Annotated in this window: 48 protein-coding genes and 3 tRNA genes; 15 read left to right on the forward strand and 36 right to left on the reverse strand. The window is 59.8% G+C overall.

Features of this window, described 5'->3' with window-relative positions:
- Positions 1 to 260: 260 nt before the first annotated feature.
- On the reverse strand, positions 261 to 1,196 hold the full coding sequence (locus H7687_RS09975) for a 3'-5' exonuclease (RefSeq protein WP_246404768.1): 936 nt from the start codon (positions 1,194 to 1,196) through the stop codon (positions 261 to 263).
- 192 nt (positions 1,197 to 1,388) lie between these two features.
- Here H7687_RS09975 and H7687_RS09980 point away from each other — a divergent pair, with 192 nt between their 5' ends.
- The 5 genes from H7687_RS09980 to H7687_RS10000 all read left to right on the forward strand — a co-directional run bounded on the left by H7687_RS09980 (position 1,389) and on the right by H7687_RS10000 (position 7,494).
- Positions 1,389 to 2,213: a HesA/MoeB/ThiF family protein gene (locus H7687_RS09980; protein WP_183346932.1), complete on the forward strand. Its 825-nt coding sequence runs from the start codon at positions 1,389 to 1,391 to the stop codon at positions 2,211 to 2,213.
- A gap of 486 nt (positions 2,214 to 2,699) precedes the next feature.
- Positions 2,700 to 4,469, forward strand: a complete 1,770-nt coding sequence (locus H7687_RS09985; RefSeq protein ID WP_183346933.1) for an aldehyde ferredoxin oxidoreductase family protein — start codon at positions 2,700 to 2,702, stop codon at positions 4,467 to 4,469.
- An 11-nt stretch (positions 4,470 to 4,480) separates the two neighbouring features.
- Entirely contained in the window at positions 4,481 to 4,999 is a 519-nt protein-coding gene (locus H7687_RS09990) for a 4Fe-4S dicluster domain-containing protein (protein ID WP_183346934.1), read from the forward strand.
- 80 nt (positions 5,000 to 5,079) lie between these two features.
- A complete protein-coding gene (locus H7687_RS09995) occupies positions 5,080 to 6,438 on the forward strand; it encodes a putrescine aminotransferase (protein WP_183346935.1) in 1,359 nt (452 codons plus the stop codon).
- 216 nt (positions 6,439 to 6,654) lie between these two features.
- Positions 6,655 to 7,494: an EamA family transporter gene (locus H7687_RS10000; protein WP_183346936.1), complete on the forward strand. Its 840-nt coding sequence runs from the start codon at positions 6,655 to 6,657 to the stop codon at positions 7,492 to 7,494.
- 20 nt (positions 7,495 to 7,514) lie between these two features.
- On the opposite strand, the gene H7687_RS10005 is transcribed toward H7687_RS10000, so the two are convergent.
- Positions 7,515 to 7,739 carry a MoaD/ThiS family protein gene (locus tag H7687_RS10005; RefSeq protein WP_183346937.1) on the reverse strand — a complete coding sequence of 75 codons (225 nt, stop codon included), beginning with the start codon at positions 7,737 to 7,739 and terminating at the stop codon, positions 7,515 to 7,517.
- 63 nt (positions 7,740 to 7,802) lie between these two features.
- On the reverse strand, positions 7,803 to 9,104 hold the full coding sequence (gabT, locus tag H7687_RS10010; RefSeq protein WP_183346938.1) for a 4-aminobutyrate--2-oxoglutarate transaminase: 1,302 nt from the start codon (positions 9,102 to 9,104) through the stop codon (positions 7,803 to 7,805).
- A 506-nt stretch (positions 9,105 to 9,610) separates the two neighbouring features.
- Here gabT and H7687_RS10015 point away from each other — a divergent pair.
- Both H7687_RS10015 and H7687_RS10020 read left to right on the forward strand, forming a co-directional pair.
- Positions 9,611 to 11,392 carry a sigma 54-interacting transcriptional regulator gene (locus H7687_RS10015; protein ID WP_246404771.1) on the forward strand — a complete coding sequence of 594 codons (1,782 nt, stop codon included), beginning with the start codon at positions 9,611 to 9,613 and terminating at the stop codon, positions 11,390 to 11,392.
- A 319-nt stretch (positions 11,393 to 11,711) separates the two neighbouring features.
- A complete protein-coding gene (locus tag H7687_RS10020) occupies positions 11,712 to 12,512 on the forward strand; it encodes a hypothetical protein (protein WP_183346939.1) in 801 nt (266 codons plus the stop codon).
- A gap of 65 nt (positions 12,513 to 12,577) precedes the next feature.
- Here the strand turns inward: H7687_RS10020 and H7687_RS10025 are convergent, their stop codons facing one another.
- Positions 12,578 to 12,733, reverse strand: a complete 156-nt coding sequence (locus H7687_RS10025) for a hypothetical protein (RefSeq protein WP_183346940.1) — start codon at positions 12,731 to 12,733, stop codon at positions 12,578 to 12,580.
- A gap of 280 nt (positions 12,734 to 13,013) precedes the next feature.
- On the opposite strand from H7687_RS10025, the gene H7687_RS10030 reads away from it, so the two are divergent.
- From H7687_RS10030 to H7687_RS10050, 5 genes are all read left to right on the forward strand, one after another.
- The gene (locus tag H7687_RS10030) at positions 13,014 to 14,372 is read left to right on the forward strand and encodes a putrescine aminotransferase (RefSeq protein WP_183346941.1); all 1,359 of its coding nucleotides are present in this window, start codon (positions 13,014 to 13,016) and stop codon (positions 14,370 to 14,372) included.
- A 91-nt stretch (positions 14,373 to 14,463) separates the two neighbouring features.
- Positions 14,464 to 15,975 carry an amino acid permease gene (locus H7687_RS10035; RefSeq protein ID WP_183346942.1) on the forward strand — a complete coding sequence of 504 codons (1,512 nt, stop codon included), beginning with the start codon at positions 14,464 to 14,466 and terminating at the stop codon, positions 15,973 to 15,975.
- A 638-nt stretch (positions 15,976 to 16,613) separates the two neighbouring features.
- Positions 16,614 to 19,544 carry an NAD-glutamate dehydrogenase domain-containing protein gene (locus H7687_RS10040; RefSeq protein ID WP_246404804.1) on the forward strand — a complete coding sequence of 977 codons (2,931 nt, stop codon included), beginning with the start codon at positions 16,614 to 16,616 and terminating at the stop codon, positions 19,542 to 19,544.
- 53 nt (positions 19,545 to 19,597) lie between these two features.
- Complete coding sequence (locus H7687_RS10045) at positions 19,598 to 21,430, forward strand: aldehyde ferredoxin oxidoreductase C-terminal domain-containing protein (RefSeq protein WP_183346944.1); 1,833 nt, start codon at positions 19,598 to 19,600, stop codon at positions 21,428 to 21,430.
- Positions 21,431 to 21,467: 37 nt separating this feature from the next.
- Positions 21,468 to 22,856, forward strand: a complete 1,389-nt coding sequence (locus H7687_RS10050) for an aspartate aminotransferase family protein (protein WP_198424628.1) — start codon at positions 21,468 to 21,470, stop codon at positions 22,854 to 22,856.
- 218 nt (positions 22,857 to 23,074) lie between these two features.
- On the opposite strand, the gene H7687_RS10055 is transcribed toward H7687_RS10050, so the two are convergent.
- The 5 genes from H7687_RS10055 to H7687_RS10075 form a co-directional block, all read right to left on the reverse strand.
- Positions 23,075 to 24,718, reverse strand: a complete 1,644-nt coding sequence (locus H7687_RS10055; RefSeq protein ID WP_183346945.1) for a fatty acid--CoA ligase — start codon at positions 24,716 to 24,718, stop codon at positions 23,075 to 23,077.
- Positions 24,719 to 24,749: 31 nt separating this feature from the next.
- Complete coding sequence (locus tag H7687_RS10060; RefSeq protein ID WP_183346946.1) at positions 24,750 to 25,274, reverse strand: PaaI family thioesterase; 525 nt, start codon at positions 25,272 to 25,274, stop codon at positions 24,750 to 24,752.
- Positions 25,275 to 25,454: 180 nt separating this feature from the next.
- Entirely contained in the window at positions 25,455 to 25,700 is a 246-nt protein-coding gene (locus H7687_RS10065) for a hypothetical protein (protein ID WP_183346947.1), read from the reverse strand.
- A gap of 92 nt (positions 25,701 to 25,792) precedes the next feature.
- Complete coding sequence (locus H7687_RS10070) at positions 25,793 to 26,815, reverse strand: cytochrome d ubiquinol oxidase subunit II (protein ID WP_183346948.1); 1,023 nt, start codon at positions 26,813 to 26,815, stop codon at positions 25,793 to 25,795.
- Positions 26,808 to 28,127, reverse strand: coding sequence for a cytochrome ubiquinol oxidase subunit I (locus H7687_RS10075; protein WP_183346949.1), 1,320 nt, complete (start codon positions 28,125 to 28,127; stop codon positions 26,808 to 26,810). The genes H7687_RS10070 and H7687_RS10075 overlap by 8 nt, the downstream gene beginning before the upstream one ends.
- 369 nt (positions 28,128 to 28,496) lie before the next feature.
- On the opposite strand from H7687_RS10075, the gene H7687_RS10080 reads away from it, so the two are divergent.
- Both H7687_RS10080 and H7687_RS10085 read left to right on the forward strand, forming a co-directional pair.
- Entirely contained in the window at positions 28,497 to 29,267 is a 771-nt protein-coding gene (locus H7687_RS10080; protein ID WP_183346950.1) for an MBL fold metallo-hydrolase, read from the forward strand.
- A 45-nt stretch (positions 29,268 to 29,312) separates the two neighbouring features.
- A complete protein-coding gene (locus tag H7687_RS10085; protein WP_183346951.1) occupies positions 29,313 to 30,299 on the forward strand; it encodes a GlxA family transcriptional regulator in 987 nt (328 codons plus the stop codon).
- An 8-nt stretch (positions 30,300 to 30,307) separates the two neighbouring features.
- On the opposite strand, the gene H7687_RS10090 is transcribed toward H7687_RS10085, so the two are convergent.
- Both H7687_RS10090 and H7687_RS10095 read right to left on the reverse strand, forming a co-directional pair.
- Positions 30,308 to 31,129 carry an FkbM family methyltransferase gene (locus H7687_RS10090; RefSeq protein ID WP_183346952.1) on the reverse strand — a complete coding sequence of 274 codons (822 nt, stop codon included), beginning with the start codon at positions 31,127 to 31,129 and terminating at the stop codon, positions 30,308 to 30,310.
- A gap of 586 nt (positions 31,130 to 31,715) precedes the next feature.
- A complete protein-coding gene (locus H7687_RS10095) occupies positions 31,716 to 31,943 on the reverse strand; it encodes a hypothetical protein (protein ID WP_183346953.1) in 228 nt (75 codons plus the stop codon).
- Positions 31,944 to 32,370: 427 nt separating this feature from the next.
- Here H7687_RS10095 and H7687_RS10100 point away from each other — a divergent pair, with 427 nt between their 5' ends.
- Positions 32,371 to 32,619: a TFIIB-type zinc ribbon-containing protein gene (locus H7687_RS10100; protein ID WP_246404806.1), complete on the forward strand. Its 249-nt coding sequence runs from the start codon at positions 32,371 to 32,373 to the stop codon at positions 32,617 to 32,619.
- Positions 32,620 to 33,451: 832 nt separating this feature from the next.
- On the opposite strand, the gene H7687_RS10105 is transcribed toward H7687_RS10100, so the two are convergent.
- The 25 genes from H7687_RS10105 to H7687_RS10225 form a co-directional block, all read right to left on the reverse strand.
- Complete coding sequence (locus H7687_RS10105; RefSeq protein ID WP_183346955.1) at positions 33,452 to 34,021, reverse strand: DUF4276 family protein; 570 nt, start codon at positions 34,019 to 34,021, stop codon at positions 33,452 to 33,454.
- Positions 34,014 to 35,258 (reverse strand): AAA family ATPase, encoded by a 1,245-nt coding sequence (locus H7687_RS10110; protein ID WP_183346956.1) that lies wholly within the window; start codon positions 35,256 to 35,258, stop codon positions 34,014 to 34,016. Before H7687_RS10110 ends, H7687_RS10105 begins: the two co-directional genes overlap by 8 nt.
- Before the next feature lie 269 nt (positions 35,259 to 35,527).
- Positions 35,528 to 36,634, reverse strand: coding sequence for a hypothetical protein (locus tag H7687_RS10115; RefSeq protein WP_183346957.1), 1,107 nt, complete (start codon positions 36,632 to 36,634; stop codon positions 35,528 to 35,530).
- Between the two features lie 167 nt (positions 36,635 to 36,801).
- Positions 36,802 to 37,161, reverse strand: coding sequence for a hypothetical protein (locus H7687_RS10120; RefSeq protein ID WP_246404773.1), 360 nt, complete (start codon positions 37,159 to 37,161; stop codon positions 36,802 to 36,804).
- 543 nt (positions 37,162 to 37,704) lie between these two features.
- On the reverse strand, positions 37,705 to 38,427 hold the full coding sequence (locus H7687_RS10125) for a hypothetical protein (protein ID WP_183346958.1): 723 nt from the start codon (positions 38,425 to 38,427) through the stop codon (positions 37,705 to 37,707).
- 109 nt (positions 38,428 to 38,536) lie between these two features.
- The gene (locus H7687_RS10130; RefSeq protein WP_246404775.1) at positions 38,537 to 41,044 is read right to left on the reverse strand and encodes an SPFH domain-containing protein; all 2,508 of its coding nucleotides are present in this window, start codon (positions 41,042 to 41,044) and stop codon (positions 38,537 to 38,539) included.
- Between the two features lie 587 nt (positions 41,045 to 41,631).
- Positions 41,632 to 41,708, reverse strand: a tRNA-Met gene (locus H7687_RS10135).
- Between the two features lie 158 nt (positions 41,709 to 41,866).
- Positions 41,867 to 42,529, reverse strand: coding sequence for a BamJ family beta-barrel-assembly machinery protein (gene bamJ, locus H7687_RS10140; protein WP_183346959.1), 663 nt, complete (start codon positions 42,527 to 42,529; stop codon positions 41,867 to 41,869).
- A gap of 147 nt (positions 42,530 to 42,676) precedes the next feature.
- Positions 42,677 to 43,276: a Ros/MucR family transcriptional regulator gene (locus tag H7687_RS10145; protein ID WP_183346960.1), complete on the reverse strand. Its 600-nt coding sequence runs from the start codon at positions 43,274 to 43,276 to the stop codon at positions 42,677 to 42,679.
- A 246-nt stretch (positions 43,277 to 43,522) separates the two neighbouring features.
- Positions 43,523 to 44,503 (reverse strand): glucokinase, encoded by a 981-nt coding sequence (gene glk, locus H7687_RS10150; RefSeq protein WP_183346961.1) that lies wholly within the window; start codon positions 44,501 to 44,503, stop codon positions 43,523 to 43,525.
- Between the two features lie 208 nt (positions 44,504 to 44,711).
- Positions 44,712 to 45,293, reverse strand: coding sequence for a PqiC family protein (locus H7687_RS10155; protein ID WP_183346962.1), 582 nt, complete (start codon positions 45,291 to 45,293; stop codon positions 44,712 to 44,714).
- A gap of 2 nt (positions 45,294 to 45,295) precedes the next feature.
- Positions 45,296 to 46,975: a PqiB family protein gene (locus H7687_RS10160; protein ID WP_183346963.1), complete on the reverse strand. Its 1,680-nt coding sequence runs from the start codon at positions 46,973 to 46,975 to the stop codon at positions 45,296 to 45,298.
- Entirely contained in the window at positions 46,968 to 47,606 is a 639-nt protein-coding gene (locus H7687_RS10165) for a paraquat-inducible protein A (RefSeq protein ID WP_183346964.1), read from the reverse strand. The genes H7687_RS10160 and H7687_RS10165 overlap by 8 nt, the downstream gene beginning before the upstream one ends.
- On the reverse strand, positions 47,603 to 48,235 hold the full coding sequence (locus H7687_RS10170; RefSeq protein ID WP_183346965.1) for a paraquat-inducible protein A: 633 nt from the start codon (positions 48,233 to 48,235) through the stop codon (positions 47,603 to 47,605). Before H7687_RS10170 ends, H7687_RS10165 begins: the two co-directional genes overlap by 4 nt.
- A 183-nt stretch (positions 48,236 to 48,418) precedes the next feature.
- Positions 48,419 to 48,495: transfer RNA gene (locus H7687_RS10175), tRNA-Pro, on the reverse strand.
- 14 nt (positions 48,496 to 48,509) lie between these two features.
- Entirely contained in the window at positions 48,510 to 48,848 is a 339-nt protein-coding gene (locus H7687_RS10180; RefSeq protein WP_183346966.1) for a MerR family transcriptional regulator, read from the reverse strand.
- Between the two features lie 2 nt (positions 48,849 to 48,850).
- A complete protein-coding gene (locus tag H7687_RS10185; protein WP_183346967.1) occupies positions 48,851 to 49,129 on the reverse strand; it encodes an integration host factor subunit alpha in 279 nt (92 codons plus the stop codon).
- A gap of 86 nt (positions 49,130 to 49,215) precedes the next feature.
- Positions 49,216 to 51,621 carry a phenylalanine--tRNA ligase subunit beta gene (gene pheT / locus H7687_RS10190; RefSeq protein WP_183346968.1) on the reverse strand — a complete coding sequence of 802 codons (2,406 nt, stop codon included), beginning with the start codon at positions 51,619 to 51,621 and terminating at the stop codon, positions 49,216 to 49,218.
- A 159-nt stretch (positions 51,622 to 51,780) separates the two neighbouring features.
- The gene (gene pheS, locus H7687_RS10195) at positions 51,781 to 52,797 is read right to left on the reverse strand and encodes a phenylalanine--tRNA ligase subunit alpha (RefSeq protein ID WP_183346969.1); all 1,017 of its coding nucleotides are present in this window, start codon (positions 52,795 to 52,797) and stop codon (positions 51,781 to 51,783) included.
- Positions 52,798 to 52,873: 76 nt separating this feature from the next.
- A complete protein-coding gene (rplT, locus tag H7687_RS10200; RefSeq protein WP_015720525.1) occupies positions 52,874 to 53,227 on the reverse strand; it encodes a 50S ribosomal protein L20 in 354 nt (117 codons plus the stop codon).
- Positions 53,228 to 53,462: 235 nt separating this feature from the next.
- Complete coding sequence (gene rpmI, locus H7687_RS10205; RefSeq protein WP_129128247.1) at positions 53,463 to 53,660, reverse strand: 50S ribosomal protein L35; 198 nt, start codon at positions 53,658 to 53,660, stop codon at positions 53,463 to 53,465.
- 28 nt (positions 53,661 to 53,688) lie between these two features.
- Complete coding sequence (gene infC, locus H7687_RS10210; protein ID WP_183347648.1) at positions 53,689 to 54,207, reverse strand: translation initiation factor IF-3; 519 nt, start codon at positions 54,205 to 54,207, stop codon at positions 53,689 to 53,691.
- A gap of 11 nt (positions 54,208 to 54,218) precedes the next feature.
- Complete coding sequence (gene thrS, locus H7687_RS10215) at positions 54,219 to 56,129, reverse strand: threonine--tRNA ligase (RefSeq protein ID WP_183346970.1); 1,911 nt, start codon at positions 56,127 to 56,129, stop codon at positions 54,219 to 54,221.
- A gap of 95 nt (positions 56,130 to 56,224) precedes the next feature.
- Positions 56,225 to 56,299 (reverse strand) — tRNA-Val (locus tag H7687_RS10220).
- A gap of 104 nt (positions 56,300 to 56,403) precedes the next feature.
- On the reverse strand, positions 56,404 to 57,489 hold the full coding sequence (locus tag H7687_RS10225) for a glycosyltransferase family 9 protein (RefSeq protein ID WP_183346971.1): 1,086 nt from the start codon (positions 57,487 to 57,489) through the stop codon (positions 56,404 to 56,406).
- Positions 57,490 to 57,671 lie beyond the last annotated feature (182 nt).

Below are 57,671 nucleotides of genomic sequence, written 5' to 3' on the forward strand. Positions count from 1 at the left end.
AAGAAGAGGACATGGCGTTTTACGCTTTGCGACGGGCTCGAACCCAAGACGCGAACAAACTGCCATGTCCCGGAACAGAAAATCTAGCTGCTTGATCGTAAACATACAAGACGCAAAGGCGCAAAGAAACGACTGAGGCTTATAGTCTTACCCCCCAAAAGGTTTTCTTAGCGTCTTTGCGGCTTTGCGTTAAATAAAAGCTTTAAAGGTTTGTTTTTTCCCTTGCGTGTTTTGCGGCTTTGCGTGAGGTGCTTTAGGTTTTACTCCCGCACCGAAAACCTGGCGTAGGCGTCGCAGCGCATGATCTGCACGGCGCTGGTGTTGCCGCGGGGGTAGATCTCGCGCGCAAGATAGGCCAGTTCTTCCGGTTCCTCGTGCGCCGGCACATCGCGCCACCACGCCTTGCTCCCCCCCTGCGTCCCGTCGCTCCAGCGATACCCCCGCTCCTTGAGTACATCCTTCTTGTCGAAGGGCGCCGACACCGCATAGATGCGCGAGGTGACCTCGTGCGCCCGCTTCAGAAGCTCCAGGAAAATCGGCGCGCCGCTCACCGGCAAACGCTCCAGCAACAGCCCCAGCACCCCCTCGGCGTCGTCCAAGGCGCGGTGCGCGTTGATGGTGAGGGAGCCGGTCTTGAACAGGAGGAATTCGAGGGTGCGCGAGGAGAGCCGCTCCGCGCCCCAATCGATCTGGCAGACGGTGCAGGCCCAGGGGAGCTTGACGAAAGAGGGAAAGCGCGTCTCGACGAACTTGCGGTCGAAGGCGGCATTGTGCGCGATGACCAGGTCGGATTTCTCCGCCAGGGCATTGACGAAGGCGTCGTCGAAGGCCTGACCGCGTACCATGTCATCGGAGATGCCGGTTATCTCCTGCACCTCGGGAGGAATGGCGAAGCCGGGATCCTCGAAGCCGGAATAGCGGTCGGTGATGCGAAAGATCTCGCCAGTGACCGGATCGAACTCGAAGGCGACGATGCCCAGCTCGATCACCTTGTCCTGCTTGTGGTTGAGCCCGGTGGTCTCGGTGTCGAGGCAAAGCGCGACCTTGGCGTGCTCGGGCCCCTTGCACCCGAGCCTCGCGTCGCGCGCCAGGTTCAGGCGCCGCAGCACCTGGTAATCCCCCGTGTTGTGCAGGGCCGCGATGGCGATTTCTATCTCCAGCGCGTTCATCGGGCCCCCTTTTTGCTTCACTGCCATGTCGTCACCTTGTACCTTGGGGTGTGACCGGGAGAGCGCCTGCAGCAGCCAGGGCGATTCCCGATAGTCGGGCACGATATCACAGACTTAGCCTGGCAGGCAACCATCAGCATTGCCGCTTTGCAAAAACCGGCCGGGCGGCGCCCCACTGCCCGGGCCGACAGACTGCAGCAGGCGCAAAGGATAACCGCAATGGACGAACTGAGCAACTATCTCAAGGAACACGCGCAGGGCCGCCTCGTCTCCTGGCAGCACCAGGGCGAGGCGGCGCGCCGCTACCGCATAACCGTCGCACAGGCGGAGCGCACCATACTGGAGATGGGCCTGCTCCCGGCGCGCTACCAGCGCAACGTCGGCTCGCTAACCGCCGAGGGGCAGCTCGTCCTGCATCGCAGCCGGGTAGCCGTGATAGGATGCGGCGGGCTGGGGGGGTACATCGTGGAGCTGCTGGCTAGGGTGGGCATCGGCACCATCGTGGCCGTCGATCCCGACGTGTTCGAGGAACATAACCTCAACCGGCAACTCCTCAGCAGCATCGAAACGCTCGGGATGCCCAAGGCCGCGGCCGCCGCACAACGGGTCGCGGCCATCAATCCGGCGGTGACAGTGGTGCCGGTGCAGGAGGCCTTTGCGACCGCCAACGCCGGCGACCTTATCGCCGGGAGTTCGGTGGCCGTAGATGCTCTCGACAACGTGCAGGACAGGCTGGACCTGTCCGATGCCTGCAACAGCCACGGGGTGCCACTGGTGCACGGCGCCATTGCCGGATGGTACGGGCAGGTCGCGACGCAACTGCCGGAGCAGGCGACGCTGCGGCACATCTACCGCTCCTGGGGCTCCGGCTCCGGCGTAGAGCGCGAACTGGGCAACCCTTCCTTCACGCCTACGGCCGTGGCGAGTTTCCAGGTCGCCGAAGTCTGCAAACTGCTGCTCGGGTCAGGACGCCTCCTGGCCGGGCGCAAGCTGGTTATCGACCTGCTGCACATGGACGTGGACCAGTTCACCATCCCCGTCTGACCCGATCCGGTTGCGGCCCATAAACGGGAATGTGGCCCTGCATCCTTGATGCAGCGCCGCATCACACCGTCGCGGCTGCCGCACCGCCTTCGGTCCACCTATTACCTCCGCTCGCTCCCGTTAATCCCCGCAATTGCATGCAACAGCGCCTTCACCCGGCCCTAACCACAGCTTCCCTGCGCCGTTTTGCCTGCGGATGCGCCCCTGCATCATCCCATGCCGGAACGTGATGCGGCAGGCAGGTTCCGCGGCGCTCCATGCCAAGAGCAGGCGGCACAACGGAGCGCGTTCGTCGCAGCGCGATCAACGTAAAAACAGCAGGTTGCAGGTCACCCTCCGCCGTGGCCCGCGCCGCATTCTCCCTGTTCCTCAGCGGCTCAGCCTCGTGGCACACCCTGTGCTATCAGGTAAACGCCGACCAAGGGGCGCACGTGTTCCAGGGACGGCCCCGCTGCATCCAATTTCAGACTAAATATCGGGGTGAACATGAATCTTTACATGGGAAAGATGCTGGTGGTCGATCTTACCGCGGGGTCGGTCACGACTGAACCGCTGCGCGCCGAGTGGCTCCGCGAGTACTGGGGAGCCTGGGGGCTGGCGCTGCGTTACTACACGGATGCGGTCTCACCCGAGGTCGATCCGCTCGCACCGGAGAACGTCGTGGTCATCATGACCGCCCCCCTGTGCGGGACCATGGTGCCGCTGGCCTCCCGGATGTGCCTGGTCTCCAAGTCCCCGCATACCGGGACCATCTTCGAGTCCAACGTGGGGGGATCTTTCGGCCCCGAGCTCAAATACGCCGGTTACGACGGCATCATCATCAAGGGGCGCGCCTGCGCCCCGGTCTTCCTCAAGATCGACGATGACCGGGTCAGTCTCGAGAGCGCCGAACACATGACCGGCCAGGGGATCTTCGAGACCGAGAAACTGATGGAAGCGGCCATCGGGGCCCACGGCGCCAAGACCCTCGCCATCGGCCCCGCCGCCGAAAACATGATCACCTACAGCATGATCGGCTCCGAATCCTACCGCCAGTTCGGTCGCGGCGGCACCGGCGCCCTCTTCGGGAGCAAGAACCTGAAGGGTATCGTCTGCCGCGGCACCGGCGCCGTCCGGGTCGCGGACATGGCGAGGTTCCTGGAGCGCACCGACTACTACACCAAAAACGACCTTTTGTGTGACGACAACCTCTGGGCCAAGACCGACGGCACCCCCATCCTGGTGGAGGTGACCAACGAAATGGGGATCCATCCCACCAGGAACTACACCAAGGGGTTCAATGGCAGAAAGGAAAAGCTCAACTCCGACGCCATCCAGGCCGCCAAACTGGGCAACCGCGCCTGCGCATCCTGCCCGATGGCCTGCGGCAAGTTCACCAGGGTCAACTCCGCCGAGATCGAGGGGCCCGAATACGAGACCCTGTGCCTGGGCGGCTCCAACTGCGACATCCACGACCTCGAGGCGGTGATCCGCTTCAACCGCCTGTGCGACGACCTTGGGCTCGACACCATGACCTGCGGCAGCACCATCAGCCTTGCCATGGAGATGACCGAGAGCGGCGTTCACAACTTTAACCTGCGTTTCGGGCAGGTGGACGAATACCTCAAGATCGTCTACGAGATCGCCACCCTCTCCACCGAGCGCGGGCGCGACTTGGCCAAGGGGGCCAAGCATCTTGCCGCCAAGTACGGGGCCGAGGCTCTCAGCATGGAAGTCAAAGGGCTCGAGATGCCCGCCTACGAGCCGCGCGGCAACTTCGGCATGGGGATCGCCTACGCCACCAGCGAGCGGGGCGCCTGCCATCTGCGCGCCTTCCCCATATTCGCTACCGACCCGCACGACCTCGAAGCGCTGGTCTCCGACGTGGTCGATGCGCAAAACGCCAACTCGATCAAGTGGTCGCTTGGTTTCTGCGACTTCTGGGGCACGATCAACACCACCATCGAGGCGGACCTCATGTCGGCCGGCCTGGGTGAGCCGGTGAGCGCCGAGGAACTGGATCGGGCCGGTGAGCGGATCTGGAACCTGAGCAGGCTCTTCAACCTGGCGGCCGGCTTCACCGCTGCGGACGACACCCTTCCCAAGAAGATCATGGAGCGCCCGCTGGAAGGGGGGCGCCATGAGGGGCGCGTCTTCAGCCGGGCCGACCTCGCTCGCGCCATGCAGTCCTACTATGAACTGCGCGACTGGAGCGCAAAGGGGATCCCTTCATCGCGCAAGCTGGCTGCCCTCGGCCTCGACACCACGATCTTATAGGAGACCTGACCTTGAAAAAAGAACTCTTCGCCAACCCGGACCTGTGCACCGGTTGCAACAGGTGCACCCTCGCCTGCTCCGCCAACAAGGAGGGCGTCTTTCAACCCAGCAAGGCCAGGATGCGCGTGACCAACTTCCCGCTGCGCGGCTTCTCGGTCCCCAACATCTGCTTCCAGTGCCCCAAGGCAAACTGCCTGGAAGCCTGCCCTACCGACGCCATGTTCCGCGGCGCGGACGGGGTGGTCCGTCTCAACCGTGACCTGTGCTCCGGATGTGGCGCCTGCGTCACCGCCTGCCCCTACGGCATGGTCGAGCAGGACGCCAAGGGTATCCCTTACAAGTGCGATCTCTGTGACGGCGATCCGGCCTGCGCCAAGGAATGTCACTCCGAGGCCCTGGTCCACGCCGCCGGGGATGCCGCGCTCTTCCAGCTCAAGGCGGCGCAGATGAAGACGAGACACAACTCGGGCACGCCGCTCGAGAAGCGGCACAAGATTGCCGAAGCGTTGAAAAAGAACTCACGAGGCTAGAACCTGCACCTTTAAGCGGAAAGGTGCTATTGATAGCTCTACACCAGATGCTTCATGCGAAGCGACAAGGAGATTCAGTGATGATGAGAGATGTAGCGTACGCACAAAGCGAAGCCCAGAGGATGCTGAACCTGCTCCTGACCCCGGAGCACGAGGTTCCGGCGGCGGAGCGCGAGAAGATCGAGCAGGAAACCGTGGAGAACTTCGCCAACCACATCAACAAGGGGTGGCTCAAGTACAGAAAGTCCATGACGGAGGCCGGCGACTACGCCTCCGTCGAGTGGACCGGACAGGGCTCCATCCTCACCGACACCCGCGGCCGCGAGTTCATCGACATCCTGGGCGGCTTCGGCCTCTACTCCGCCGGCATCAGGCACCCCAAGATCGTCGCCGCCGCCAAGGCGCAGCTCGACCGCAGCCCGCAGTACAGCCAGGAGATGCTCGACCCGCTGCGCGCCCACCTGGGCAAGGTGCTCGCCCACCTGCTCCCGGGCGACATCCAGTACGGCTTCTTCATCAACTCCGGCACCGAGGCGGTCGATGGTGCCATGAAGCTCGCCAAGCTCTACACCGGCAAGGCCGGCTTCATCTCCACCGAGCGCGCCTTCCACGGCAAGACACTGGGGCCGCTGACCCTGATGGGCAAGGCCATGTACCGCGAGCCGCTCCTGCCGCTTCTGGGCAACGTGCGCCACGTCCCCTACGGCGACGCTGCCGCGGTCGAGAAGGCCATCCAGTCGGCGCACCAGGTCGGTGACGGCATCGCCGCCATGATCGCCGAGCCGATCCAGGGTGAAGCCGGCGCCATCATCCCGCCGGACGACTACTGGCCGAAACTGCGCGAGATCTGCGACAAGTACGGCGTGCTCCTCATCGCGGACGAGGTGCAGACCGGCCTCGGGCGCACCGGCACCCTGTTCGGCGTGGACCACTGGAACGTGACCCCGGACATCATCTGCCTGGGCAAGGCCCTGGGCGGCGGCGTCATCCCCTGCTCCGGCTTCTTCGCCAGCAAGAAGGTGTGGGAATGCATGGAGCCCAACCCGTTCATGCACTCCACCACCACCGGCGGCAACCCGATCGCCTGCGCCGCTGCGTTGGCCTACATCAACGTGATGCTGGAAGAAGATCTCCCGCGCCAGGCGCGCGAGAAAGGCGAGTACATCGTAGAGAAGCTGGAGGGACTCAAGGCGAAGTACCCGAAGGTGCTGAAGGAAGTACGCGGCAGGGGCCTCCTGATCGGCATGGACTTCCCGACCGACGAGATGGGGTGGCAGGTTGCCTCGGGCATGTTCAGCCGCCGCGTCTTGACCGCGGGCACCTTCATCAACGCCAAGAGCATCAGGATCGAGCCCGCCCTCACCATCGGCTACGACCTGATCGACGAGATGCTGGTCAGACTGGAAGACGTGTTCAAGAGCATCGCCGGCGACCTCTAGCCGCCGCGGCAGAAGGGACAGGCTCCGTCAGGTGCCTGTCCCTTTAGCGGAACGCTCCTTTCAGCTCAGCCAACTGCCATAAACACTAAGGATCGCCAAGTAATCCAGATCGATTCAAATTAAGGGGGGGCGCTTTCGCGCGCCCCCTTTTGACAACTATGCTGCAGCAGCTGATTGCGCCCCAACCCTCAACCTCTACCTCAAAGGTGAACCACCATGCTTTCCGTACTCTGCGGCCTCGCGACCGCCTTTTGCTGGGGGACCTGCGACTTCATCGGCGGCACCAGCAGCCGCCGCACCGGTGCCTTCTTCATGACCCTGGGCACTATCGGTTCAGGGCTCGCCATGCTGATTCCGGTAGCCCTGTTGGTACGGGAAACGCCGGCAACTGCCGCAGGGTGGGCGCTCAGCATGCTTGCAGGCGGTTTCGACGCCCTGGGCATCCTGCTGCTGTACCGGTCCATGACGCTTGGCCGGCTGAGCCTTGCCGCGCCGCTGTCCGCACTCACCGCTGCAGCGCTCCCGGTGATCGTAGGTATGCTCACCCAGGGGGTTCCCGACGGGAAGGTGGTGGCCGGGCTGGCACTTGCCCTGGCCTCGGTGTGGTTTCTGTGCCGGGAAGATGCGCAGGGGCCGGTAGAACCGCTCAAGCCCATCCACGTCTGGCTGCCGCTACTTTCCGGGAGCTGCCTGGGGCTGTTCCTGATACTCATGCATAGCGCGAGCGGCGGAGCGGTACTCTGGCCAATGGTAGCGGTCCGCTGCGGCGGGGTCCTGGTGCTGCTCTTGTTTATGGCTGCTGGAAAACAGGGGGGCGGCGACTGGGGCGCCCTCCCCTGGCGCATGGTGCTTCTCAACGCATTTCTCGACGTTGCCGGCAACGGCTTTTACATCGTGGCAGGACAATCGGGGAGGATGGACGTGGCGGCGGTGCTCAGCTCCCTCTTTCCGGGCGCCACCGTCTTCCTGGCCTGGCTGATACTAAAGGAGCGGGTTTCGCGCCTGCAGATGGGGGGGATTGCGACCGCACTGGCGGCAATCGCACTTTTGACCTGAAGTAGAGCGAGGTACGGGGGCTACCCCCCGGAAATGAGCGGAAAGAGGGCCACGGTGTCCCCCTCCTGCAGCACGTGGTCCAGCGGTGCCGGAGTACCGTTGACCAGGATCACGCCCGGGCCGGGCTCGTTGAACCTCAGTTCGGCGATGCCGGCGCGCACCGAGGTGCCCGGAGCGTACTCGCGCACGGCCTCCCTGAACCTGCCGATGCGGTAGTGAGCGAAAAGCTTGATGGTTACTTTCAATGCACCCTCCTATGCGGAAACGGCGCAGCCGGCAGGGAGTCACCCGCCGGCTGCGCCTTAAGCCTAGCCCCGTAGCTCCTGCAGGGACTCCTCGAGAATGGACATACCGCGCTCCAGCTCGGCGTCGGTGATGACCAGCGGCATCAAGGTTCGGATCACGTTGCCGTGGTTGCCGCAGGACAGGACCACCAGCCCTTTCTGATAGCAGAGGTTGACCAGTTTCTTCGCCTCAGCCGCAGCCGGCTCCTTGCTCTCCCGGTCGCGCACCAGTTCCAGGGCCAGCATGGGCCCCTTGCCGCGCACCTCGCCGATGATCTCGTGGCGCTTTTGCATCTCGTAGAAGCGGGCACGCATCTTCACGCCCAGTTCCTCGGCGCGCGCGAGCAGACCGTCCGTGGTGAATATCTCCAGCACAGCCTGGGCCGCTGCCAGCGCGATGGGGTTCCCCCCGTAGGTGCCCCCCAATCCCCCTACGTGCGGCGCGCTCATCACTTCGGCCTTCCCGGTTACCGCCGAGATGGGGAGACCGCCCCCCAGGCTCTTGGCAGTGGTGACCAGGTCGGGGACGACTCCCCAGTGATCGATGGCGAACAGCTTGCCGGTGCGTCCCATCCCGGTCTGCACCTCGTCGATGATCAGCATGATGCCGTGCTTGTCGCAGATATCGCGCAGCTTGGGGAAGTATTCGGCTGGCGGGGTGACGAAGCCACCCTCCCCCTGGATCGGCTCGGCGATGACCGCGGCAGTCTTCTCGGCGGCGACGTGGCTTATGAAGAATTCCTCCAGGTGCTCGGCGCAGGCGGTGTTGCAGCCGGGGTGCTTGAGCCCGAAGGGACAGCGGTAGCAGTAGGCGTAGGGCATCCGGTAGATTTCCGGCGCGAAGGGCCCGAAACCGAGTTTGTACGGCTTCACCTTGCTGGTGAGGGTCATGGTGAGGTTGGTACGCCCGTGAAAGCCGTTTTCGAAGGCGATCACCGAGGGACGGCCGGTGGCGTGGCGCGCGATCTTGATGGCGTTTTCCACGGCCTCCGCGCCGGAGTTGAGGAAGATGGTCATCTTGTCCCCGTCGCCCGGCGCCAGTTCGTTCAACCGCGCCGCGAGGTCGATGTACAGGTCGTAGGGAACGATGTGGAAGCAGGTGTGCAGGAACTTCTCGGCTTGATCCTTTACAGCGGCGACGACCTTCGGATGGCAGTGCCCGACGTTGGCGACGCCGATCCCGCCGGCGAAGTCGATAAATTCGCGACCTTCGGTATCCACGATAATGGCGCCGCGGGCCTCCTTGACGAAGGACGGGGACAAAATGCTCACACCGGGCGGTACATGCTTGTTGCGCAACGCTTGCGACACTTCTGGGGTTCTCATCGATTCTGGCTCCTTTGACTGAAGTAGATTGCATGCGCGCCCGGTGCATGCCGCCGGGCACCAGGTAACCAGGTTATCAAGGAACGTACCAAAGCTCCCCCGCCTCACCCTGCCCCTTCTTTCGCCCTTTTTCCCCCACTTTGCCTCGCACCGGCCCTGCCCTGCCCCGCAAACTCTCCCATCGAACGGCATCGGTTGATGCTCAATTGCATCCATAATGCGAATCGGCATCAACTCCGGCATCACGGTTATCGTCCTCTCAGGCGGCTTGCCGGCACAGATGAGGAAAACCGGCGTTAAGACAAAGGCGGCAACCTCGGGTTCCGAACCTGCCCGGCACATAAACTCCCCTTTCATCGCGTCCTCCTACCAGGAGCGCGTCCCGTATACGGAATCGGCGCGGATCGTGAATAAATCCTGCCACGGCATTCCTTCTTGCATTTTTGATGCAGCTATGCATTTATTGGCACACCACGGCATCCCAACCGCCGCGGCAGGAGACCCAGATGACGATAATGGCCGATTTCGTGGGCGAAACCGCCCCCACCCCGGAGCAGACCCACCAGGACGCATTCAATGCAGCGCAGTACAACGCCATGGGCGACGGCATCATCTCGGTGAACACCGCCGGAACCGTGCTGCTGTCCGACCGGGTCAGTCGCGTTAGCCTCGACATCTACCCGGGCAGTTCCCTGAGCGAACAATTCCCCGCGCTATGGAGCAAGGTGGTGGAGACCATGCGCGACCGCAGGCCCCGCTTCGAGCTGTCGGTTCAGAGGGGGGAAACAAGCTTCCTGGTCACGGTGAGCCCGGTGATGGTCGACGACGAGGTATCCGGCGCCATCTGCGTTTTCGTGGAGAATACCGATCTCGAGATCATGACCCGGCAGTTGCGGTCGTTCCGGGAACTAACCAAGGAGCTGACTGCCATCATCGACTCCTCCTCGGAGGGGCTCTGGGTATTCGACGGCTACGGTGTGGTGCTGCGCGTCAATCCGGCCGCCGAACGCAACAACCGGGTCAAGAAGGAGGTGGTGGTCGGCCTGACCGCGCGCGAACTGATCGAGCAGGGATACATGGAACGCTCGCCTGCCCTGGAAGTACTCGGGTCCAAGGGCGTGGTCAACATGCTGGTCAACGAAGGAAACCGCAAGCTCATCGTCACCGGCACGCCGGTTTTCGGCGACGAAGGGGGCATCATCAGGGTGGTGGTCTCGGAGCGGGACATCACCGAGATCGACAAGCTGCAGCGGGAACTGGAGGACCAGGAAGCCATCAAGGGGCAGTTCTGGCACCACATGCTTGAGCAGCAGCAGGCCGAACTCGCCTCCCAGACCATCATCGCCAAGAGCCCGCGCATGATCACCGCCCTGCGCCAGGCGGTCAAGGTGAGCTCCGCCGACTCCACCGTGCTGATCCACGGTGAATCCGGCGTCGGCAAGGGGCTCTTTGCCGACCTGATCCACAAGAATTCGAGCCGCAGCGCCAAGCCCATCATCAAGCTCAACTGCGGCGCCATCCCGGAGTCGCTCATCGAGTCGGAGCTCTTCGGGCACGAGCGCGGCGCCTTCACCGGCGCCCAGACCGCCAAGCCCGGCTACCTCGAGCTCGCCGACAACGGCATCCTCTTCCTGGACGAGATCGCGGAACTGCCGCTGGCCTCACAGGTGAAGCTTTTGCGCTTTCTCGAGGACGGGCGCGTGACGAGGCTCGGCGGCACCACCGGGCGGACCGTCGACGTGCGCATCATCGCCGCCACACACCGCGACCTGGAAAAGATGGTGGTGGAAAAGACCTTCCGCCTCGACCTCTACTACCGCCTCAACGTGATCCCGCTCTACATCCCCGCGTTGCGCGAGCGCCAGGAATGCCTGCTGCCGCTCATCCGCCATTACCTCGACTATTTCAGCCAGAAGGTCGGCAAGCAGAAGCGGCTGGCCCGCGCCGCCCTCGACGCCCTGCTCGCCTACAGCTATCCCGGCAACGTACGCGAACTGATGAACCTGTGCGAGCGGCTGGTGGTCATGTCCGAGACCGAGGTGATCGACCTGCAGGACCTCCCCAAGCAGCTTTTCGGCAGCCTCGAAGAAAAACCGCTGTCGCAGTCGGAGCAGACCCTGCCGGTGTGGCCAGGGGACATGACCCTGGAGCAGATCCTGGAAAGCGTGGAGCGCACGTTGCTGAGCGACGCCATGAAGGAGCACGGCAACCAGTACCGGATCGCCGAGGCACTGGGGATCAACCAGTCCACCGTTGCCCGCAAGCTCAAGAAGTACGGCATTTCCTAGCTTCCCCTCCCTCTTCCCCACCGCGGCGGATGCCTCGCCGCATCCATGATTCCGGTTTGCATCAAACAGGGGTTGGCGCCATCGCCGCCAGCCCCTCGCCGACCATTTCACAACGCCCACCGCCTTACCCGACCGCCCCCCTGTCGTCCTAAATCATCCCGCAAAACAGGTTCTTCCTGCCAATCTCCCGGGAATACGCCACTGCATCGCCAACCGTATACGCATCTGGCACGCCTCGTGCTGATCATCCCGCCCAAAAGTCCCCTCATGAGCAACTGCAATGTAGAAAACTGTTGTACTTCACCCAAAGGAGGAAGAGATGAGCAAAAGCGGTTTATTGGCAGCAGCGTTGGTACTGATGTTAGGTTCGGCGGTAATGGCGGCGGACGGCGATCCGCATGCCAAGGGCGAGGCGCCAGCCCTTCCGCCCGGGCCGAAGGTGAACGGCGATGCGTACATCGGGGTAATGAACAAATACCTGTTCCGCGGCAACCAGCTTAACGCCAACAGTTCCTTCGTCACCCAGGGGGGCATGGACCTTACCTACAACTCCTTCACTTTCAGCTACTGGTTCAACAATCAGAACCGCGCCAACGGCTACGCCAAGGCGAAGACCACCGAGAACGACGCCATCATCAACTACGCTGTCCCCGAGCTTGTGAAGGACGTTACCATCAACGTCGGTGCCCAGTACTTCTCGCTCGACGCCGCCGAGGATACCGCCGAGTTCTACCTGCGTGCCACCTACAACACCCTGCTCAACCCGACCCTGGGAATCTACTGGGACTTCCTGGAGGCGCGCAACGACGGTCTTTTCTATACCGCCTCGGTCGCCCAGCCCGTACCCCTTATCCAGGACAAGCTGACTCTGAACCTGGGGGCGTTGGTTTCCTACAACCAGCACAACCCCAGCGCCGCCTATACCGATCTCGATTCCCGCAGCGGCATCTACAGCGACTGGCATAACTACGAACTCTCCGCCACCCTCGACTACAAGGTATTGGATAACGTCACCATCACCCCTTCCTACACCTTTTCCGACCATCTGAGCAGCAACGCCAAAAACGTCGGCATCGGCGCGAAAAACTGTTACGGCATCAAGGCCATGCTCTCGTTCTAAATACCCCGCCTATCTGCAGGGGGGACGCCCCCCTGCAGCCTCCCCTTCCAGTTTTCTCCTCAGCCTCAGTCCACGTTCCTGTCCACGTTCCTGTCCACGTTCCTGTCCACGTTCCTGTCCACGTTCCTGTCCACGTTCCTGTCCACGTTCCTGTCCACGTTCCAGTCCACGTTCCAGTCCACGCCCGGATGCAAACCCGCAGCAAAGATGCGGCAATGCATCACCCGCTCCTCTCAGTGCCCCTCCCCTCTGCGCCCCGACCGCGGCGCCACCGGTAATTCTGTAAAAAATTTACCCACTCCGTGGCCCTCGTTTCGCCCGCCGCGTATACGAAATATTGTTTTATATCAGCCGTATACCAAAAAACCTACTGCCACATCGACAGTTGCACGCTCCCTTCCGCCCCTCTTTCTGGGGTGCCTGGATTTGGACGTGGCATGTCACGTGCAAAATTAGAATGCGATATCACATCGCATTTTGCAGCTCAAAGGAGATTCAGTGATGACGAGAGACGTAGCGTACGCACAAAGCGAAGCCCAAAGGATGCTGAACCTGCTCCTGACCCCGGAGCACGAGGTTCCGGCGGCGGAGCGCGAGAAGATCGAGCAGGAAACCGTGGAGAACTTCGCCAACCACATCAACAAGGGGTGGCTCAAGTACAGAAAGTCCATGACCGAGGCCGGCGACTACGCCTCCGTCGAGTGGACCGGGCAGGGCTCCATCCTCACCGACACCCGCGGCCGCGAGTTCATCGACATCCTGGGCGGTTTCGGCCTCTACTCCGCCGGCATCAGGCACCCCAAGATCGTCGCAGCCGCCAAGGCGCAGCTCGACCGCAGCCCGCAGTACAGCCAGGAAATGCTCGACCCGCTGCGCGCCCACCTGGGCAAGGTGCTCGCCCACCTGCTCCCGGGCGACATCCAGTACGGCTTCTTTATCAACTCCGGCACCGAGGCGGTGGACGGCGCCATGAAGCTCGCCAAGCTCTACACCGGCAAGGCCGGTTTCATCTCCACCGAGCGCGCCTTCCACGGCAAGACCCTGGGGCCGCTGACCCTGATGGGCAAGGCCATGTACCGCGAACCGCTGCTGCCGCTTTTGGGCAACGTGCGTCACGTCCCCTACGGCGACGCTGCCGCGGTCGAGAAGGCCATCCAGTCGGCGCACCAGGTCGGTGACGGCATCGCCGCCATGATCGCCGAGCCGATCCAGGGTGAAGCCGGCGCCATCATCCCGCCGGACGACTACTGGCCGAAACTGCGCGAGATCTGCGACAAGTACGGCGTGCTCCTCATCGCGGACGAAGTGCAGACCGGCCTCGGGCGCACCGGCACCCTGTTCGGCGTGGACCACTGGAACGTGACCCCGGACATCATCTGCCTGGGCAAGGCCCTGGGCGGCGGAGTCATCCCCTGCTCCGGCTTCTTCGCCAGCAAGAAAGTGTGGGAATGCATGGAGCCCAACCCGTTCATGCACTCAACCACCACCGGCGGCAACCCGATCGCCTGCGCCGCGGCTTTGGCCTACATCAACGTGATGCTGGAAGAAGATCTCCCGCGCCAGGCGCGCGAGAAAGGCGAGTACATCGTAGAGAAGCTGGAGGGGCTCAAGGCGAAGTACCCGAAGGTGCTGAAGGAAGTGCGCGGCAGGGGCCTGCTGATCGGTATGGACTTCCCGACCGACGAGATGGGGTGGCAGGTTGCCTCGGGCATGTTCAGCCGCCGCGTCTTGACCGCGGGCACCTTCATCAACGCCAAGAGCATCAGGATCGAGCCCGCCCTCACCATCGGCTACGATCTGATCGACGAGATGCTGGTCAGGCTGGAAGACGTGTTCAAGAGCATCGCCAAGGAGCAATGATTTACTGCCGCGGCCGGGATTCTTCCCGCCGCGGCTTTTTGTATACAGAGGAAACCATTTTTGTTATTTATTCCAATGAACGGAGAACCCAATGACAGATCAAGTTAAAGAAGTGCATCTGTTGGAAACTGGATTTGAATCGTTCGACGACGGCGGCCTGAAGCGCGGGCTCAAGGACCGCCACGTCATGATGATCGCCCTGGGGGGCATCATCGGCTCTGCTTTCTTCCTCGGCACCGGTTCCATCGTCAAGGACGTAGGCCCGTCCGCCTTCATCACCTACGCCCTGGGCGGCCTCATCGTCTACCTGGTCATGATCGCCCTGGGCGAGTTGGCCGTCGCCATCCCCATTTCGGGCTCCTTCGTCACCTACGCCTCCGAATTCATCTCCCCCTCCTGGGCGGCCGGGGTCGGCTGGAGCTACGTCTTCAACTGGATGGCCTACATTCCCGCGGAATGTATCGCGGGGGGCATCATCATGAAGACCTTCGTGCCAGGCACCAGCGAATTCATGTGGGCCGTCCTCTTCGGCATCGTCATCACGGTGGTCAACATTTCGCACGTCGAGGCCTTCGGCGAGATCGAGTTCTGGCTTTCCATCGTCAAGGTCATGGCCATCGTCGTCTTCTGCGTCGTCGCCGTCCTCATCTATTTCAACGTGATCCCCAACCAGCACCCGGCCGGCCTCGGCACGACCTACCTCACCGGCAACGGAGGCATCTTCCCCAACGGAGGATTCGTGTTGCTGACCACCATGGTCATGCTCCTGGTCAACTTCCAGGGGGTTGAGATCATCGGACTTACCGCGGGTGAGGCGAAAGATCCCAGCAAGACCATTCCTACCGCGGTGCGCAGCATCACCATCAGGGTCATCATGCTGTTCATGGTCCCGGTGTTCCTGCTGGTGACCATCTTCCCGTGGGCCAATGCCGGCGTGGAAGGGGGCTCCGTCTTCGCCGCGGCACTCGAGCAGTACGGCCTGCACTGGGCCGCCGGCCTCTTCAGCTTCGTGGTCCTCACCGCCGCGCTTTCCTGCGCCAATTCCGGCCTCTACTCCACGGTCCGGGTCACCTGGGCCATGGCGCGCGAAGGTATGGCGCCGAAGTTCCTGGGCGCTCTGAACAAGCACCAGGTTCCGGGCAACGCAGCCCTCTTCGTCATCGCAGGCGTCTGGTTCTTCCTGGCGGGTTCCTACTTCTTCGCCGCCTCCAAGGTGTTCGTCGCCCTTTTGTCCATCTCCGGCTTCACCGGGACCATCGCCTGGATCTCCATCATCTGGTCGCAGTTGAACTTCCGCAAGCGTCTGGTCGCCAACGGCTACAGCACCAAGGATCTCAAGTACGTGGCGCCGGGCTTCCCCTACCTCGCGCACCTGGGCATCTGGAGCATGGTCGGCTGTCTGGTCTTCACCGCCTTCAACGAGAGCCTGCGCATCGGCTTCTACGCAGGCGTTCCCCTGCTGATCCTGCCCATCGTCATTCACAAGATGCGCAAGGTAGATCACGAGTTACTGGCCAAGCTGCACAGCAAGGTCCGTTTCGACGACCTCTTCAAGCCGCGCACCAACTGCGCCGTCGACTACGCAGCCGCCGAAACCGATTAGCCCTCCCCTACAGCAAGCACGAAAAAGGGCCTCCCAAACGGGAGGCCCTTCTTTATTCATCCACGAAACGCCGCACGTCATCTAAGGTCCCCCCCTTTGCGAAAGGGAGGGAGGGATTTGCTTTTGTTGGTACTGTCACAACGGAAGATGCCGCCCCGCATCCAGAGATGCAAGCGAGCATGAACCAGCAAAAAACAAAACGGACGCATCTACAGCCACTTACGCGAACATACAGACCAATCCATCCACCACTTCCTTGAACCTACAGGCAAGATGCACCGCGCATGCATGACCGCATTACAGTCATACTGCGCCCCATGCATCGCCGTCGCCTCATCCCCCTCTCAGCATCCAGTCGCCTGGTTCAACTCCCTCGTAACTCCGCAAACTTACCGCGCGCACGCCACCCCCTCCGCCGCAACCGCCTCTCCCCCCTTCCTCCCCCACACAATGGCACACCTTATGCTGTTTACACAAACGGCCGCCCTGGACGTGTAGCAACAGTCCGAACCCAGGTGTCGCGCAAAGACAGGCATCAAGATGGCAGCGTTGCCATTTCATCCCGGCCACTGGCCGTACTAGGGGAGTTACCGATGGATATTGTTGATGACCGCATTTCGGGGAAGGTGCAGCGCGTCATGAAGCAGAACCGCTTTCTCGCCGACCGGAACCTCGCATGGATTCACTCCCGAATCCATCCCTACTTCTTCATCACCATGCAGGAGGAGATTGACGCCATCGCCATCCTGGCCGACGGGCTGCACAACCTGTCCCGCAACCGACGCATGATCCTGGCAGACCGCGACCGGATGCTGATCCAGGCAGTCCTCAACCGCCCCGGCTCGCTGTACGAGACGCTGCGCACCTTGAAGGAGCGCGAGATCTCCTACGCCCATTTCGCCGTCTCCAATGGGCCGCTCCCAGACTCGGAGCACCACCTGGAACTGCAGCGCTTCGAGTTCGACCGCAAGACGCCCCAGGAGGTGGCGGCAAGCAACGACAAGGCCCCCACCGCCATCAGGCGCCGCATCGCGGCGGCCCTCAAACGCGACTACCCGGGTTTCGACCATAAGAGGCTCGATTACCTCCTCAACATCCTCTGGATCAACAACCAGGACTACGTGCGCATCTCCCCAGCCACCCGCGTGGCGCGCACGCTGGCGCTGTTCCAGCACACCAGAAACAACAGCGGGGTCTACCTCGACGCCGAGCCCGCCAACACCGGCGAGACCCGGCTCATGTTCGCGGTCGGCAACCCACCCCAGCGCGACTTCCTGCAGCAGATAATGGAGGTGTTCAACCGCCTCGAAGTTAGCGTGAAGCGGGCCTACTGCCTTACCATCAGCAACGAGATCCACCCCTACTTCCTCGGCAACTTCTACGTGACCACCCGCGACGGCGCCGAGGTCACCCGGGGCTCGGAACTGTTCCTGCGGCTGCAAAGCGAGCTCTACAATACCCAGATACTCTCCACCGCCTCACCATCCTACGCCGAGCTCGTGGTCAAGGGGGTGATGAGCGGCGAGGATGCGCTGCTGGTCAACGCCATGATCGGTTTTTGCCACACCAACCTGGCGCACACCCATCCGGACAGCTTCGACCTGGAAGGGATCATGCGCGCCTTCCACAACCACCCCGACATCGCGCAGCAACTGGTGAAGCTCTTCCGCGCCCGCTTCGATCCGGCCGTCGCCGACCGCGAGGCGCACTACGCCGCGGTGCTGGAGGAAACCACGCGGGTCGTGGACAGCTACAACACCGGGCACGGCTTTTTGGACGAGTTCCGGCGCACCATCTTCCGCTGCGCGCTGCTCTTCATACGCTACACGCTGAAGACCAACTTCTACGTGCTGGAGAAAAGCGCCCTCGCGTTCCGCCTCGACCCGGGCTACATGTCCGAGATGGAGCCCAAGTTCTCGGCGGACCTCCCCCCCGAGCGCCCGTTCAGGATCACCTATTTCCATGCCCGCTACGGGCTGGGCTACCACATAGGCTTCTCCGACATCGCCCGCGGCGGCTGGCGCACGCTGATCACCAACGGCCGCGACGATTACGTGACCTGCGCCAACTCGCTCTTCCGCGAAAACTACGTGCTCGCCCACACCCAGCACCTCAAGAACAAGGACATCTACGAGGGAGGGTCCAAGATGGTGGTCGTGCTGGATGCGGCCGGAATCCAGGATCGCGACCTGGTCACCCAGCGCCTGTACAAGCTGCAGTACTCGCTGATCAACGCCTTCCTGGACATTTTCGTGACCGAGAAGGGAAAAGCGAAAGACCCGCGCGTGGTTGACTACTACGGCGAGGACGAGCCCATCGAACTGGGGCCCGACGAGAACATGCACGACGCCATGGTCGAGCTGGTGGCGGCCCAGTCGGTGCGCCGCGGCTATCTCCTGGGCATCGGGATCATGTCCAGCAAGAAGGTGGGCATCAACCACAAGGAGTACGGCGTCACCTCGGCGGGGGTGATCCGCTTCGCCGAGATCACCATGGCCGAACTGGGCATCGACATGCACCGCGACCCGTTCTCGGTGAAGTTCACCGGCGGCCCCAACGGCGACGTGGCCGGCAACTCCATGCGCCTTCTGCTGGAGCGCTGTCCCAAGGTCGCCATCAGGCTCATCATCGACGGCACCGGCGCGCTCTACGACCCGGCCGGAGCCGACCGCGACGCCCTGGGCAGGGTCGTGCTGCAGTCCGACATCGACGCCTTCGACGCCGGCGCCCTGCATCCGGGCGGCTTCATCCTCTACCGCAACCGGACCCGCCGTGACGGGATGAAGGAGCTCTACTGCAAGGTCATGCGCGACCAGGATGGGCTCAAGGAGCTCTGGATCTCCAACGACGAGTTCTACCGCGAATACAACTCGCTGGTGTTCACCGTGGCGGCGGATCTCTTCATACCCGCGGGCGGCCGGCCGGAAACGGTCCGGGAGCACGACTGCGATCGCTTCTTCGCCGAAGACGGCACCCCGCTCACCCGCGCCATCGTTGAGGGGGCCAACTCCTTCATCACCCCCAAGGCGCGAGTCGAGCTGCAAAAACGCGGCATCGTGCTGATGCGGGACGCCTCCGCCAACAAGTGCGGGGTCATCTCCTCCTCGTACGAGATCATAGCCAACCTGCTGTTGTCGGAGAAGGAGTTTCTGGAGCAGAAGGAACCCTACGTCCGCGACGTGATCCGTATCCTGAACAAGAGGGCCGAGGACGAGGCGCGGCTCATCTTCCGCCGCCACCGCGAGGCCGGCGGCGCGCAGCTCTTTACCGAGATCTCCGACGCCATCAGCACCGAGATCAATGCCCAGTACGCGACGCTGTTCAACTTCTTCCAGAAGCACCCGCAGCTGTGCGACCGGCCACTGTACCGAAAGGCCATCCTCGCCCACCTGCCCGGCATGCTCGCCGACAGGCCGGGATACCGGATGCGGACCAAGGGGCTGCCGCCCAAGTACAAGTACGCCATCCTTTCCAGCGAGATCGCATCTTCCATGGTCTACCGCGGCGAAAAGGAGAGCGACGGCTACCGTGAGCTCCTGGAGGCGCACCTGAAACGGTTGTCGGCCTGACAACGCCTGGCTGGCGAACCTGCACACCAAAACAATCAAAAAGAGGTCAAGAGATGAGATTTACCACCACTACCCCGGGGAGCGACCCGTCCGCGGTACTCTACAACCGCTGCACGGTCTACCTCGGAGACGGCACCATAACCATGGAAGAGATACCCTGCCGCAACCTGGAGGAGGTGCTGGGCGGCTTCGGCAGGTCGTTCCAGATGCTGGCCACGCGGCCGGTGCAACAGGCATATACGCCGGAGAACCCGCTCATCCTCAACACAGGGCTCCTTACCGGCAGCAACGTGATGACCGGGCTGCGCAGCTACTTTTCCGCCTACAGCCCGCTCAAGCAGTCCCACAAGGGGCTTCCCGCAGCCATGTGGTCCGCCGCAAGCGGCAAGTTCGGCAGCAAGCTCAAGTGGACCGGCATCGACGAGGTGGTCTTCGAGGGGCGCGCCGAGGAGCCGGTCTACGCCGTCTTCCGCGCCGGGGCAAACGGGCCGGAAGCGGAACTCAAACCCGCCGGGCATCTGCTCGGTCTCAGCAGCCACGACAAGATCATGGCCCTGCAAAAGGAATATCCGGAGGCGCATTTCGCCGCCATCGGTCCCGCAGGAGAGCGCTACCAGCAGGTGCTGATGGGCGCCGTCGCGCTCAGCACGGAAAACCAGCTGAAGTCCGGCGAGGACAAGTGCCGCTTTGCCGGTCGCGGCGGCATGGGGAGCATGATGGGCTACAAGAACCTAATCGCCATCGTGGCGCAGAGCGAGGACCGGCTCCCGCCCATCGCGGCGGAGATGAGGGACGTGAACCGGGACGTGGTTAAGGGGGGCGGCTCCAACAGGTTTCAGCCCCTGACTCAGGGGGGCGGCGGCGGGACCTGGGCCAACCTGGAAGTGCTGGACGTTTTCAAAGCGGTGCCGGAAAACAACTTCCGCTCCATAGCAGGCAGGCGGATCGAGGGGCTTTACCGCGACAGCGTGGAAAAGTCGCTCCATGTGCGCAGCGAAGCCTGCTTTCGTTGCGGGGTGCGCTGCCACAACAACCTGTACCGCAAGAACGAGGACGGCAGCGCCGGCGAATTCATCGCCAAGTTCGACTTCGAGCCGCTGAACCTCTTCGGCACCAACCTGGGCATCCACGACGGAGAGCAGGTCGCCGAACTGATCAGGCTGTGCGACAACCTGGCCATGGACGCCATATCCCTGGGCACCACCATAGCCTACGTCCTCGACTACAACGCGCGCCACCCGGAAGATACCATCCTCAACGGTGCCACCTTCGGCGACTACGACAAGGTGCGGGAGCTGGTGCTTGCCACCGGTAACGGCAGTTGCGACCTTATCGGCCATGGCGTGCAGCGGCTCTCCAGACGCCTGGGCGAAACAGGCTACGCCATGCAGGTGAAGGGGCTGGAACTCCCCGCCTACCTCCCGGAAACCAACCCCGGCTACGCCTTTGCCATCGCCGGCGGGCACATGTCCATGGGAACCCACATGATGGTCGCCCGCGAGGGAAAAGTGGGCATGAACGATTGGGTCAACGCCATCACGCAGCAAGGGCTGCTCCAGGTGGGTTACGACATGATCGGGCTGTGCAAGTTCGTGGGGATCGGTCTCGGGCACGACTTCGTGGTGCGGGCGGTCAAGGCTGCGACCGGCCTGGAGGTCACTTCCGAGGAGATCGTCGCGGCGGTACGGCGCGCCTACCTGAGGGGGCTCGCCCTGGAACTGCGCCAGGGGTACCAGGACGACGAGTACACCCTGCCGCAGCAGGTCTTCAGCGACCCGAACCCGAACATCACCCTGCCCCGCTTCGTCACCCAGGAGTTCCTCGACGAGATGAAAAAGCGGGTCTGGAACGCATTCGAACCGGAAATGGCAGGACTCTTCGCCTGAGCCAGACGGGAAAACAAAGAACAATAAGGGAGGAACGATGATTACTGAAATGAAGACGTCCTACCGGGTGGTCTCCGATGCGCGGCTGGTCGAGCTCAGGGACCGCGAGAACCGGCTCTTTCTGGAGCGCACTCCCGCGTCCCAAAAGACCTTCGAGCGTGCCCACGAAATGCTCCTGAACGGTGTTCCGATGCCGTGGATGGGCGACTGGGGCACGTCCCATCCGATATTCGTAAAAAAGGCGCAGGGTAACAAGATCACTGACATCGACGGCAACGAGTACCTCGACTTCTGCCTGGGGGACACCGGGGCCATGTTCGGCCACTCCCCCGAGCCGACCGCCGCGGCGGTCGCCGACCAGGTGCGCCACGGCATCACCACCATGCTCCCCTCGGAGAGCGCGCTTGCCATCGGCAGCGAACTCGGGCGCCGGTTCGGCCTCCCCTTCTGGCAGGTCGCCATGACCGCCACCGAGGCGAACCGCTACGTGCTCAGGATCTGCCGCGCCCTCACCGGACGGCACAAGGTCCTGGTGATGAACGAGTGCTACCACGGATCCATCGACGAAACCCTGCCACACATTGGCCCCACCGGTAAGCTTGAGCTCCGTTCCGATTTCGACATGAACCCTGGCGTCCCCAAGGACGCGCTCACCCGTGTGGTCGAATTCAACGACGTCGCCGCCCTGGAAAAGGAGCTGGCCCACGGCGACGTGGCCTGCGTCCTCGCCGAGCCGATCATGACTAACTGCGGCATGGTGCTTCCGGCGCAAGGGTATCACCAGGCGCTCAGGGAGCTTTGCACCAGGTACGGCAGCATCCTGGTCATCGACGAGACCCACACCCTCTCCACCGGTCCCGGCGGCTACACGGCGGCCTACGGCCTCAAGCCCGACTTCGTCACCCTCGGCAAATCCATCGCCGGCGGCATCCCGGTGGCGGTGTACGGGTTCACCAGGGAGATCGCAGACCGGATCAATGCCTCCTTCGGCAGAAAGAGCGTCTCCGACCCCATGGGAATCGGCGGCACCCTGTCCGGCAACATGTTCGCCATCCGTGCCATGGAAGCCACCTTGAAACACGTCGCCACCGACGAGGCCTTCGAGCGGATGATCGCCGGGCAAAACCGGCTTTCCGACGGGCTCGACGCGGCCTTGAAACGGTACGACATCCCCTGGAGCGTAACCAGGAGCGGGGCGCGCTGCGAACTGCAGTTCATGCCGCGTCTGCCCAGGAACGGATCCGAGGCCAAGGCGCAGTTCGACTGGGAGCTCATCTACTACACCCACCTCTACCTGGCCAACCGCGGGATACTGATCACCCCGTTCCACAACATGATGCTCATCCCACCCATGGCGACCGACGACCAGATCGACACCCTGGTGCAGGTGTGGAGCGACTGCATGGCGGAGCTGTCCACCCGCTAGTGCCACGCCTTTAAACAAAAGGGGAGACCGACGACGCGGTCTCCCCTTTTCCCTCATACTATTCCTGGTTCCCAAGCTCCAGCTTGGGAACCCCATGGGCGCAATGCTCCAGCTTTGCATCCGAAGGAAGCTGGAGCTTCGGAGAGGGTTTGCGTTCCCAAGGTGGACCTTAGGAACGAGATCAAGGAGATCGAACGAGATCACCCCAGCCGTCGCCCCTACCCTAGATACTTCTCCCTCAGGGCCACCTTGTTGATCTTGCCGACGCTGGTCTTGTCGATGGCATCGACGAACTTCACCTTCACCAGCACCACCTGCTTGCTGACCACACCCTTGTCGGCGTACTGCCTGACGTGGTGGGAGATGTCCTTCTCGGTGATCTTGAACGATGGCTTGGGCACCACCAGCGCCAGCGGGCGCTCGCCCCACTTTTCGTCGGCCTTGCCGATGACGGCCACCTCGGCCACGGCGGGATGGTGCGCGATGATGTCCTCGAGTTCCAGCGAGGAGACCCACTCGCCCGCCACCTTGATGACGTCCTTGCTGCGGTCGGTGATGCGCAGGTAGCCCAACTCGTCGCGCACCGCAACGTCGCCGGTGTGCAGGTATCCCCCCACCCAGAGCCGCTCGGATGCCTTGTGGTCTTTGAGGTACCCCTGGGTGAGCCAGGGGGAGCGCACCACCACATTGCCGGCGCTCACCCCGTCGCGCGGCAGTTCCTTGAGTTCAGCGTCGACCACGCGCAGGTCCACCAAGGGAAGCGTGAGGCCGGTCTTGCAGCGGATGTCCGCCTGCTCCGCGTGGGAGAGTTCCAGCATCTCGGGCGTCAACTGGGAGATGGTGAGGATGGGGCAGGTCTCGGACATGCCGTAGCCGGTGAAGACATCCATCCCCGCCTTGAGCGCCTCCACGCAAAGGTTGCGCGACAAGGCGGCCCCGCCGATGATGAGCTTCCACCCCTTCAAATCCATCCGCGCCGCATGCGGGTGCTTTAAAAGCATGTGCAGGATGGTCGGCACGCAGTGCGAGAAGGTCGCCCCTTCCCTCTCCTTCAGCTCCAGCAGGGTTTCCGGCAGGTAGCGCCCCGGGTAGACCTGCTTCAGCCCCAGCATGGTGGCGATATAGGGGACGCCCCAGGCGTGGACGTGGAACATCGGCGTGATCGGCATGTAGACGTCGTCACGGTGCAGACAGCCGTGTGCGGTGGCGGTGCCGAGCGTGGTCATCAGGGCCATGGTGTGCAGCACGAGCTGCCGGTGGCTGAAGTAGACCCCCTTGGGCATGCCGGTGGTGCCGGTGGTGTAGAACGTGGTCGCCCTGGTGTTCTCGTCCAGGTCGGGGAAGTCGAACTGCGGCGAGGACTGGGCCAGGAGCGCCTCGTATTCGCCGGCGAAGGGGACGGTGTCGTCATCCTTGGCCTCCTCATCGCTGATCAGGATGTAGGTGCGCACGTTGTCGATCCTGCCGCGGATCTGCTCCAGGATGGGAAGGAACTCGGCGTTCACCAGCAGCACGTCGTCCTCGGCGTGGTCGATGGTGTACAGGATCTGCTCCGGCGACAGGCGCACGTTGATGGTATGCAGGACGGCCCCGATCATGGGCACAGCGAAGAAGAGTTCCAGGTAGCGGTGGCTGTCCCAGTCCATCACGGCGACCGTCTGTCCGGGGCGCACCCCGAGGCTGGTCAGCATGTTGGCGGCCCGCCCTACCCGCTCCCTGAGCTGCCGGTAGTTGCCGCGGTAGAGGTCGCGGTAGACGATCTCCTGGTCGGGGTTGTCCACCACCGGGTAGAGCAGCATGTTCTTGATCAGCAGCTGGTAGTCGAAAGCGGAAGGGGTGCGGGGAATCAACAAATCACTCATCTAAAGCCTCCTCATTGAAGCAATGGTTAAACTAAACCTTCTGGCAGTCATCCAGGAAATTCTGCAGCACGTCCTCCTCGACACCGGCCAAGGCCGCAATCCGGGACAGGCGCGGGAAGGACCACGTGGTGCGCCCCTCGGCGAGGCGCTGCCCGCCGGCATCGTAAATCGCCATCGCCACCTCCGCCTCAGGGGGATCGAACTTCAGCACCTGCCCCACCACCCGGATCTCGGTGCCGGTAGCGACCGGTTTGAGGAAGCGCACGGTGATTTCGCGGGTCACCCCTAACCTGCCGTGGCGGGCGAAAAGCGCGTAGGCCGCCGCCTCGTCCATCAGCGCGGATATGATCCCGCCGTGCACCATGCCGTCGAAACCGCAGTAGCCCGCGGGGACGGTGGTCAGACAGGCGACCCCGTCGGCGGTATGGCGAAAGCGAAGGCCAAGCCCGTGGGGATGCCCCTCGGAACAGACAAAACAGGAACCGGGCCAGCGGCCCTGAACCGGCGGCAGGTTAAGAACGGACGCATGCTGGTCCGCTGTGCAACACTCCTTCATCGATCCCTCCTGGAAATAAAGCAGTCTCTGAACCTGGTCGAGTCACAAGACCTGCAACTTTACTATTTTTCAGCAACGGATGCCATATTTGTTTGTATACCGCACTATAAATTTTGACCTGGGCAAACAAAAAGCCACCCGTTGGGGTGGCTTTGCGTGAACATGCTATTTAAGAGAGCACTACCTTTGGAACAGAGAACCTTTCTCGATCTGGTTCTTGCGAATCTCGTACTCTCTCTTGTTAATCCTGCCAGCCTTGTAATCGTTTTCAACCTGTTGCATCTGCCTGTGTGCGCTGTACTCGTAACCGCCGACGCCTAGCGCAGCGCCGCCCAATGCACCGCCGACCGCGCTTCCTTCACGGGAGGCACACCCGGAGGCGAACGCAGTAAACACCATGCTGATTATGATAAGCATCCTTTTCATAGCTGCACTCCTTGTGTCGAGGATTGGGGCAAAATGCCTAGTTCAGGTTAGCATAAAGGTTAAATTTTTCACACCTTTTCCTGTTGCCCCGCTCACGGCTCCTTCCCGGCAGGCGGCAGTTCCGGCGCCGGCTCTCCCCTGAAGGTCCAGTACAGGAACCACAGCGAAGGAACCAGTATCGCGGCGCCGATGGGAAGCACGGTCAGGTAGGCGATGAGCGTACTGCGCGGCGCAGCGGCAGCCCGTAGCGGCATCTCCTGTATGATGAGATCGGGATGGAGCGCGGCAGCGAAACCGGCCAGGGTAAGGGTCACGGTGGCTCCGGTCATAACCTGGGCGAACCGGTAGCGCCTCACCAGCAGCAAAAGCTGGGTCGTGACCCCGGCCAGTACCGCGAGAACCACGCAGAGCATCGGCCAGGACCCGAGCAGCCTGTGGGAGAACTCAGGGGCGGTATGCAGGGCCAGCGGGATCATCACCGCCGTCACGACACCGAGGGCCACCCCGGCGGCCATCGAAGCGTTGCGAAAATCCTCCTGCAGCGCCCCGCTCACACGGACCGTCATGTACACCGGAGCAAGATAGGCACAGATGCAGAGCGCGATCACGCCCCCCATAACGGTAAAGGGGGTGAGCCAGACGGCTGTGCCGGTGGCGACCACGTCGTTTTCGATGGTAATGCTCCCTGCGGCGGTTGCCGACACCGCCATGCCCAAGGCAAAGGGGGTGAGCACGCTGGCGATCTCGAAAACGCGTGCGCTGAAGGGAACCTCCCTCCCCGAGGCCCTCCCGTAGTGGCGGAAGGCGTAGGCGGCGCCCCTGAAATTGATCCCCACCAGGGCGACCACCAGCGGCGTCATGAGGGCGATGAACAACGCGGAAAAGCCGGCCGGAAAGGCCGTGAACAGCGTCACCACGACGAAGATGAGCCAGACATGGTTGGTCTCCCACACGGGCCCGATGGCATTGAAGAGCGCCTCCCGCTGCTCCCGTGCCCGTGGCCCGAAGGCGAACGCGGTCCAGATGCCGCCTCCGAAGTCGGCGCCGCCGAAGAGCGCGTACAGCACCAGGGCGAGAGCGGCCACCAGCGCGGCCAGCGATACCGGGTCAGGCATGTCCCACCTCCTTCCCGTCCTCCCCGTGGCGCCCCTGGTGCCGCAACAGCAGTGTCAGCATCCCTGCGGTCAGGCAGAAGTAGACCACGACGAAGGTGACCAACACCGAGACGACGCCGCTGTTGGGGGTCACCGATTGGGAGGTGCGCAGGTACCCCTGCACCACCCAGGGCTGCCGCCCGAACTCCGTCACCAGCCAGCCGCTCTCCAGCGCGATGATGCCGAAGGGAGAGGCGAAAATGAGGTACTTCAGCAGGCGTGGACCGTCGGGAACCGACTTTGTGCGCCAGCGCAGCCACCAGAACCAGGCGAGACCGGTCGCCATGACAAAGAAAGAGCCCACCATCAGGTCGAAGAAGGGATGCACCAGCCTGGGATCGGGCGTGGTTCCCTGCGGAAAGGCGTCGAGCCCCTGTACCACGGCGTTGGGGTCGTCGTGGGCGAGAAGGCTCAGCAGCTTCGGGATGCGCACGGCGTACAGGACCTGCCCCGTGTCCGGGTCCGGCCACCCCCCGATCACCAGGGGCGCGGCAGCCGAGGTTTTGAAGTGCGCCTCCATGGCCGCCAGCTTCGCCTTCTGGAACTTGGCCACCGAATCAGCGGCCCAGTCACCGCTCACCAGCATGAGCGGCGCCGTCACGGCAGCGACCGAGAGCGACAAGACCAGCGCCTTTTTCGCATCGGCAGCGTCCCTCCCCCTGAGGACCAGGGCAGCGTAGTAGCCGGCAACGGCAAAGGAAGTGGCGACATAGGCGGCGAGAGTCCCGTGCAGCGCCTCGTGCGGCCATGCCTGGTTGGCAAAAGCCTTGAGCGGCAGCACGTCCGAGGGGGAGCCGTTCACCATCCGGAAGCCGGACGGGGCGTTCATCCAACCGTTGGCGCTGATGACGAAGATGGCGGAGATGGCAGCGGCGAGGGTGAGCGGTATGGTGCAAAGGAACAGAGCGCGCCTGGAAAGCCGTCGTTCGCCGTAAAAGTACAGGGAGAGAAAGATCGCCTCGGTGAAGAAGGCGAACCCTTCCATGGAGAAGGCCAAACCGATCATGGCCCCGCTGAAGGCCATGAACCGGGGCCAGAGCAGTCCCAGTTCGAAGGAGAGGATGGTTCCGGAAACCGCACCGATGGCGAAGACGACGCCCGCCGGCAGGACCCACCGTCTTGCGATCCGGTGCCAGCTCTCATCACCGGTCTTCAATGCCAGTCCTTCCGCGAGCATCAGCAAGAGGGGCAGCCCGATGCCCAGCGTTGCATAGATGATGTGAAAGACAAAGGAAACGCCCATGAGGGCACGGGCAGCGAGGAGGTTGTCCATGATGCCTCCAGTCAGACGTTAAAAGCCATTAAAGTTTCCTGATCAGAGCGGGGTTGTCAAGAAGCGGCCGTGGGGGGAGTGCCATCGTCTGATCTGCCACTTCCCCCCTGGCATCCCGCCAGGGGGGACCTCCCCTTTCAACGTCTCCCCCCTTCTCTCTCTAAAGACCAAACGAATCTTCCTCGGGATCTAGCGATGAAATGACGCCGTGGGGCTAGATCGCCAGGATTCACCTTTACCGAACCGAATATGACAGATACACTCGAAAAAGTTACTGTCCCAAATCAATCGACATATGTCCCTCGGGCCACTGGCAGGGGCTGGTGCAATTGGCGATAATGCACCCATACCAACCCAAGGAGGCACGAGATGAAGTTCATGCAAGTTCGCAACGCGACAGCGAGGATCGAATATGGCGGCAAGAGAATTCTGATCGACCCGGTTCTGGCAGAGAAAGGGGCGTACCCGGCCTTTGCAGGAACGGTGAACCAACATCTGCGCAACCCACTGGTGGACCTGCCGGTTCCTGTGGAGACGCTGCTCGAAGTCGACGCCGTCATCGTCACCCACACCCACCTCGACCACTGGGATGAGGCGGCCAAGAACCGAATCCCGAAGGACATTCCTATCTTCGCGCAAAATGACAAAGATGCCGCCGGGCTAAAGGAGGCAGGCTTTACTGCCGTCACCGTGCTCACGGAGCTAACCGGATTCGCCGGCATCACCCTCATCAAGACATCGGGGCAGCATGGCAGCGACGCGGCCATGGCGAAACTGGGAGATCGCTTGGGAGAGGTATGCGGAGTGGTCTTGCAGCATCCCGACGAGAAAACCCTCTATCTCGCCGGCGACACGGTCTGGAACCGGCATGTGGCTGACGCGCTGCAGAAGTACGCACCGGGCGTCATTGTGCTGAACTGCGGAGATGCCCAGATAATCGGGATCGGGTCCATTATCATGGGTAAAGAGGATGTGTATGAAGTATACAAAGCCGCGCCGGACGCCACCATCATAGCGACCCACATGGAGGCGATGAACCATGCGGTGTTGTCCCGGAAAGAATTGCGTGACTTCTTGAAGGGAAATGGCATGATACAGCGAGTGCTGGTGCCTGAGGATGGGGAGACCTGCGAGGTGTGACCCTCATCAGGTGCGGATAATTTCGGAGCAGTGCAAGAGGATCACATGTCGGTTCCGTCTGTTGCAGTCGTCGCCATCAACCACTTCAGCCCGTTCCACTTCTCGGTGCCGTGCATCATCTTCGGCGACGTTCTGCCCGGTAAAAAGCTTTTCAACTTGAAGATCTGTGCGGGAGAGCCCGGTACCTTGCGCTCCCGCCAGGGCTTCAGCATCGAGACGTCCATCGGGCTGGAGGCTCTGGAGGAAGCGGACATTGTCATCGTCCCGTACTGGCGTGATCCCGCAGAGAGGCCGAATCAGGAGTTGCTCGACGCCCTGGTTGCCGCGTACAACCGGGGCGCGCTGGTGGTGGGACTCTGCCTGGGGACCTATGTACTTGCCTACGCCGGTCTGCTCGATCAGCGCCGGGCCGGTACACACTGGGAGTTCGAGCAGGACTTCGTCGCCCGCTACCCCAACGTGCAGTTGGACACCAACGCCCTCTACGTCGAAGACGACCGGCTGGTGACCTCGGCCGGAACCGCGGCTGGTCTCGATTGCTGCCTGTACCTGGTGCACCGGGTACATGGCCGGGCCATTGCCAACAAAGTTGCACGGCGCATGGTCATCCCGCCGCACCGCGAAGGCGGTCAGGCGCAGTTCATCGAGCAGCCCGTCCCCCTTTCCACCCGCGACGCCAACGTCAACAGGTTGCTGGAATATCTGCGCAACAACCTCGACAAGGTGCACAGCCTGGACGATCTGGCCGATTACAGCCTGATGAGTCGCCGCACCTTCACGCGTCACTTTCAGAAAGCCACCGGCATGTCCGTCGGCGCCTGGCTCATGAGCGAGCGTCTGCAGCGGAGCCAGGAGCTATTGGAGACCACCAGCCACTCCATAGAAGCCATAGCCGAGTTCGTCGGCTTCCAGTCCGCCGCCACGTTGCGTCAGCACTTCCGGTCAAAATTCAACGTCACCCCCACCGAATGGCGCAAAACCTTCCAGTCGGATAGTCCCGGGCGTTACCAGGGCCACTCCCCTCGACTTTGAAAGCTATCCTACCTGGTACCACTTGGTCTTCCCAACCTGGCGTGAAAGTCATACCATCCTGCTGGAGCACGTTTGAGCCTTTCGTACACTCTGTGAAAAATGGTATTGTAAAATTTGCCGTTTGCCCCGAAATACTTCTGCTCCAATAAGAGCCTCTTGTACTTTGCGAATGTCTCTTCGATCCCCATCCATTCACCAGGTGATTCCTCTCCAAAGGGGCCACTACACAGCCCGTCGAAGCGGTAGTCTACATAGTCACCCTCGACAGGAGGGTTTGGGCACCTCACAGCATAGTTCTGAGCTTGATTTACAATCTTGAAATCGCGGTACCCCAACCGCCAGAGCAATGAGAGCTCGTTGAATGTTTCTTCAAAAGAAGTCAATCCGGCTTCAATTGATATATACTGCGGTCTCTCTGGACTGGCAAAGAGTTGTTCAAGGCAAAGGGCATCCACTCCTTCAACATCAATTTTCAGATAATACGGAACGCTGAAATCTTGCAGGATTTTATCGAAGGTAGTGCACTTGACCTTGATCACCTCGCTTGATGATCCAAGGCGCTCATTTCTTTCGGCAAACTCTTTAGAAATCGTACCCCAGTCATCATGCTTGGCGTTTACAAAGAAATCAATTTCTCCTTCATAAGGCGCGATGGCTACATTTTGGATGATTAGACGACCGGATGTCACATACTCAGCAAGTGCAGTTTTTGCCGTGGCAACAAGTACTGGATTCGCCTCAATAGCAACAACATTGAACCCCTTCTTTAGGTAAAACTCGCTATCCTTGCCCACATGCATGCCAACATCGATGATGAGCTTTTTATCCACTTTTGCTTCTCCTTTGCACATGACCTGCCGCCCCCCTCATAGTTCGACCTCCCAAACAGGCTTTGCCGTACGCGATGGCTCGATATCCATCTTCTCGCCGGGAACCGAAAGGCTGCCCTCAGCTTTTACCTTTACGTCCCTACAGGGAGACTGAGGTGACGGAGGTTGATTTGTTAACTATTCCTGCGCCGTTTTCTGCTGTTAGTCGATTTGAACTCCGCCCCCCCTGGTTCCTCTATGTAGTATCTTCTGCCTTTCCTACTGCTTAAGATACAGCACTAGCGATACATCAAGCCGACCGGCCTGTGCGACCAACACATCAACCTTTGCCCGGTCTCTTTCTACAGCGTGTTTAAGCCGAGTCATACTGAACACCTCGCTAAGACTACTTTGGATGACCAGGATCGTATAACAGGTTTCGAGGGCCGGCAACAAAAACGATGACGCCCAGCAATGTGGGAGCCGCTCCTTTCAGCTCAGCCAGTTTCCCAAGCGCCAAGGGGACAGGCACCTGGCGGAACCAGTCCGCTCCATCCCTTTGCATTTTGCCCGCTTTATACTATAGTGCATTGGCAATTGTAGCGCCTTAATGATTCACCTCACCCGAAATGAAAAGGCGAGGCATGTTGTGAAAGCCATTTCCATAATCCTCATACTGGCCTATCTGACACTGCCAGCCATCTGCTTCGGGCACCCTTGCGACGAGTTTCCGACAGATGCGCAGCAAAGTAGCGCCGCTGTCATTCAATTGAATGACTGTCTCCTGGACATTGATTCGGACAGTTGCCAAACAGCCTGTTGCTGTGGCGCCCATCTCCCTACCTCCTCAGTCCCTCCCCCCTGCTCTGCGGTCGTGCGCAGTCAGCCGCCCTCCGAGCCATACCTGGCGCTGCCTCGCATTATAGACACCTTTTTTGTCCCTCCAGAAATCCGCCCCGAAAACACCCTTTGCACCTGACAACACCCTTATTACATCGCATGGCATTTGTGCCAAGCCGCTCGACCACCTGAACAACGCTATCGGCACAATGAGTGTTGTCATCTATGCGCGATGGTTGTACTGCCTGCCCGGCAGCAATCGGTGGATGCATCATCAGGCATCCACCGCGCGAGTTTGCCTCGCGTAACCGTGCTGCAGACGACCGGACCGGTGGCAAGGTAACCGAGCCATCATCAAACAATCAAAGGTAAAAGGAGAAAAGGATATGAAATGCCCGATATGCACTGGAGTTGATCTCAAAATGACGGAGCGGCAGGGAGTTGAAATCGATTACTGCCCAGAGTGCCGCGGAGTGTGGCTCGACAGGGGGGAACTGGACAAGATCCTGGAGAGGTCATATGCAGCGGCTGCTCCCCCCCCTCCGACCGGCGGGCCTCAAGCCTATCGGACCGACCAGAACCAGCGGCACTATGAGGATAAGCATCATTTCGGCCATAATGAGCACGACCGACACAAACGCAAGTCGTGGTTGACCGAGTTATTTGATTAGCCAGTACCCGCGGCAGGGGGAGCTCCCTCCCCCTGCCCTCCCCCTGCCTTCCTACATCCGATGGAAGTATGTGTCTATCGCAGTCAGGCATCCCAAGAAGACCAAGCCGTGGACAGCCTCTACGATCTTTTGGTGAAGACGCTCAGGATGGCACGCAGCCTTAGCCGGAACCGACTTTTGCTCCCATTACGCAAACAGCCTAACGGCGGGAACCGAAAGGCTGTTTGTGTCGACACAGAAGGGCCGAGAAACGCATAATTTCATGGGCGTCCCCCTGTCCCCCTGTCCCCCTGTCCCCCTGTCCCCCTGTCAACTTATCAGAGTGCTCGTAGATGTCATCTACCGATTCTATTGCAATACGCTCTTCTTCCTTCTTGTCATTAAAAATTCCGACTGAGAGCTTTTGGCTGTTGTTAAACCGTAGGCGGCAGATCGGTTTCCTGTTGTTGTCGTCAAGCAGGATAGCGCAGTAGCTCTGTGCATCACGCATAAACACACGGCGTGTCGGAACTACATTGCGGAGAATGGCCCGAATGACATGAAACGCTTCAATCTCTTCGGGAGTGGTGATAACTTGAGTGTGACATAGGGACGCCCATGGTTTTATGCGTTTCTTCCATGAGTATGGCAATTGGTAACGCATAATTTCATGGGCGTCCCCTTGTTGCACAGGATTCGTCGTAAGTGAGAGAACTCGCCATATAGAAAGAACAACGGGAGAGTTGCGTCCTACGACCGGCAAGCAGGTGTAACTGGCCAATTTATCAAAGAACTCGTTTTTCAGTTGACGCGGAGACTATAGAATGTCCCCTCATGCCTCATGCCCCTGATGCTATATAGCATCCACGAAACTTTTAAACGACTGGAAGGACGTGCACTTCGTATTAATCATATTTATGTCAATACGCTCTGCTAATTTTGAATTATGCTTGGTGTTAATGTAATCAACCTTTCTATTAGTTTCCTTTCTCACGGTGTCCCTTATGAATTCTTTCGGTGACTTAATTGATTCGGGATGTTGAGGTAAATAATTTGTCCGGGAAATGTTAAATACACTATTAAAGGCAGCCTCATCTGCAAGCAGCCAAGCCTCTAACTCTTCAACAGGTATTGAGATAAGAAACTTTTTCACAGGAGATGGTGAAAAAGATTTGTGTATTTTATCATAGAGGTCAGTAAGGTTGTTCCTATCAAGATCATGAAGTAGAATAATAGCCCCACAACCCTGCATTTTGAGCATGTTGGCCCATGCGTTTGCCTTCCTACTAATTTTACCGCACCCATTACCTACATATTTCTTGAAACCGATTTTGCGGGTTGAATGAATGCGCCTAACGAAGTGTTTGACGCATTCAACATCAGAGTCATCTTCAGCTATAATACCAACCGTTACTTTACTCATCGAACCCTCCCTCCTTCCAAAAATCACCAAGATTGCCAACCTCTTCAAGATAGGCATGCAACGCTTTGTAATTGTTTTTGGTTAGAGTTTTACTTAAGGTTTTCGCAGTAGTTCCTTTTTCGTTTGACCTAGACACAATGACTAAATGTTCTGGCTTTAACTGGTCCAACACGAAATCTGAATGAGTCGAAATTATTATCTGCTTAAAATCCGATTCATCCTTGATAATAGATATGATGCTTCTAAGCAGGCCATGGTGCACACAAACCTCTGGTTCTTCAAGAAGCAACACTGAGTCTTGCTTATGTAAAATGTAAAACAATAAAGCAGCCGTTTTGAACGTACCTTCAGACAATTGGTTAAACGACAAGATTTTTTTACCAAGTAAAATTTTTGGTACCACGATAAACTTCGTCCTAACATCCGTGACCACTTTGCCACCAGATTTCACATTAATCTCTTCTGAGCTAAAATTAATCTCATCAAAAACTAAATCATCTATGAGACCTATACCTCTAGGTCCAATTAAGTTTAAATATCTTATGTACTTATCAGGGGATTCTCTATGCAGATTTACCAAATCCATAATAAAAGCAGAGTGAGGGCCTGTCGCTCTTTTACTGTAACGATAAGCCGAATCGGCTTCTCTTGCTTCTAGTTCAATTGAAGTAGGACACCTTTGTGGATCAGAGAACTGCGTAGCAGAGTAATAATTAATAGATTCGATAAACTCAATTGCTCTGGCAGCATATTCAAAAAAATCCTTAGGTATGTTATCTTTTAAAGTTCTGAATTTTTCATAAGCTTTGTATGTTAAATACATTTTATCGCTCATTGTTCTACGCCGATGCGACCTAAACTCCGACAATAAAATTTCAACAGGTATATCTATCCATTTTTTAGGATAGATGTTTTGTATTCTCCATTCAGTTTTAATCGATGCAATTTCTTCTTGAGAGTGACTACCAATATCGTAGTCAAAAGTAGACTTAAGTTCTACCTTTATGTTTTGATATGTAAAAACAGCTACAACAATCGTTTCTAACAAATTTTTTGAATTATTTGAGAAATAATGATATCTGTTATCTGTTATCCTTTTCAATAACTTAATTGCAGAAAGTATACTTGTTTTCCCTGATCCATTTACCCCTATCAGTGCTGTCAAGGTGTCGTTTATATTTAATAATGTCTTCTCGCATGATTTGTATTTTATTATTTCAACTTTTTCTAGTCTCATACCCACCTCTCATTATGAATTTTGCGCCACCGTGGGGTCACGCTTGCAAGTTAGAATCTTTGTACCTTCAATCTTAGCTTCCAACAAACTCAGAGGATAACATGTCCAAACTTATAATACTTTCGGTCAAATCGCGGTCGCTTACAGGACACATATATATTTCGATTTTACAGTCATAACAGTAATATTTTTTTGCAAACGTGAGTAAGAGGGACGTTGTCGACTTTTTGAGTACCCCATCGTACCCTATCTACCTCTCCCAGTGTAAGCTATTGGTCATTCGGGGCTATATGAATACTCATACATTTCTCTTTGATTGGATCAAGGTCTTCTTCCCAGATGCTTTTAACACGACTTAGAGGGCATCTGAAGTCGATGAAGCCATCATGGATACCAATAAGGTAGTTTTCTGCTGTGATACCCTGTCTGCTACCAGCCCTTGGCCGATCCCAATCTTGAAGGGCATCACAAACTCGCAAAAGCCAAGGTAAGGGAGCCACGTCTTTGTCTATCTTATTTAGATCAAAATTGGTTTTATGAGCATCGTGCAACATAATCGCTGCACATGCAGGAATGATATTCTCACGGAAAGTTCGTCTCGACCATGAAACTTCCTGTTCGTCGTTTCCTTCATAAATATCGGAAGGGTTGTTCTTCTTATAGCAGAGATCAATATGAGCCATTAGGAGAAGGGAGCTAACAACTCCATGTTTGAGCTTGCCCGACCTAAGCATATTAGCATATAAGCTCTGTGCTTTAACGGTAAGCCCCCACTGCTCCTGCAAAAACACCTGCATCAAATCCAATGACTTTTCTTTTGTAGTAAGAGTCTTAAAACGTGAAAAATTATATTTGACTAGATATTTTTGACCTCTTATATCAGGGTTGACAAGTGTATTTAATGGATCAACCACAGATTGGTCAACAAGCTTCTGTGCGATTTCAAAAGGATACCCAATGTCGTGGAATAAGGAGGTTATTTTCCACTGGAATGAGAACCCTGGTATAGCTGGAATGTTTAATTCCCTTACCAGCAACAGCCCCAGTAAGTATGTGTTTAGTGCATGGATCACGTGATCACGAGATTTCCTTTGGACCTCAAAAAATGGGTCGATTTGTTCAGCAGTAGGTAGTGGCCTCCTCAGCATTTCTTCAAAATGATAAAGACGCTGCAACGTCTCGGGCAGGGCAGGTTTCTGATGCGGATTGATAAGGCGCTCGATTGTTTGGATTGCTATAGCAGCTTTTAGTGATGGATCCTCTTGATCTAAGAAGTTTAGTAAGCTCTCCACGCAACTGGGCTCAGTGACTTCTGCGCCATGATGAAGAAGAAGGTTTCTTATATGTATTTGCGGATTGTTTAGCTCAATACTCATGTGTGATCTCCATTTGTGCCTAGTACGGACCTCATAATCAGGAAATAGGCAAACAAAAATAACTTTCAACTGTTTCTGAAGGACTTACTGCAGACCTGAACAGCCCCCTTAACGAGCCACTCAGTCAACCTTATACCTGTTCTACCGACTCCCGCTCTTTTCGGCGTTTACGCCTTCGGCAACGCGGCCTGCTTGTTCACCAGGGCGGTGAAATCGACGCCGGGCAAGAGCCGGCTTAACTGGCCCATTAAGCCGTCTCCTGCACTGCCGCCGCCGGTGACGAGGACGTCGGGGACGATCTTGATCTTGCCTTCCTGGATGGCGGCGGCGATCAGTTCGACGATCTTGATCTGCTTGATGGCTTCTTCGCCGATGGCTTCCTGCTGCTTGTTGTAGTCTTGCGCGGTGGCTTCGCCGATGGCGGCAATCTTGGAGGCTTCGCCATCGCCGATCGCCTTCAACCGCTTCCCTTCACCTGCCCCTTCCAACGCCTTGGACTCGGCGTTACCTTCCGCGAGCGTGATCATCTCGGCTTTCTTCTGAGCCGGGGGGACGTTGTTGAGATTTTGAGCCGGGGGGACGTTGTTGAGATTTTGTTTTTTGAATACGCTAACTTCTTGAACATAGTGGATAGCCAAAGAAAGTCAAAATCATAACGCCCCGCCGATGCTCTATCCGAGTTCTGTACCACAAACTGGACAAACAGTTGAGCCCCCTGCCATCTTCGCGTCACATCTGACACAGTTGGTATTAGTAAATACACTTTGTGGGGGGTGCCCGAACCAGTGCTGCTTACTGCACTTGACGCATCCATAAACGGGTATTTCGGAAGAAAACAGAGCAGAAGTGGCACCCCACCAAGTGCTAAGGGATATCTTACCGAGAGTGAATTCTTCACCTCCACAATGCTCGCATTTCAGCACTGTATCTGCGTAAACAACGGAAGTAACAGTGTCCAAAGTATTCTCCTTGTCTGTCACACACACTACACCAATATGGCACCGGGGGGACGTGGTTGAGATTTTGATTTTGAATACCCCAACTTCTTACGCCCCCCGATGCCAATGCCCCTAAACAGAAGGGAGAAGATTTAACAGATATGTTCGCGCAGCCGCTGCTGCCTTTGCACGTGCAGATGGATGATGAATTCGAAAGCTACGGGTCTTGCCGCGCAGTTGAAACTCCCACAGATGACGATTCGGAATCCCTTGGGCACTATAATCCCGCCCGTTTATACACTCGCTGAGTGGAAAATATTCTCGTCTATGGGGAACAGAAACCATGCCGTTGGCAAAGATGATGATGTCTGGTTCCAGGATTTCGATTTGCTTCTTCAATAGAAGTTCGGAATGGCGCCTGATGGTGTCAAAATGGGGAGTATTTATCGGGCTGCCCTTTTTCCAGTCAAAGCAGAAAAGGTTGGAGTAAATCAGCCCCTCCTTGCCACATCTTTTACCGACCGCTCTTGTGAAGTTGTGGAATGAATACCCCCGCGAGTTTTTACCTCCAAGTTCCCGTTCAAAGTAGCTTTTGTGCTTGTCCATGCTGCTGCGAACATAGCTTTCTAAGCACTTGAACCGTTCACCTTTCGTCAGAACGTTCCATCCAGCAGTCTCACTACCTACGATCATGATCTTGTTTTTCGACTCTGCGTACCCGTCATTTACGCTGGTCACAAAAAGGCCTGAGAGTTCCTCTGGCCTACTTCCGTGGGGCACTCTAGCATCTAGAAACTTCGGATCTATATTCTCCAGAATATTGCAATATGCACCCCACAATCTTTCATTAAGCACAATGATACTCCTCATATTTCCGACAATAGTCTCCCCCAGTTGGGGACTGTCTAGAGAACACTCTACATCTTATAGGTGTCCTGCCTACACTCTAGCTCATTCTAGTCTCTTACGTCTTCGGCAACGCCGCCTGCTTGTTCACCAACGCTGTGAGGTCGACACCGGGCAAGAGCCGGCTCAACTGGCCCATCAGGCCGTCGCCTGCATTGCCACCGCCGGTGACGAGGACGTCGGGGACGATCTTGATCTTGCCTTCCTGGATGGCGGCCGCGATCAACTCGACGATCTTGATCTGCTTGATGGCTTCTTCACCGATGGCTTCCTGCTGCTTGTTGTAGGCTTGCGCGGTGGCTTCGCCGATGGCGGCAATCTTGGAGGCTTCGCCATCGCCGATCGCCTTCAACCGCTTCCCTTCACCTGCCCCTTCCAGCGCCTTGGACTCGGCGTTACCTTCCGCGAGCGTAATCATCTCGGCTTTCTTCTGGGTCGCCACCTTCACAGCGATCTCGGAGGCGACAAGGGTGGGCTGCTGGTCGGCGGTGGCGCGCATCTTCTCCATCTCGGTTCGCTCCGCCTGGCTCTTCTGCTCCATCTTGTACATCTCCTGCTGCTGCTCGGCGATGATCCTCTTGGTCTGGGTCTGCATCAGGTCCTCGGGGAGCTTTATCTGGCAGATCAGTACGGAGACGCACTCGACGTGATACTTCTCCAGGTCGATCCGGGCGCGGGATTCGGCCTTGGCCTGCTCCTCTGAACGGCTCTGCAGGAAGTTCATGGCCGAAGCGGTGGAAGCCTGGTTGCGGAAGGAGGAGTCGATCATCGGATGGATGACGTGCTGGATCAAGTTGTCGATGGAGCCGACCTTGGCCACCATGTACGGCGCCTGGTCGGGACGGACGCGGATGACTACCTTGACGGATACCTGGATCGGGAAACCGTCCTTGGAAATGACGGTCAACTGGTCGAAGCGGGTGTCTTCCTGGTCGTCCCAGTCGATGGTGATGTTGGTGGTGTCGATGATGTAGGCCATGAAGGCGCGACGGTTGAGATAGTAACGTCCCGGGCCGGCCACTTCTTCCTGGATGCCGCGGAACCCCTTGGGGACGACGTACTTCTCCTTCCCCTCTTCTTCCGAGGCGCCGGTCTGTGAGGATCCGAGGCGTTTCTTCATTTCTTCGGTCGGGTCTTCCCCGACGTTGGAAACGATGACGCCGACCTGCCCGCGCTCGACAACGGCCACGTCGTCGATGGCGACGCTGAACATGAGCGGGTTGATGTAATAGGTCCCCGGGCGCAACACGTCGAGCTGCGGGCCGCGCTGTCCATACTTCAACAGGAATGCCGAGCCGTCCTGATAATCGTTATGGCCGGTGATGGGCGAGGCGACATACTCCCGCTCCGGCAACGGAATGCCGTCGAGTGCGGTGACGAGACCGATCTTGTTCGCCTCGACCACGGCGGCCGACGCGACCTGGATGTTGAACAGGTTCAGGTTGATGCGGTAGGTACCCGGGAGCAGCACGTCGATCTGCGGACCCTTCTGGCCACCGTTCTTGAGGAAGGCTTCGCCATTCTCGAAGTTCGAATGCCCTGGCACGCTCTGGGCCAACAGGCGCCCCATGGGAATGGGAGCGCCATCCTGGGCGGTGACCATGCCCACCTCCCCTTTCTGGATGATCACGGCCTCGGCCTTGGTCACCTTGAAAAGGTTCGGGTGGATACGGTACACGCCCGGCGGCAGGATCTCGGTTTGGGGTCCCTTCTGGCCGCCGTTCATGATGAAGTCCTGGCCGGATTGGAAGGAGTTGTGTCCCGAGACCACGGTGGCGAAGATGCGCCCGGCCGGGATGGCGGAACCGTCGGCCGATTCGACCAGGCCGATCTCGCCGTCGCCGATCTTGGTCGCCGAGCTCTTGGTCACCTTGAAGAGGTACGGGTTGATGCGGTAGTTGCCGGGAGGGATGATCTCGATCTGCGGGCCTTTCTGGCCGCCGTTGTTGATGAAGGCCTCGCCGTTCTGGTACGAGGCATGCCCTTCCACCGCCTGGGCGAAGATCCGTCCCTCAGGGATGGCGACGCCGTCCACGGACTCGACGATGCCGATTTCGAAATCCTTGATCTCTGTTACGTTGCCCTTGGTCAGCTTGAAGAGATAGGGGTTGATGCGGTATTTGCCCGGAGGAAGTATCTCGATCTGCGGCCCCTTTTGGCCGCCGTTTCGGATGAAGGCTTCGCCGTCCTGGAACGAGTTGTGGCCTGGTACGACGGCGGCGAAAATGCGCCCGGACGGGATGGAGGTGCCGTCCACGGATTCGATGAGGCCGATCTCGTTCTCGAGGATCTCGGTGAAAACGCTCTTGGTCGCCTTGTAGATGAAGGGGATGAGGAAGTGCAGTCCCGGGCCGAGGGTGCGGGCCTGGATGCCGACCTCGTTGCCAAGGGCCACGACGCGTCCCTGCGGCATCTTGCTGCCGAACCAGCGCCGCTCGATGAGGGCGATCTCGTTGCCGCCGACGATGACGATGGAGTTCCAGAGCAGAATTACGACTGCGGCGAAGGCTAGAAGGTAGAGGTAGTGGTTACCAATCCAGATGAAGAGATTTGCGGGGTCGGACATGGTGCCTCCTGGTGGATGTACTGCGGTCGTTGAGACGGCGGTTGCGGTAAAGGCGCAGCGATAAGCGTGCGCCCATTAAAAAAGCCGCCAGTGCGGGTAGGTTGCACTGGCGGCTCCAAAATAGGATGGGTTTCCTCTTCCTGGTGTCATGCTGACCTCTTAGAAGATTCGGGATGGACTTCGTTTATACCCTCTTTGGCCCGGGGGCGTCAATGAGAATGGGTGAAGATAGGGAAATTCCTGATCTTTGGATTTGATTCTGCGGTGGGCGTGAAGATGAAAGGCAAATCCCCCCTGTCCCCTCTTTCACAAGGGGGGAACGATATGCCTCCGGCTTCGCAATGGGGAACGATATGGCAGCCGGCTTCTACGGCAAAAGGGACTGGCTCCGTTAGGTGCCTGCCCCTTTAGAGGAACGCTTCTTTCTGCTCAGCCACCTTTCCAAAACACTAAGGGGACAGGCACCTGGCGGAGCCAGTCCCCCGGCCACATTTCCAAAACACTAAGGGGACAGGCACCTGGCGGAGCCAGTCCCCTGCTGCAAAGCAAAAGAGCCTTCCGGAATTAACCGGAAGGCTCTTTTTGTATGGTGGCGGTGCAGGGACTTGAACCCCGGACAACACGGATATGAGCCGTGTGCTCTAACCAGCTGAGCTACACCGCCAAGCTCTTTATTGTAATAATGTCAAATACCTACTGCTGTCTCAGCGACTCTTTTGCGCCGCGTCAAGAGACACCCTTTATATTCTAGAGTGCCTTCTTTGTCAATAAAAAACTCTGCTAAAAGTTTTTCATCTGTCGCGGCGTAAAGAACAAAGCAAGCTACTTCACGATATCGAGCAATTCGACCTCGAATACCAGTGTCGCGTTGGCGGGGATGAGCCCGGAGCCGCGCTCGCCGTAGGCCAGATCAGGAGGGCAGATGAGCTGGGCCTTGCCGCCCACCTTCATCTTCTGCAGCCCTTCGGTCCAGCACTTGATTACCTGGTTCAGCCCGAACTCGACGGGACGGCCGGAGGTGTAGGAACTGTCGAATTCCTTGCCGTCGACGAGGGTACCGCGATAGTTGACCTTCACCTTGTCGGTGGCAGTCGGGCTGGCGCCGGTCCCTTCCTTCAGAGACTTGTAGAGGAGGCCGGAGGGGGTCTTGACGGCATCCTTCTCCTTGGCGGCCTTTTCGACGAACTCCTTGGTTTTCGCTGCCAGTTTCTCACCCTGCGCGTTGCGGCGCGAAAGGGCCAGGTTCTGGATCTTCGCCTTGTACGGCTCCACGTCGAAGTTCGGGGTCTTGCTTTCGACGCCGTCCTTTACCCCCTTCAGCACCTGGTCGATCTCGTCTTTCGACATGTCGAAGACAGCAAGCTGACGGGCCATGACCTGCCCGATGGCGTAGAAGGTTTTCTGCTCGTCTGCTTTCTTCTCATCGGCGCCATAGGCCGGTAAAGCAAAAAGCGCTACCAATGCAACAATCAAAAGTCTGCTCATAGTTCAGTAATCCTCCTGTAGTGTTTTTTACGAAGGTACAACTATACCAGTTATTGCACGGTGTGCATTCAACAGCTGTCCGGGAGAACCAAACGAAAAACAGCACCCCGGCTGGAGGTGCTGTTTTTGATACAGGTGCGGGTCGCCTTACTTCTTGGCCTTGGGAGCGGCTGCCTTGGGAGCAGCCTTCGGTGCCTTGGCAGCCTTGGGCGCTTTGGCGGCCTTGGCAGCTGCAGGTGCCTTCGCCGTCGTATTGGCCGGCGCCTTGGCCGGTTTTGCGGCCTTGGCGGCCTTGGCAGGCTTGGCGACGCCCTCTTTCTTGGCCTCGATGTTGGCCATGCGGACCTCGCGGGCCTTGGCAAGGTTGTCGGCGAGGCCGCGATCCTGGGCCATCTTGCGACGCGCCTCGGAGTAGCTTTTGGCAGAGAGGGCCTGCTTGCTGGAGATGCCGTACTGTTTCTTGTAGGCCCCCGGTTTCATCTGGTGGGCTGTGCTCAGGTGGCGGGCCAGGGTCTTGAAGCCCCCCTTGCCACAAATGAGGCACACCACCTCATTCTTCTTGAACGCCTCCTTGACTGAAACTGAAGGACGTGTCTCTTCTACTCCTTCGATCGCCTGGCCGGCTTCGAGGTTTTTCAGTGCTGCGTGTACTTTGGCTATTTCTGCAAGAAGCTCGTCCGAAGTCATCGGCGTGCTGGAGGCGTGCGATGAGACGAGTTGTGCCGCTATTTCTACCAATGTCGCCATTAATCATCCTCCTCGGTGATATGATTGAGTGATTAATAGCAGAGCCAAAAATATTGTCAATAATAAAATACAAATAATGTTCAGCTTAACTGCGGAATTTCTGGAATAAGGATCATTGAAAGCAAGCAAAGAACGACTATCGAGGGCCTGATGCCTTTAGTTACGATCTGAAAGGTAGCGGAAGTAAACAATGCAAGACGGGATGTAGCAGAAGAATCTTGTGCGAAGATAACCGCAGCAAAAAGATCAACGGGCGTAAAACGCTGCCCGACCGGCACCAAGAAGAGCGGTATCCTCGTTGAGAATGACGTGCACCGGGATCGACTGTACCAGCGGGCTCAGCCTTCCCTTGGCGGTAAAGGCGACCATGAAGGTGGCGCCCTTGAGCAGATCCAGTATCTTCGGGGCGATGCCGCCCCCAAGGTAGACCCCGCCGGTGGCGAGGAACCTGAGCGCCGCGTTGCCTGCCTCGGCGCCGTACACGCCGATGAACAGGTCCACCGCCTTGATGCACATGGGGCAACTTCCTTTCAGGGCGGCACGGGTGATAACCGCAGGGGGATCCTGGTTACCTATTGCTTCGGCGATAGCGGGCTGCTCGTCGAAGTAGCGCCGGTCGCGCAGGAAGCGGTAGATGTCGTGCAGGCCGGGGCCGGACAGGACGCGCTCGTAACTTACCCGTCCGTGCTTGCCCTGCAGGTACAGCAGCAGCTCGGCTTCCAGGTCGTTGCGGGCGGCGAAATCGGCGTGCCCCGCTTCGGAAGGGAGCGGACGGTGGGTGTCGCCGTCCCAGTAGGCCAGCGACTCGCCCAGCCCGGTCCCGGCGGAAACGACGGCGATGGTGCCGTCGGGTTTAGGGGTGCCGGGGTTGAGGGTGAAGAGATCGTCCTGTTTCAGCGCAGCGATGCCGTAGGTGTTCGCTTCCAGGTCGTTGATCAGATGGACATCGGAGAGCCCCAAAGTTCCGGCGAGATCGGCGCTGTCGATGGTCCAGGGAAGATTGGGGGTGTGGACGCGCCCCCCGATGACGGGACCGGCGATGCCGAGGCAGGCCCGCTCGGCGGCGATGCCGTGCTGCTGGGAAAAGTGGCGCAGTATCTCGGCGAGGCTGCCGTGCGCCGTGCTTTTGTACTGCGCCTGGGACAACACGGTGAGTCCGGCGGCGTCCGCCTCGAAATAGGCCAGCCGCGTCGAAGTTCCACCCACGTCTCCTGCCAGGACCAGCATACTGCCTCCTTCCGGCTCAGTGCCGGCAACGTCTCAGCATAAGGGGGGACTGGCTCCGCAGGTGCCTGTCCCCTTTTCACACTCCCCCCTGCAGGCATAAGGGGACAGGCACCTGGCGGAGCCAGTCCCCTCCCCCCCGCCCTCACCCGCCCTGCGGGCACCCTCTCCCGGAGGGAGAGGGAACAAGATTGAAGGGACAAAGTGGAAATCAGTGGGGAGCGGTTAAGGTCTTGGCGATCTGTGCGCTCAAACCGGCCAGGGCACGGCTGAAGGCGGCGGCAACGGCCTCGTAATCGGAACCGTTGACCTTCTCCCGGATCTCGGCCCGCCCTTCCCTTCTTGCATTACCCGGGCCGCGCACCACCCACCCCGCCTCCACGGTGACGCTCTCGCCGGGCACGGTTTCCAGGCGCACGATATCCACCAGCACGCGGTACTGCGCCGCTGCGGCGGAGACCTGGTCGTAGGCGAAGACGCGGCTCGAGCCGAGCAGCGGCCCGAGATCCTGGGCCAAAAGGTGCGGCAGCTCGTTTTTCAAGGGCTCGGCCCAGCGGTGCGATTCCAGCACGGCGACGCGGTTGGGCGCCTGCCGCACCACCAGTTGCGGCCGGTTGACCAGTTCGGGGATGGTGACCGGGCCGACGGCGACGGCGCTGGAGAAATTGTGCTGCACGGCGCCTGCTGCGGTCAGCGGGGTAAGGGTGTAAAAGGTGACGCGCGGCGACCTGCTGCAGGCGGAGGCAAGCAGCAAGGCGGCGATGATGGCCAGGGCGACTGTTGTCCTGCGCATGGTTACTTTTCCTCCTTTTTGCCGCGTATCAGCGCTTCGGGGTGCTGTTCGAGGTAATCCCCGAGCACGCGCAGCGACTGGGCCGCACGGGACACCTCGCGCATGGTGTCGCGCAGGTCGACCTGCACCGGCGCGTCGGCGGAGAGGACCTGGCTGGCCCCGCCCAGGGTCCCCCTGGCCTCGGTCAGGGTCTTCCTGACGTCCTCCAGCGTGGTCCTGGCGTCGGTCAGCACCGATTTGGCCTCGGGCACCAGGGAGCGGTCCATGTTCTTCAGCAGCTGGTCCGCGCTCTTCAACGTGTCGTCCAGGGAGCGCATGGTGCGCCCGGCGTCGCCGGCCAGTTTTTCCAGCGGCAGCTTCTCGATCTTCTGGACGATCTCGGTCAGGTTCTTCTGCAGCTTTTCCATGGAACCGGGTACGGTCGGGAAGCGCGGAGGCGCTGCGTTCCAGTCGATCTTGGCGGGACGCGCGCCGGGGACGAAATCGAGGGCGACGTAGAGCTGACCGGTCAAGAGGCTGCCGCTCTTGATCTGGGCCCGGAAGCCGCGCGCCACCAGGTCGTCGAGGAGGTTCCGGGTTTCCCCGCCGCCGGTCAGCGGAAGCATACCATCCTTGCCCTGACGCAGGTGGGCGAGCAGGTGCTCCGGATAGAAATCGATCAGCACCGAGACCGAGAAGTCGGAGCGGGAGCGATCGAGGGTCACGTCGATGCTGCTCACCTCGCCCACGGTGACCCCGCGCAGGTCGACCGGCGCACCGACCGCCAGTCCCCGCACCGACTCCCGGAACAGGAGCGCAAACTTCTGGGAGACCACCGAGTTCTTCAGGGCCTCGTCGTGGGTGTCGTAGAGGGTGTAGGCGGTATTGGCAGGCGCCGGCTGCGCTTCGGGTGCGTTGGGACGCTGTTCGAAGGAGATGCCGCCCAGAAGAACGGCCAGCATCGATTCCGTGTTCAGCTTCACCCCGCCCGGGGAGACAGTGAGGTCGACGCCGCTGGCGTGCCAGAAGAAGGTGTTGGGGGTGACGAAGCGGTCGTAGGGGGAGCGGATGAAGACCCGGACCGAGACCCCCTTGCCATCGCTGTCGAGGTCGGTGGAGATGACCTGCCCCACCTGCATGCGCCTGAAGAAGACCGGGGATCCGGTGTAGAGTGAGCCGACGTCGTCGCTGTGCAGCACGAACTGCCGCCCCGGGACTTCCATGGAAACGGCCGGCGGGGACTCGAGCCCCACGAACTGGTCGCGCGGCTCGGTGGAGGCACCCGCCTCGACGCCGATGTAGGAGCCGCCCAGAAGCGTGGTCAAACCGGTGACGTTGCCGCCGGAAATGCGGGCACGCACCACCCAGAAGCGGGTGTCCTTGACCATGAGCCCCTTGGCGTCCTTGGAGACCTCGGCGGTGACCACGACGTGGGAGCGGTCGTTGGAGATGGCGATCGATTTCACCTCGCCGATCATGACGTCCTTGTACCTCAGCTTGGTCTTGCCCGCTTCCAGCCCCTCGCCGGTCTTGAAGGAGATGGTGATGGTCTCGCCGCGGTCGAACCAGGCCTTGGCGGCGATGGATAGCCCGATGATGGCGGCCACGATGGGGATGATCCAGACCAGCTGGACCGAAAAGCGGCGCCTGGGCTCGCTGACGGCATCCGGTACGTCCTGCATCTCGTCTTGTCTGTCAGTCATGAAACTCCTCTTTCTGCAGCGGGTCCCAGATCAGGCGCGGGTCGAACTCCATGGTGGCGAACATGGTGAGCACCACCACCGCACCGAAGGCCACCGCGGCGGGCCCGGCCTTCACCGTGGCCATGGAACCAAGTTGCACCAGCGCGGCCAGCAGGGTTACCACGTAGATATCGAGCATGGACCAGCGCCCCACCGCCTCCACCAGCCGGTACAGCCGGGTGCGCTGGCGCGGGTTCCAGGTCGAGCGCCGCTGCACGGAAATGAGCAGCAGGGTGAGCGAAAACAGTTTCAGCAGCGGAATGGCGACGCTCGCTATGAACACGATGACCGCGATCATCCAGGAGCCCGTCTTCCACAGGTGCACCACGCCGCTGACGATGGTGTCCTTGCGGTAGCTGATCAGGGAGCCGGTCTCCATCATCACCAGGGCGTTGGCCGGGATGTAGAGGATGTACGAGGCGATCACCAGCGCCCAGCAGCGCTGTACGCTCCCCGGCTTGCGGAAATGGAGCCTGGCGCCGCAGCGCGGGCAGTGGGCTACCTGCGCCCCTTGGGCGCGGCGCGACACGAATTGGCAGACGTGGCAGGAGCACAGCCCCCGCGCCGCCGCGATGGGAACCGGCGAGGTCACGGCTCGCCCTGCCCTTGCCAGGCGGCATCCAGCTGCGCCCAGACGTCGCGGGCGTTGAACGATGCCGCCGCGGCGGCCAGCAGCAGGGTTAAAACAGCGAAGGACCAAAGCGCCATGCCGGGGATGACCCGGAAGTTGTTGGTCAGCTTCACCAGCGAGACCAGCACCCCCAGCATGAGCACCTCCACCATGCACCAGGGCTCGATGAACTGCAGCACGCGCATGAACAGCGGGTAGCTCGGCGGCACCTTGCCCAGCTTGAGCGGCAAGAGGAGATAGGTGAGCGAGAGGAGCTCTACCGCGGGGGCGACCATAGCGGTCAGGAACACCAGCAGCGAGATGGTCCTCATCTCCTGGTCCCACAGGGACAGGACGGCCTCGAACAGAGTGATGGCGCTGCGGTCCCCCTGCACCTCGATGCTGAAGATGGGGAACACGTTGGCGCCGAGGAAAACCATGGCCGCGGCCAGGGTATAGGCGAGGGTACGATCGACGCTGTCGGTGGCGTTGCGGTACAAGACGGCGCCGCAGCGCGGACAACTGGCATAGCAGCCGGGATTCAACTGTATGTCGCGCTGCAACAGGTCACAGTCGTGGCAGGCGATGAGTTGTGCGGTTCGATCGGGCATCAGGAGGAGAGCCCCCTATGTTTAAGGGATTGGGTTAAAGGGGACAGGCACCTGGCGGAGCCAGTCCCCCTCAGTCTCAAAGGGGACAGGTGCCTGGCGGAGCCAGTCCCCCAAAAGATACCACATTTGCAGGCTGAAAACTGAATCAGCCGCTCAGGAAGTATCCCAAGCGGCTGATTGAAATGGTCGGTGCGACTGGATTCGAACCAGCGACCACTAGACCCCCAGTCTAGTGCGCTACCAGGCTGCGCTACGCACCGATTAAACCTGATAATTACAACTGATCCCTCAAACTGGTCAGTTCCAGCTTCACGTCGTGAAGAAGCGCTGCGAGCGCCTCGCCGGAAAGGTCGGTTTTTCGGTACTTTTTCTTCCCTTCCAGACGCTGCCTCGCTCCCTCGATGGTGAGCTTTTCAACGTAGAGAAGTTCTTTAATCTTTGCGACCAGCTCCACATCCTGCCTGGTATAGAGCCTTTGGCCGCTGCTGCTCTTCTTTGGTGCCAGCGAGGAAAACTCGGTCTCCCAGAAGCGCAACACCGAGGTGGGGAGTCCCGTCGCTGCGGAAACCTCGCCGATCCTCAGGTAATGCTTGTCCGGGATCCCGGTAATCATCGTTATTGGCTGTTGATCGCGCTCTTGAGAACCTGGCTCGGCTTGAAGGTGAGGATCTTACGCGCTACGATGGTGATCTCCTCGCCGGTCTGCGGGTTCCTGCCACGACGATCGGACTTCTCTTTCACTACGAAGTTGCCGAAGCCGGCAATCTTGATTTTGTCGCCTTCTTCAAGAGTGGACTTAATCAGGTCGAAGACCGTCTCAACGAGTTCGGCGGATTCTTTCTTGGAGAAACCGACCTTCTCATAAATTTTTTCTACGATGTCCGCTTTGGTCATAATCCCCTCAACAGGTGAAGCATTTCAGTGTGTTCTCAACAGCGGCTTAATCTAATACCATAGCGTTTTCGATTTCGCAACCGTTTTTATCTGAACGAAACATTTAATTTTTTCTGCAGTGCATCGATTACCCTCTGGTGCAGACGGGTGACTTCGTCGTCGGTCAGGGTCCTTTCCTTGGAACCGTAGCGCACGCGAATAGCGACACTCTTTTCATGAGACGCGATGTTACCGCCCATGTACAGGTCGAAGATTTCCACCCCTTCCAGTTCGGGCGCCTTGACGCCGTTGACGCAGGAAATCACGTCGGCAACCGGCAGTTCCCTGGGGAGCAGCATGGCGATGTCCCGGAAGGTGGAGGGGAAACGGGACGGCACCTGGGCCGCACCCTGCTTCTTGCGGCAGGCAAGGAGCGCCTCGAAGTTCAGTTCGAGGTAGTACAGGGGGGTCGCGATGCCGTAATTCTCCTGTACGGTCGGGTGCAACTCGCCCAGCGAGCCCAGCACTTTCCTGCCGCTGAGGATGCGGCAGGCCTTGCCGGGATGGTAGTACGGGTCGAGTTCCTCGGTGCTGAAGTTCACGCCGCCGACGTTCAGCTCGGAGAGCAGGTTCTCGGCGATCCCTTTCACGTCGAAGAAGTCGATCTCGTCCTTGCCCTGGTTCCACCCTTCCGGGTCGCGCCTGCCGGTGAGAAGCGCGGAAACGTAGAGCGGCTCCTGCGGCAGATCCTCCCCTTCCACCGGAAGGTAGATGCGACGCATCTCGAAGATGCGCAGGTTGAGGGTGCGGAAGCTGATGTTCTTCACCGCCGTGTCCAAAAGCCCCGGGAGCATGGTGGTGCGCATCACCGAGAGCTCGTCGGAGATCGGGTTCAGGAGCACCATGCCGTTGCTGCGCAGGTCCTCCCCGGGCAGCAGGATCTTCTCGCAGGAGGACGGGGCCACGAAGCTGTAGTTGATCACCTCGTTGAGCCCGTGGGCGACCAGGAGGTCTTTGACCCTGGCGGCGAGCCTCTGGGCGTCGGAGGGGAGATCGGAGAAGACGGAGGCCTGCGGCAGGGTCGCCGGCACCTTGTCGAAACCGTTCAGGCGCACCACTTCCTCGACCAGGTCGATCTCGCGCTCCAGGTCGACCCTGAACAGCGGCACCTTGACCTGGAATACGCCCGGAGCTGTCTGGGCCACGTCGAACTCGAGGCGGCGGAAGATGTCCTCGACCTCGTCGGCGGAAAGCTCGAGGCCGGAAACGGCGTTGATGCGGGACAGACGCGCGCTGATCACCCGCGGCTCGACCGGCGCCGGGTAGACGTCAATGACGCCCTTGGCCACCTTGCCGCCGGAAAGCTCGGCGATCAACTGCGCGGCACGGTCCAGGGCGCGGGTAAGTCCGGCGATGTCGGCGCCGCGCTCGAAGCGGTGCGAGGACTCGGTGTGGATGCCCAGGCGCTTGGAGGTCTTGCGGATCGCGGAGGGATTGAAGTAGGCGCTCTCCAGGAGCACCTCGGTGGTTCCCTCCCCTATCTCGGAGTTGCCGCCACCCATGATGCCGGCCAGTGCCACGGCCTTTTCCCCGTCGCGGATGGTGAGATCGGTGGCGGTGAGCTCGCGCTCCTGCCCGTCCAGGGTGCCGAACTTCTCGCCATCGCCCGCCGCGGCGACCACGATCTTGCCGCCGGCGAGGAGTTTGAAGTCGAAGGCGTGCAGCGGGTGCCCGTACTCGAGCAGCACGTAGTTGGTCACGTCGACGATGTTGTTGATGGCGCGGATGCCGGCGGCCATGAGCCGGTTGGCGAGCCAGGCGGGGGAATCCGCCAGGGTGCAGCCGGTGATGTGGCGCGCGGTGTAGCGCGGGCAAAGCTCGGGGGCGAGGATCTCGACGCTGGCGATGTCAGCGATGGGAGCGCCGGTCTCGTTCACCTCCAGGCCCGGGTAGTGCACCTTCTTGCCCAGCTTGGCGGCGACCTCGCGGGCGATACCCACCACGCTCAGGCAGTCGGCGCGGTTGGGGGTGAGACCGATCTCGAAGATGACGTCCTTGGTGCCCAGCGCGTCGAAGAGCGGCGTGCCGACCTGGAACTCCTCGGGGAGGATCATGATGCCGGAGGACTCGGTGGAGAGGGCCAGTTCCTTCTCCGAGCAGAGCATGCCGCAGGACTCTTCACCGCGGATCTTGGAGCGCTTGATTTTGAAGTCGCCGGGAAGCGTCGCGCCGATCTGGGCCAGGGCGACCTTGTCGCCGGCCTTGAAGTTCTGCGCGCCGCAGACCACGTCGAGGATCTCCTTGCCGTTGTCCACCTTGCACAGGGAGAGCTTGTCGGCGTTGGGGTGCTGGTTCTTCTCCACCACCTGGGCCACCACCACGTCGTCCATGCCGCCGCCCACTTCTTCCATGCGCTCCACCTCGAGGCCGAGCATGGTGAGCAGGTGGGAGAGCTCCGCGGGGGGGAGGTCGCAGTCGACGAATTCCTTGAGCCAGTTGTAGGTAACTATCATGTCTTTGCCATCCATTTGAGAGTCAAAGGCTTCGCACACGGATTCAACGGATATCTTACGGAAAACTTCAGATCAAACGAAACGTTGTATGTAAAGCTTGATCCGTCTCTATCCGTGGCGTTTTAGGCTGTATCCGTGTGCGAGCTTTAGACTTTGATTTTAGAACTGCTTCAGGAACCTGAGATCGTTCTCGAAGAGCAGCCGCATGTCGGCGATGCCGTACTTCAACATCGCTATCCTCTCGATCCCCATACCGAAGGCGAACCCGGTGTACTGCTCGGAGTCGTAACCGACGTGGCGGTAGACCTCGGGATCGACCATGCCGGAACCCAGGATCTCGAGCCAGCCGGTTTCCTTGCAGACCCGGCACCCCTTGCCGCGGCAGATGACGCAGGCAATGTCGACCTCGGCGGAGGGCTCGGTGAAGGGGAAGAAGGAAGGACGCAGCCTGACGCCGATGTCCTTGCCGAAGAGCTGGCTGATGAACAGGGTCAGGATCCCCTTCAGGTCGGCGAAGGTGATCCCCTTGTCGACCATGAGCCCCTCGATCTGGTGGAACATGGGCGAGTGGGTGGCGTCGGAATCGCAGCGGTACACGGTGCCGGGGGCGATGATGCGCACCGGCGGCGGCTGCTTCAGCATGGTGCGGATCTGCACCGGCGAGGTGTGGGTACGAAGCAGCACGCTCTCGCCGAAGTAGAAGGTGTCCTGCATGTCGCGCGCGGGGTGATCCTTGGGGAGGTTCAGCGCCTCGAAGTTGTAGAAGTCGAGCTCGACCTCGGGACCTTCGGCGACGGCGAAACCGAGCGCTGCGAAGATGGAGCAGATCTCCTCGGTCACCAGGGTGATCGGGTGCTTGGAGCCCAGCGGGCGTTTGCGCCCCGGCAGCGTCACATCGATCTTCTCGGCGGCGAGGCGCTGCGCCTTGACGGCGGCGCGGATCTCGGCGCCGCGGGCGTCGAGTGTCTCCTCGAGCTTCGCCTTGACGGTGTTCACCACCTGGCCCACCAGGGGACGCTCCTCGGGAGAGAGGGCGCCCAGCCCTTTCATGACGCCGGTGACGGCGCCCTTCTTGCCCAGGTACTTGACCCGCAGCTCCTGCAGCCCCTCTTCCGTGGAGGCCTGGGCAAGCTCGGCAAGTGCCTCTTGTAAAAGTGCTTCCAGTTGTTCCTTCATTGCAATCGCCCTATTGCGGATAAAAAAAAGAAATGGGACATCGCTATCCCATTTCTTTTTATGCCCGCGGTATGTATTAAAATTTTGCTTTGGCTGCTGCCGCGATAGCTGCGAAACCCTTGGGATCGGAAACGGCCAGGTCGGCCATCACTTTCCTGTCGATCTCTACGTTGGCGAGCTTGAGACCGTGGATCAGCTTGCTGTAGGAGAGGCCGTTGATCCTTGCCGCAGCGTTGATCCTGGTGATCCAGAGAGCCCTGAAGTCCCTCTTTTTCACCCTTCTGTCCCTGAACGCGTAGTTCAGTGCGCGATCCACCGCTTCGGTGGCGCTCCTGAACAATTTGCTCCTTGCGCCGCGGTAACCCTTGGCAAGCTTCAATACCTTGTTTCTTCTCTGTCTCGCTTTAAAACCGCGCTTTACTCTTGGCATACGAACTCCTTCTGGTTTTTAAATTAGCCGGATCCGCAAGGGGAGACGTTTCCTCACGGTTCTCGGACTTCGGCAAACCGGGGCTGGGGGCTGGGGCTGGCAGAATCACAGCTTGCCGGCACCGCTGCAGCACGCACCCTGGTCATAAGTTTTTATGTCTCCGGTTCCAGTTCCCGGTTTCCAGGTTTTACCAGCCCCTAGTCACCAGACCCTAGTCCCTGCTTTTCAACCCTGCTTACTTGTAGGGGATGAGGCAGCAGATGTTCTTGTGGTCGGAAGCTGCGACGATACCGCTCTTGCGGAGGTTGCGCTTGGTCTTCCTGGTCTTGGAGGTCAGGATGTGGCTGGTGAAGGCGTGAGCCATCTTGATTTTGCCTGTGCCGGTCTTGCTGAAACGCTTGGCGGCGCCCCTATGGGTCTTCATTTTAGGCATTGTTTTACTACTCCTTTGTTGGTGGTGTTTATTTTTTTACTTTCGGGGCGACGATCATGAACATGCTGCGCCCTTCCATCTTCTGCCGAACCTCAACTATGCCGATATCGGCCAGCTCGGCAGCAACTTTTTCCAATGCGGCCATGCCGAGTTCCTGGTGCGTGATTTCGCGCCCGCGGAAAACGACGGTGATCTTCGCTTTGTTCCCTTCTTCGAGGAAGCGGCGTACGTGCTTCACCTTGAATTCGAGGTCGTGCGTGTCGGTCTTGGGACGAAGCTTAACCTCTTTGAGCTCGACCTGTACCTGTTTCTTCTTCGCCTCGGCCTGCTTCTTGGCCTGCTGGTATTTGAACTTGCCGTAATCCATGATACGGCAGACAGGGGGGACGGCTGTCGGCGAAACCTCTACCAGATCCAGTTGCTGGCTCTCAGCCAACGCCAGAGCCTCGCGAAGCGGAAGAATACCAAGCTGCTCACTTTCGGCACCTACTACCCTCACCTCTTTGGCCCTGATTGTCTGATTGATGTTGACTGTAGGTTTAGCTATGACGCCACCTCCTATTTGTAGGTTTTAACTTCGTTTTCTATGAACGCGATGAACTGTTCGGGGGTCATCGCATCGAGGTTCTTTCCGTCGCGGAAGCGCGGAGCCAGCAGGCCGCCTTCGACCTCCTTGTCACCCACCACCAGCATGTACGGTATCTTCTGCAGCTGCGCCTCGCGGATCTTGAAGCCCAGCTTCTCGTTTCTGAAATCTTTCTGTACCCTGACGCCCGCCGCGCGCAGCTTGTCGAAGGCAGCCTGTGCGTAAGGGATCTGGTTGTCGGTAACCGTGAGAACGGTCGCCTGAACCGGCGCCAGCCAAGTCGGGAAGTTTCCGGCGAAGTGCTCGATGAGGACACCGATGAAGCGCTCGATGGCGCCCAGGATGACCCTGTGCACCATGACGGGGCGCTTTTTCTCACCGTCCGCGTCCACGTAGGTGAGGTCGAAACGCTCCGGGAGGGTAAAATCGCACTGGATAGTAGCACATTGCCATCTTCTGTCAAGTGCGTCGCGCAGCTTGATGTCTATCTTGGGGCCGTAGAAGGCGCCGTCGCCTTCGTTGATCTCGTAGGGGCGGCCGGAGTCCTTGAGCGCGTTCAAGAGGGCGCTGGTGGCAAGCTCCCAGGCGTCGTCGGAGCCGATCGACTTCTCGGGACGAGTGGAAAGCTCCATCTCGAACTCGAAGCCGAAGATCCCCATCACCTCGGTGACGAACTGGATGACGCCCTTGATCTCGGCGTCGAGCTGGTCCGGGGTGCACAGGATGTGCGCGTCGTCCTGGGTGAAGCCGCGCACGCGCAACAGGCCGTGCAGAACACCTGCCCGCTCGTGGCGGTGCACCGTGCCCAACTCGAAGTAGCGCAGCGGCAGGTCGCGGTAGGAACGGAGCTGCGAGCGGTAGATCATCATGTGGGCCAGACAGTTCATCGGCTTGACGCCGTAGCCCTGCTCGTCCACCGTGGTGAAGTACATGTTCTCGCGGTAGTTCTCGTAGTGGCCGGAACGCTGCCAGAGCTCGGTCTTCAGGATCTGCGGACCAAGCACGATGTCGTAGCCGCGCTTCAAGTGCTCTTTACGCTCGAAGTCCTCGAGGATGGTGCGCAGCATGGCCCCTTTCGGGTGCCAGATCACCAGGCCCGCGCCGACCTCGTCGTTGAAGGAGAAGAGATCGAGCTCCTTGCCGAGCTTCCTGTGGTCGCGCTTCTTGGCTTCCTCGATGCGCTCCAGGTACGCGTCCAGCTCCTTCTTGTCGGCGAAGGCGGTGCCGTAGACGCGCTGCAGCATGGCGCGCTTCTCGTCGCCGCGCCAATAGGCGCCGGCGATGGAGGTGAGCTTGAACGCCTTGCAGTAGGAGGTCTTGGGGAGGTGCGGACCGCGGCAGAGGTCGGCGAAGTCGCCCTGGGTGTACAGGGAGACATGGTCGGCGCCCAGGTCCTCGATCAGCTCGACCTTGTAGTCCTCGCCCATCTTCTTGAACAGCTCGATGGCCTCGGCGCTGGAGAGCTCGGAACGCTCGATCTTGAGATCAGCCTTGGCCAGCTCGCGCATCTTGGCCTCGATCTTCTCGAGGTCTTCCGGGGTGAAAGGATGATCGACGTCGAAGTCGTAGTAGAAACCGGTTTCGATGGCGGGGCCGATGGTCACCTTGGCCTGCGGGAACAGCGCCTTGACCGCCTGCGCCATGAGGTGCGAGGTGGAGTGCCTGATGATCTCGAGGGCCTCGGGGCTCTTCTCGGTGATGATCTCCACCTTGGCGCCGTCGGCGAGCTTGGTGTTGAGATCGACCAGGTTGCCGTCGATTTTGCCGGCGATGGCAGCCTTGGCGAGACCCGCTCCGATGGAAGCGGCCAGATCGAAGATGGAGGAGCCTGCAGGCAAGGGCCTTTGGGAACCGTCCGGAAGCGTGACCTTAATCTCGTTCATGCAAGACCCCTTTTTTGAAAAACTGGTGGCAAAACAGAAAGAGGCATCGAAACTCGATGCCTCCGTCGAACCTCGTACTGAAGGTCTCTTTTGATTGGTAGGCGCGGGCGGTTTCGAACCGCCGACCCCTAGCGTGTCGAGCTAGTGCTCTACCCCTGAGCTACGCGCCTGTTTTTGTTGCTGCTTCGTGGAACTCGGACTTTGTACCAATTTGCCATTTCAAAGTCAAGGCTTTTATTTCAGCCAAATGAATTTTTCTCATTGGAGAAATCGCCTAGCCGTCGAACAGCTCCGTAAGCAGCTGAAGTAGCGTCTTTGACACCTGGACCGGATCGGCGTCGATGCAGCCACCTTCGTGCGTGCAGGGCGGGATGGTGCCCCACTTGGCGCAGGAAGCACAGGGAAGCGTCGAGGCGAAAACGCGATGGCGCTCCCCTTTGGGAGCCCACTTGGCGGGGTCGCTCGGCCCGAACAGAGAAACCGTTGCCGTCCCTACCCCGGCCGCTATGTGCAGCAAACCGGAATCGCCGGTAACGAGAGCCATGGCTGCCTCGATAATCGCCGCGCTCTCGGCCAAAGTGGTCACCCCTGCCAGGTTGACGCCTCCGGTGGCACGGCAAATGGCGTCGGCAACATCTTCGTCCGCTTTACCGCCGAGTACCACCACGGCGCAGCCGGCAAGCACCAGGGAGGCAGCCAACTGCCGGAATTTCACGCCCCCCCACTCTTTGCGCGGCACGCTGGCGCCGGGGAAGATGGCGACGAAGGGACGCCCCCCCAGTCGAGCCAGCAGTTGTGTGGCGCGCTCCCGCGCTGCGGCCGGCAGTTCCAGGAACGGGACGGCGAGGTCGGCCGGCGCCTCGATGCCCAGGGGGGCCAGCAGCCGGAGGAAGGAAAAGGGTTCGTACTCTTTCAGATCGTAGGGAACGGCATCGCTGAAGAGGCGCTTGCGCTCGTTGGTGGCGAAGCCGATGGAGCGGCCTGCGCGCACCAGGCGGGCCACCAGCGCGGAAAGCCGGTACCACTGTTCGGTGTCAATGACCAGGTCGTAGCGGTTCTTAAGGACCGCGCGCAACTCGCCCGGCTCGTCGTAGCGGTGCACGGCGTGGAGCCCGGGACAGAAATCGAAGGCGGCGGCGTTTCTGTGCTCGGCGAGGACGTCGATGCGGCACGCAGGGTAGGCGGCCTGCAGCGCGCGCAATGCGGGGATGAGAAGAATTGCGTCGCCGATGCCGCCGGGGCGGATGATGAGGGCTGAAGCGGGCGCCGTGGCCGTCGCCGGCTTGTTCCGGCGCGGGAGGAGCCGGACCAGGAGCGGGCCGGCAAGTGAGTCGAAGCGTTTCAGATGGTTTGCCTGCAAGACAAGCTCCCTTGGAAAAGAATTCGCTGCAGCGGACGCGGCAGGCGAGCTTTTATCTATTACCAAAAAGTAGGGGGTGTTTGCAATGGCGTGTGCAGCCCCCCCAACCTCCCCCCTCCGGGGGGAGGAGCGTGGACGAGGAGCGAGGACGAGGAGCGAGGACGGAAGCGTGGAGGGAAGAA

This window comes from Geomonas paludis (assembly GCF_014193585.1).
Lineage (GTDB): Bacteria > Desulfobacterota > Desulfuromonadia > Geobacterales > Geobacteraceae > Geomonas > Geomonas paludis.

Coding starts and splice junctions, on each gene's coding strand:
- H7687_RS10040 (WP_246404804.1), top strand. CDS start 16,614: ATGAAGCAGAACCGCTTTCTCGCCGACCGGAACCTCGCATGGATTCAC.
- H7687_RS10085 (WP_183346951.1), top strand. CDS start 29,313: ATGTCGGTTCCGTCTGTTGCAGTCGTCGCCATCAACCACTTCAGCCCG.
- H7687_RS10185 (WP_183346967.1), bottom strand. CDS start 49,129: ATGACCAAAGCGGACATCGTAGAAAAAATTTATGAGAAGGTCGGTTTC.
- glk (WP_183346961.1), bottom strand. CDS start 44,503: ATGCTGGTCCTGGCAGGAGACGTGGGTGGAACTTCGACGCGGCTGGCC.
- H7687_RS10100 (WP_246404806.1), top strand. CDS start 32,371: ATGACGGAGCGGCAGGGAGTTGAAATCGATTACTGCCCAGAGTGCCGC.
- H7687_RS10155 (WP_183346962.1), bottom strand. CDS start 45,293: ATGCGCAGGACAACAGTCGCCCTGGCCATCATCGCCGCCTTGCTGCTT.
- H7687_RS10080 (WP_183346950.1), top strand. CDS start 28,497: ATGAAGTTCATGCAAGTTCGCAACGCGACAGCGAGGATCGAATATGGC.
- H7687_RS10095 (WP_183346953.1), bottom strand. CDS start 31,943: ATGGGCGCCACAGCAACAGGCTGTTTGGCAACTGTCCGAATCAATGTC.
- pheT (WP_183346968.1), bottom strand. CDS start 51,621: ATGATAGTTACCTACAACTGGCTCAAGGAATTCGTCGACTGCGACCTC.
- H7687_RS10000 (WP_183346936.1), top strand. CDS start 6,655: ATGCTTTCCGTACTCTGCGGCCTCGCGACCGCCTTTTGCTGGGGGACC.
- H7687_RS10130 (WP_246404775.1), bottom strand. CDS start 41,044: ATGTCCGACCCCGCAAATCTCTTCATCTGGATTGGTAACCACTACCTC.
- H7687_RS10170 (WP_183346965.1), bottom strand. CDS start 48,235: ATGCCCGATCGAACCGCACAACTCATCGCCTGCCACGACTGTGACCTG.
- bamJ (WP_183346959.1), bottom strand. CDS start 42,529: ATGAGCAGACTTTTGATTGTTGCATTGGTAGCGCTTTTTGCTTTACCG.
- thrS (WP_183346970.1), bottom strand. CDS start 56,129: ATGAACGAGATTAAGGTCACGCTTCCGGACGGTTCCCAAAGGCCCTTG.
- H7687_RS09975 (WP_246404768.1), bottom strand. CDS start 1,196: ATGGCAGTGAAGCAAAAAGGGGGCCCGATGAACGCGCTGGAGATAGAA.
- H7687_RS10180 (WP_183346966.1), bottom strand. CDS start 48,848: ATGATTACCGGGATCCCGGACAAGCATTACCTGAGGATCGGCGAGGTT.
- gabT (WP_183346938.1), bottom strand. CDS start 9,104: ATGAGAACCCCAGAAGTGTCGCAAGCGTTGCGCAACAAGCATGTACCG.
- H7687_RS10075 (WP_183346949.1), bottom strand. CDS start 28,127: ATGGACAACCTCCTCGCTGCCCGTGCCCTCATGGGCGTTTCCTTTGTC.
- H7687_RS10025 (WP_183346940.1), bottom strand. CDS start 12,733: ATGCATTGCCGCATCTTTGCTGCGGGTTTGCATCCGGGCGTGGACTGG.
- H7687_RS10060 (WP_183346946.1), bottom strand. CDS start 25,274: ATGAAGGAGTGTTGCACAGCGGACCAGCATGCGTCCGTTCTTAACCTG.
- H7687_RS10020 (WP_183346939.1), top strand. CDS start 11,712: ATGAGCAAAAGCGGTTTATTGGCAGCAGCGTTGGTACTGATGTTAGGT.
- H7687_RS09980 (WP_183346932.1), top strand. CDS start 1,389: ATGGACGAACTGAGCAACTATCTCAAGGAACACGCGCAGGGCCGCCTC.
- H7687_RS10160 (WP_183346963.1), bottom strand. CDS start 46,975: ATGACTGACAGACAAGACGAGATGCAGGACGTACCGGATGCCGTCAGC.
- H7687_RS10035 (WP_183346942.1), top strand. CDS start 14,464: ATGACAGATCAAGTTAAAGAAGTGCATCTGTTGGAAACTGGATTTGAA.
- pheS (WP_183346969.1), bottom strand. CDS start 52,797: ATGAAGGAACAACTGGAAGCACTTTTACAAGAGGCACTTGCCGAGCTT.
- H7687_RS10120 (WP_246404773.1), bottom strand. CDS start 37,161: ATGATCACGCTCGCGGAAGGTAACGCCGAGTCCAAGGCGTTGGAAGGG.
- H7687_RS10105 (WP_183346955.1), bottom strand. CDS start 34,021: ATGAGTAAAGTAACGGTTGGTATTATAGCTGAAGATGACTCTGATGTT.
- H7687_RS09985 (WP_183346933.1), top strand. CDS start 2,700: ATGAATCTTTACATGGGAAAGATGCTGGTGGTCGATCTTACCGCGGGG.
- H7687_RS10030 (WP_183346941.1), top strand. CDS start 13,014: ATGACGAGAGACGTAGCGTACGCACAAAGCGAAGCCCAAAGGATGCTG.
- H7687_RS09995 (WP_183346935.1), top strand. CDS start 5,080: ATGATGAGAGATGTAGCGTACGCACAAAGCGAAGCCCAGAGGATGCTG.
- H7687_RS10110 (WP_183346956.1), bottom strand. CDS start 35,258: ATGAGACTAGAAAAAGTTGAAATAATAAAATACAAATCATGCGAGAAG.
- H7687_RS10145 (WP_183346960.1), bottom strand. CDS start 43,276: ATGGCGACATTGGTAGAAATAGCGGCACAACTCGTCTCATCGCACGCC.
- H7687_RS10045 (WP_183346944.1), top strand. CDS start 19,598: ATGAGATTTACCACCACTACCCCGGGGAGCGACCCGTCCGCGGTACTC.
- rpmI (WP_129128247.1), bottom strand. CDS start 53,660: ATGCCTAAAATGAAGACCCATAGGGGCGCCGCCAAGCGTTTCAGCAAG.
- rplT (WP_015720525.1), bottom strand. CDS start 53,227: ATGCCAAGAGTAAAGCGCGGTTTTAAAGCGAGACAGAGAAGAAACAAG.
- H7687_RS10065 (WP_183346947.1), bottom strand. CDS start 25,700: ATGAAAAGGATGCTTATCATAATCAGCATGGTGTTTACTGCGTTCGCC.
- H7687_RS10050 (WP_198424628.1), top strand. CDS start 21,468: ATGATTACTGAAATGAAGACGTCCTACCGGGTGGTCTCCGATGCGCGG.
- H7687_RS10070 (WP_183346948.1), bottom strand. CDS start 26,815: ATGCCTGACCCGGTATCGCTGGCCGCGCTGGTGGCCGCTCTCGCCCTG.
- H7687_RS10015 (WP_246404771.1), top strand. CDS start 9,611: ATGACGATAATGGCCGATTTCGTGGGCGAAACCGCCCCCACCCCGGAG.
- H7687_RS10115 (WP_183346957.1), bottom strand. CDS start 36,634: ATGAGTATTGAGCTAAACAATCCGCAAATACATATAAGAAACCTTCTT.
- H7687_RS10055 (WP_183346945.1), bottom strand. CDS start 24,718: ATGAGTGATTTGTTGATTCCCCGCACCCCTTCCGCTTTCGACTACCAG.